This is a genomic window from Ruegeria sp. HKCCD6119 (assembly GCF_013110585.1).
In the GTDB taxonomy this organism is placed as follows: domain Bacteria; phylum Pseudomonadota; class Alphaproteobacteria; order Rhodobacterales; family Rhodobacteraceae; genus Ruegeria.
Genome location: NZ_WVQV01000010.1, coordinates 54,493 through 106,799, shown reverse-complemented (window position 1 = coordinate 106,799; position 52,307 = coordinate 54,493). Strand labels below are relative to the sequence as shown.

Annotated in this window: 61 protein-coding genes and 1 pseudogene; 26 read left to right on the top strand and 36 right to left on the bottom strand. The window is 57.9% G+C overall.

Going from position 1 to position 52,307, the window contains the following annotated elements:
• Nucleotides 1-274: 274 nt before the first annotated feature.
• The 4 genes and pseudogenes from GS611_RS17850 to GS611_RS17835 form a co-directional block, all read right to left on the bottom strand.
• Nucleotides 275-1,422, bottom strand: a pseudogene (locus GS611_RS17850) (IS3 family transposase).
• 94 nt (nucleotides 1,423-1,516) lie between these two features.
• On the bottom strand, nucleotides 1,517-1,831 hold the full coding sequence (locus GS611_RS17845) for a DUF1244 domain-containing protein (RefSeq protein ID WP_152456994.1): 315 nt from the start codon (nucleotides 1,829-1,831) through the stop codon (nucleotides 1,517-1,519).
• Between the two features lie 87 nt (nucleotides 1,832-1,918).
• Nucleotides 1,919-2,158 carry a DUF6868 family protein gene (locus GS611_RS17840; RefSeq protein ID WP_171637671.1) on the bottom strand — a complete coding sequence of 80 codons (240 nt, stop codon included), beginning with the start codon at nucleotides 2,156-2,158 and terminating at the stop codon, nucleotides 1,919-1,921.
• 87 nt (nucleotides 2,159-2,245) lie between these two features.
• Nucleotides 2,246-2,983 (bottom strand): N-formylglutamate amidohydrolase, encoded by a 738-nt coding sequence (locus GS611_RS17835; RefSeq protein WP_171637670.1) that lies wholly within the window; start codon nucleotides 2,981-2,983, stop codon nucleotides 2,246-2,248.
• Between the two features lie 142 nt (nucleotides 2,984-3,125).
• Between GS611_RS17835 and pyk the strand changes: the two genes are divergently transcribed.
• Nucleotides 3,126-4,571 carry a pyruvate kinase gene (gene pyk, locus GS611_RS17830; RefSeq protein ID WP_171637669.1) on the top strand — a complete coding sequence of 482 codons (1,446 nt, stop codon included), beginning with the start codon at nucleotides 3,126-3,128 and terminating at the stop codon, nucleotides 4,569-4,571.
• 12 nt (nucleotides 4,572-4,583) lie between these two features.
• On the opposite strand, the gene GS611_RS17825 is transcribed toward pyk, so the two are convergent.
• Nucleotides 4,584-5,045: an Lrp/AsnC family transcriptional regulator gene (locus tag GS611_RS17825; protein WP_245218193.1), complete on the bottom strand. Its 462-nt coding sequence runs from the start codon at nucleotides 5,043-5,045 to the stop codon at nucleotides 4,584-4,586.
• Between the two features lie 198 nt (nucleotides 5,046-5,243).
• Between GS611_RS17825 and GS611_RS17820 the strand changes: the two genes are divergently transcribed.
• The 5 genes from GS611_RS17820 (at nucleotide 5,244) to GS611_RS17800 (ending at nucleotide 9,312) form a co-directional block, all read left to right on the top strand.
• Nucleotides 5,244-5,681: a universal stress protein gene (locus GS611_RS17820; RefSeq protein ID WP_171637668.1), complete on the top strand. Its 438-nt coding sequence runs from the start codon at nucleotides 5,244-5,246 to the stop codon at nucleotides 5,679-5,681.
• Nucleotides 5,682-5,694: 13 nt separating this feature from the next.
• Complete coding sequence (locus GS611_RS17815) at nucleotides 5,695-7,245, top strand: sodium:alanine symporter family protein (protein WP_171637667.1); 1,551 nt, start codon at nucleotides 5,695-5,697, stop codon at nucleotides 7,243-7,245.
• A gap of 184 nt (nucleotides 7,246-7,429) precedes the next feature.
• Complete coding sequence (gene rpmI, locus GS611_RS17810; RefSeq protein WP_010443552.1) at nucleotides 7,430-7,630, top strand: 50S ribosomal protein L35; 201 nt, start codon at nucleotides 7,430-7,432, stop codon at nucleotides 7,628-7,630.
• Nucleotides 7,631-7,644: 14 nt separating this feature from the next.
• Nucleotides 7,645-8,010, top strand: a complete 366-nt coding sequence (gene rplT / locus GS611_RS17805; RefSeq protein WP_008756009.1) for a 50S ribosomal protein L20 — start codon at nucleotides 7,645-7,647, stop codon at nucleotides 8,008-8,010.
• Nucleotides 8,011-8,136: 126 nt separating this feature from the next.
• Nucleotides 8,137-9,312, top strand: coding sequence for a peptidase S41 (locus tag GS611_RS17800; RefSeq protein ID WP_171637666.1), 1,176 nt, complete (start codon nucleotides 8,137-8,139; stop codon nucleotides 9,310-9,312).
• Between the two features lie 90 nt (nucleotides 9,313-9,402).
• Here GS611_RS17800 and GS611_RS17795 read toward each other — a convergent pair whose 3' ends face one another.
• Complete coding sequence (locus tag GS611_RS17795; protein WP_171637665.1) at nucleotides 9,403-10,794, bottom strand: aspartate aminotransferase family protein; 1,392 nt, start codon at nucleotides 10,792-10,794, stop codon at nucleotides 9,403-9,405.
• Nucleotides 10,795-11,015: 221 nt separating this feature from the next.
• Here GS611_RS17795 and GS611_RS17790 point away from each other — a divergent pair, with 221 nt between their 5' ends.
• A complete protein-coding gene (locus tag GS611_RS17790) occupies nucleotides 11,016-12,644 on the top strand; it encodes an acyl-CoA synthetase (protein WP_171637663.1) in 1,629 nt (542 codons plus the stop codon).
• On the opposite strand, the gene GS611_RS17785 is transcribed toward GS611_RS17790, so the two are convergent.
• The 7 genes from GS611_RS17785 to hmgA form a co-directional block, all read right to left on the bottom strand.
• Nucleotides 12,623-12,976 carry a DOPA 4,5-dioxygenase family protein gene (locus GS611_RS17785; RefSeq protein WP_152457005.1) on the bottom strand — a complete coding sequence of 118 codons (354 nt, stop codon included), beginning with the start codon at nucleotides 12,974-12,976 and terminating at the stop codon, nucleotides 12,623-12,625. The two genes, GS611_RS17790 and GS611_RS17785, sit on opposite strands and share 22 nt — an antisense overlap.
• A gap of 86 nt (nucleotides 12,977-13,062) precedes the next feature.
• Complete coding sequence (gene maiA / locus GS611_RS17780) at nucleotides 13,063-13,701, bottom strand: maleylacetoacetate isomerase (RefSeq protein ID WP_171120367.1); 639 nt, start codon at nucleotides 13,699-13,701, stop codon at nucleotides 13,063-13,065.
• A gap of 11 nt (nucleotides 13,702-13,712) precedes the next feature.
• Nucleotides 13,713-13,910: a DUF2783 domain-containing protein gene (locus GS611_RS17775; RefSeq protein WP_171637661.1), complete on the bottom strand. Its 198-nt coding sequence runs from the start codon at nucleotides 13,908-13,910 to the stop codon at nucleotides 13,713-13,715.
• A 5-nt stretch (nucleotides 13,911-13,915) separates the two neighbouring features.
• Nucleotides 13,916-15,526 carry an FAD-dependent oxidoreductase gene (locus tag GS611_RS17770; protein ID WP_171637659.1) on the bottom strand — a complete coding sequence of 537 codons (1,611 nt, stop codon included), beginning with the start codon at nucleotides 15,524-15,526 and terminating at the stop codon, nucleotides 13,916-13,918.
• A 134-nt stretch (nucleotides 15,527-15,660) separates the two neighbouring features.
• Entirely contained in the window at nucleotides 15,661-16,611 is a 951-nt protein-coding gene (locus GS611_RS17765) for an MBL fold metallo-hydrolase (protein WP_039541551.1), read from the bottom strand.
• A 10-nt stretch (nucleotides 16,612-16,621) separates the two neighbouring features.
• The gene (gene fahA, locus GS611_RS17760; RefSeq protein WP_171637657.1) at nucleotides 16,622-17,878 is read right to left on the bottom strand and encodes a fumarylacetoacetase; all 1,257 of its coding nucleotides are present in this window, start codon (nucleotides 17,876-17,878) and stop codon (nucleotides 16,622-16,624) included.
• A gap of 218 nt (nucleotides 17,879-18,096) precedes the next feature.
• Nucleotides 18,097-19,452 carry a homogentisate 1,2-dioxygenase gene (gene hmgA / locus GS611_RS17755; RefSeq protein WP_171232726.1) on the bottom strand — a complete coding sequence of 452 codons (1,356 nt, stop codon included), beginning with the start codon at nucleotides 19,450-19,452 and terminating at the stop codon, nucleotides 18,097-18,099.
• 57 nt (nucleotides 19,453-19,509) lie between these two features.
• On the opposite strand from hmgA, the gene GS611_RS17750 reads away from it, so the two are divergent.
• Nucleotides 19,510-19,962, top strand: coding sequence for a MarR family winged helix-turn-helix transcriptional regulator (locus GS611_RS17750; protein WP_171120356.1), 453 nt, complete (start codon nucleotides 19,510-19,512; stop codon nucleotides 19,960-19,962).
• Nucleotides 19,963-20,022: 60 nt separating this feature from the next.
• A complete protein-coding gene (locus GS611_RS17745) occupies nucleotides 20,023-21,273 on the top strand; it encodes an adenylate/guanylate cyclase domain-containing protein (RefSeq protein WP_171637654.1) in 1,251 nt (416 codons plus the stop codon).
• 8 nt (nucleotides 21,274-21,281) lie between these two features.
• On the opposite strand, the gene GS611_RS17740 is transcribed toward GS611_RS17745, so the two are convergent.
• A complete protein-coding gene (locus GS611_RS17740; RefSeq protein WP_171637652.1) occupies nucleotides 21,282-21,512 on the bottom strand; it encodes a hypothetical protein in 231 nt (76 codons plus the stop codon).
• Nucleotides 21,513-21,558: 46 nt separating this feature from the next.
• Nucleotides 21,559-23,613 (bottom strand): alkyl/aryl-sulfatase, encoded by a 2,055-nt coding sequence (locus tag GS611_RS17735; RefSeq protein ID WP_253285122.1) that lies wholly within the window; start codon nucleotides 23,611-23,613, stop codon nucleotides 21,559-21,561.
• A 305-nt stretch (nucleotides 23,614-23,918) separates the two neighbouring features.
• On the opposite strand from GS611_RS17735, the gene GS611_RS17730 reads away from it, so the two are divergent.
• Entirely contained in the window at nucleotides 23,919-25,628 is a 1,710-nt protein-coding gene (locus tag GS611_RS17730) for a tetratricopeptide repeat protein (protein ID WP_171637650.1), read from the top strand.
• A 334-nt stretch (nucleotides 25,629-25,962) separates the two neighbouring features.
• Here the strand turns inward: GS611_RS17730 and GS611_RS17725 are convergent, their stop codons facing one another.
• Nucleotides 25,963-26,772 (bottom strand): division plane positioning ATPase MipZ, encoded by an 810-nt coding sequence (locus GS611_RS17725; RefSeq protein ID WP_152457022.1) that lies wholly within the window; start codon nucleotides 26,770-26,772, stop codon nucleotides 25,963-25,965.
• A 217-nt stretch (nucleotides 26,773-26,989) separates the two neighbouring features.
• On the opposite strand from GS611_RS17725, the gene GS611_RS17720 reads away from it, so the two are divergent.
• Entirely contained in the window at nucleotides 26,990-27,877 is an 888-nt protein-coding gene (locus GS611_RS17720) for an AEC family transporter (protein ID WP_171637648.1), read from the top strand.
• 77 nt (nucleotides 27,878-27,954) lie between these two features.
• Nucleotides 27,955-29,562 (top strand): MFS transporter, encoded by a 1,608-nt coding sequence (locus tag GS611_RS17715; RefSeq protein ID WP_171637646.1) that lies wholly within the window; start codon nucleotides 27,955-27,957, stop codon nucleotides 29,560-29,562.
• On the opposite strand, the gene GS611_RS17710 is transcribed toward GS611_RS17715, so the two are convergent.
• The 3 genes from GS611_RS17710 to rplS all read right to left on the bottom strand — a co-directional run bounded on the left by GS611_RS17710 (nucleotide 29,559) and on the right by rplS (nucleotide 30,578).
• Nucleotides 29,559-29,786, bottom strand: a complete 228-nt coding sequence (locus GS611_RS17710; protein WP_171637644.1) for a hypothetical protein — start codon at nucleotides 29,784-29,786, stop codon at nucleotides 29,559-29,561. The two genes, GS611_RS17715 and GS611_RS17710, sit on opposite strands and share 4 nt — an antisense overlap.
• Nucleotides 29,787-29,961: 175 nt before the next feature.
• Nucleotides 29,962-30,183 carry a 50S ribosomal protein L31 gene (gene rpmE / locus GS611_RS17705; protein WP_050605278.1) on the bottom strand — a complete coding sequence of 74 codons (222 nt, stop codon included), beginning with the start codon at nucleotides 30,181-30,183 and terminating at the stop codon, nucleotides 29,962-29,964.
• An 11-nt stretch (nucleotides 30,184-30,194) separates the two neighbouring features.
• The gene (rplS, locus tag GS611_RS17700) at nucleotides 30,195-30,578 is read right to left on the bottom strand and encodes a 50S ribosomal protein L19 (protein WP_171637643.1); all 384 of its coding nucleotides are present in this window, start codon (nucleotides 30,576-30,578) and stop codon (nucleotides 30,195-30,197) included.
• 370 nt (nucleotides 30,579-30,948) lie between these two features.
• Between rplS and GS611_RS17695 the strand changes: the two genes are divergently transcribed.
• Complete coding sequence (locus GS611_RS17695; RefSeq protein WP_171637641.1) at nucleotides 30,949-31,749, top strand: GH25 family lysozyme; 801 nt, start codon at nucleotides 30,949-30,951, stop codon at nucleotides 31,747-31,749.
• On the opposite strand, the gene GS611_RS17690 is transcribed toward GS611_RS17695, so the two are convergent.
• The 12 genes from GS611_RS17690 to ffh form a co-directional block, all read right to left on the bottom strand.
• The gene (locus GS611_RS17690) at nucleotides 31,746-32,171 is read right to left on the bottom strand and encodes a hypothetical protein (protein WP_171637639.1); all 426 of its coding nucleotides are present in this window, start codon (nucleotides 32,169-32,171) and stop codon (nucleotides 31,746-31,748) included. The genes GS611_RS17695 and GS611_RS17690 overlap by 4 nt on opposite strands.
• Before the next feature lie 133 nt (nucleotides 32,172-32,304).
• Nucleotides 32,305-33,114: a tRNA (guanosine(37)-N1)-methyltransferase TrmD gene (trmD, locus tag GS611_RS17685; protein WP_171637637.1), complete on the bottom strand. Its 810-nt coding sequence runs from the start codon at nucleotides 33,112-33,114 to the stop codon at nucleotides 32,305-32,307.
• Nucleotides 33,111-33,926: a hypothetical protein gene (locus GS611_RS17680; protein WP_171637635.1), complete on the bottom strand. Its 816-nt coding sequence runs from the start codon at nucleotides 33,924-33,926 to the stop codon at nucleotides 33,111-33,113. The genes trmD and GS611_RS17680 overlap by 4 nt, the downstream gene beginning before the upstream one ends.
• Nucleotides 33,926-34,429, bottom strand: coding sequence for a ribosome maturation factor RimM (gene rimM / locus GS611_RS17675; protein ID WP_152457030.1), 504 nt, complete (start codon nucleotides 34,427-34,429; stop codon nucleotides 33,926-33,928). Before rimM ends, GS611_RS17680 begins: the two co-directional genes overlap by 1 nt.
• Nucleotides 34,422-34,571: a hypothetical protein gene (locus GS611_RS17670; RefSeq protein WP_162896811.1), complete on the bottom strand. Its 150-nt coding sequence runs from the start codon at nucleotides 34,569-34,571 to the stop codon at nucleotides 34,422-34,424. Before GS611_RS17670 ends, rimM begins: the two co-directional genes overlap by 8 nt.
• A gap of 6 nt (nucleotides 34,572-34,577) precedes the next feature.
• Nucleotides 34,578-35,213, bottom strand: coding sequence for a 5,6-dimethylbenzimidazole synthase (gene bluB / locus GS611_RS17665; RefSeq protein ID WP_171637632.1), 636 nt, complete (start codon nucleotides 35,211-35,213; stop codon nucleotides 34,578-34,580).
• A gap of 12 nt (nucleotides 35,214-35,225) precedes the next feature.
• Nucleotides 35,226-35,615, bottom strand: coding sequence for a 30S ribosomal protein S16 (gene rpsP / locus GS611_RS17660; RefSeq protein WP_010437590.1), 390 nt, complete (start codon nucleotides 35,613-35,615; stop codon nucleotides 35,226-35,228).
• Between the two features lie 96 nt (nucleotides 35,616-35,711).
• Nucleotides 35,712-36,008 (bottom strand): chorismate mutase, encoded by a 297-nt coding sequence (locus GS611_RS17655; protein ID WP_170344783.1) that lies wholly within the window; start codon nucleotides 36,006-36,008, stop codon nucleotides 35,712-35,714.
• Entirely contained in the window at nucleotides 36,005-36,544 is a 540-nt protein-coding gene (locus tag GS611_RS17650) for a GNAT family N-acetyltransferase (RefSeq protein WP_171637630.1), read from the bottom strand. Before GS611_RS17650 ends, GS611_RS17655 begins: the two co-directional genes overlap by 4 nt.
• Nucleotides 36,541-37,092 carry a GNAT family N-acetyltransferase gene (locus GS611_RS17645; protein ID WP_171637628.1) on the bottom strand — a complete coding sequence of 184 codons (552 nt, stop codon included), beginning with the start codon at nucleotides 37,090-37,092 and terminating at the stop codon, nucleotides 36,541-36,543. The genes GS611_RS17650 and GS611_RS17645 overlap by 4 nt, the downstream gene beginning before the upstream one ends.
• The gene (locus GS611_RS17640) at nucleotides 37,089-37,601 is read right to left on the bottom strand and encodes a GNAT family N-acetyltransferase (RefSeq protein ID WP_171637626.1); all 513 of its coding nucleotides are present in this window, start codon (nucleotides 37,599-37,601) and stop codon (nucleotides 37,089-37,091) included. The genes GS611_RS17645 and GS611_RS17640 overlap by 4 nt, the downstream gene beginning before the upstream one ends.
• Nucleotides 37,602-37,642: 41 nt before the next feature.
• Nucleotides 37,643-39,139 (bottom strand): signal recognition particle protein, encoded by a 1,497-nt coding sequence (gene ffh / locus GS611_RS17635; protein ID WP_171120316.1) that lies wholly within the window; start codon nucleotides 39,137-39,139, stop codon nucleotides 37,643-37,645.
• A gap of 251 nt (nucleotides 39,140-39,390) precedes the next feature.
• Here ffh and GS611_RS17630 point away from each other — a divergent pair, with 251 nt between their 5' ends.
• Nucleotides 39,391-40,278, top strand: a complete 888-nt coding sequence (locus tag GS611_RS17630) for a sulfotransferase domain-containing protein (protein WP_171637624.1) — start codon at nucleotides 39,391-39,393, stop codon at nucleotides 40,276-40,278.
• Here GS611_RS17630 and GS611_RS17625 read toward each other — a convergent pair.
• Entirely contained in the window at nucleotides 40,275-40,799 is a 525-nt protein-coding gene (locus GS611_RS17625; RefSeq protein WP_171637622.1) for a hypothetical protein, read from the bottom strand. The genes GS611_RS17630 and GS611_RS17625 overlap by 4 nt on opposite strands.
• A gap of 279 nt (nucleotides 40,800-41,078) precedes the next feature.
• Here GS611_RS17625 and GS611_RS17620 point away from each other — a divergent pair, with 279 nt between their 5' ends.
• The gene (locus GS611_RS17620; protein ID WP_171637620.1) at nucleotides 41,079-41,609 is read left to right on the top strand and encodes a prolyl-tRNA synthetase associated domain-containing protein; all 531 of its coding nucleotides are present in this window, start codon (nucleotides 41,079-41,081) and stop codon (nucleotides 41,607-41,609) included.
• On the opposite strand, the gene GS611_RS17615 is transcribed toward GS611_RS17620, so the two are convergent.
• Both GS611_RS17615 and GS611_RS17610 read right to left on the bottom strand, forming a co-directional pair.
• Nucleotides 41,610-42,347: an aspartate/glutamate racemase family protein gene (locus GS611_RS17615; RefSeq protein ID WP_171637618.1), complete on the bottom strand. Its 738-nt coding sequence runs from the start codon at nucleotides 42,345-42,347 to the stop codon at nucleotides 41,610-41,612.
• A 70-nt stretch (nucleotides 42,348-42,417) separates the two neighbouring features.
• Complete coding sequence (locus GS611_RS17610; RefSeq protein WP_171637616.1) at nucleotides 42,418-42,999, bottom strand: FMN-dependent NADH-azoreductase; 582 nt, start codon at nucleotides 42,997-42,999, stop codon at nucleotides 42,418-42,420.
• Nucleotides 43,000-43,119: 120 nt separating this feature from the next.
• Here GS611_RS17610 and GS611_RS17605 point away from each other — a divergent pair, with 120 nt between their 5' ends.
• The 3 genes from GS611_RS17605 (at nucleotide 43,120) to GS611_RS17595 (ending at nucleotide 45,449) form a co-directional block, all read left to right on the top strand.
• A complete protein-coding gene (locus GS611_RS17605) occupies nucleotides 43,120-43,998 on the top strand; it encodes a LysR family transcriptional regulator (RefSeq protein ID WP_171637614.1) in 879 nt (292 codons plus the stop codon).
• Nucleotides 43,995-44,909, top strand: coding sequence for a DMT family transporter (locus GS611_RS17600; RefSeq protein WP_171637613.1), 915 nt, complete (start codon nucleotides 43,995-43,997; stop codon nucleotides 44,907-44,909). Before GS611_RS17605 ends, GS611_RS17600 begins: the two co-directional genes overlap by 4 nt.
• A 126-nt stretch (nucleotides 44,910-45,035) precedes the next feature.
• Nucleotides 45,036-45,449 carry a universal stress protein gene (locus GS611_RS17595; RefSeq protein ID WP_171637612.1) on the top strand — a complete coding sequence of 138 codons (414 nt, stop codon included), beginning with the start codon at nucleotides 45,036-45,038 and terminating at the stop codon, nucleotides 45,447-45,449.
• Here the strand turns inward: GS611_RS17595 and GS611_RS17590 are convergent.
• Nucleotides 45,446-45,781, bottom strand: coding sequence for a metalloregulator ArsR/SmtB family transcription factor (locus GS611_RS17590; protein WP_170344797.1), 336 nt, complete (start codon nucleotides 45,779-45,781; stop codon nucleotides 45,446-45,448). The two genes, GS611_RS17595 and GS611_RS17590, sit on opposite strands and share 4 nt — an antisense overlap.
• Before the next feature lie 231 nt (nucleotides 45,782-46,012).
• Between GS611_RS17590 and GS611_RS17585 the strand changes: the two genes are divergently transcribed.
• The 6 genes from GS611_RS17585 (at nucleotide 46,013) to GS611_RS17560 (ending at nucleotide 49,618) form a co-directional block, all read left to right on the top strand.
• Nucleotides 46,013-46,345, top strand: coding sequence for an AtpZ/AtpI family protein (locus GS611_RS17585; RefSeq protein ID WP_171637611.1), 333 nt, complete (start codon nucleotides 46,013-46,015; stop codon nucleotides 46,343-46,345).
• 2 nt (nucleotides 46,346-46,347) lie between these two features.
• Complete coding sequence (locus GS611_RS17580) at nucleotides 46,348-47,106, top strand: F0F1 ATP synthase subunit A (RefSeq protein ID WP_171637610.1); 759 nt, start codon at nucleotides 46,348-46,350, stop codon at nucleotides 47,104-47,106.
• Nucleotides 47,107-47,154: 48 nt separating this feature from the next.
• The gene (locus GS611_RS17575) at nucleotides 47,155-47,379 is read left to right on the top strand and encodes a F0F1 ATP synthase subunit C (protein WP_005981269.1); all 225 of its coding nucleotides are present in this window, start codon (nucleotides 47,155-47,157) and stop codon (nucleotides 47,377-47,379) included.
• Between the two features lie 86 nt (nucleotides 47,380-47,465).
• A complete protein-coding gene (locus tag GS611_RS17570) occupies nucleotides 47,466-48,017 on the top strand; it encodes a F0F1 ATP synthase subunit B' (RefSeq protein WP_171169212.1) in 552 nt (183 codons plus the stop codon).
• Between the two features lie 5 nt (nucleotides 48,018-48,022).
• Nucleotides 48,023-48,583: a F0F1 ATP synthase subunit B gene (locus GS611_RS17565; RefSeq protein WP_171637609.1), complete on the top strand. Its 561-nt coding sequence runs from the start codon at nucleotides 48,023-48,025 to the stop codon at nucleotides 48,581-48,583.
• Nucleotides 48,584-48,784: 201 nt separating this feature from the next.
• Nucleotides 48,785-49,618 carry a hypothetical protein gene (locus GS611_RS17560; protein ID WP_171637608.1) on the top strand — a complete coding sequence of 278 codons (834 nt, stop codon included), beginning with the start codon at nucleotides 48,785-48,787 and terminating at the stop codon, nucleotides 49,616-49,618.
• A 42-nt stretch (nucleotides 49,619-49,660) separates the two neighbouring features.
• On the opposite strand, the gene GS611_RS17555 is transcribed toward GS611_RS17560, so the two are convergent.
• Nucleotides 49,661-50,431, bottom strand: coding sequence for a FadR/GntR family transcriptional regulator (locus tag GS611_RS17555; RefSeq protein WP_171637607.1), 771 nt, complete (start codon nucleotides 50,429-50,431; stop codon nucleotides 49,661-49,663).
• A gap of 150 nt (nucleotides 50,432-50,581) precedes the next feature.
• On the opposite strand from GS611_RS17555, the gene GS611_RS17550 reads away from it, so the two are divergent.
• Both GS611_RS17550 and GS611_RS17545 read left to right on the top strand, forming a co-directional pair.
• Nucleotides 50,582-51,775: a PLP-dependent aminotransferase family protein gene (locus GS611_RS17550; protein ID WP_171637604.1), complete on the top strand. Its 1,194-nt coding sequence runs from the start codon at nucleotides 50,582-50,584 to the stop codon at nucleotides 51,773-51,775.
• Entirely contained in the window at nucleotides 51,775-52,227 is a 453-nt protein-coding gene (locus GS611_RS17545) for a hypothetical protein (RefSeq protein WP_245218195.1), read from the top strand. Before GS611_RS17550 ends, GS611_RS17545 begins: the two co-directional genes overlap by 1 nt.
• Nucleotides 52,228-52,307: the final 80 nt, after the last annotated feature.

Sequence of the window (52,307 nt, the reverse complement as noted above, 5' to 3'; positions counted from 1 at the left end):
TCAGGCTCATAACCTGAAGGTCGTAGGTTCAAATCCTACTCCCGCAACCAATATTTAGCGAACAGTCGTCGGAATCAAGGCCCCCCTCATCAGCGGGTTTTGCTTTTTGGGCATAGTGATCAAATCGCCCTGCATGTCCAGGATGCGGTTCTTGGCTCCATGGTCGTATGAAACAACAACCCGATTCAGCAGTTCGTTCAACTCATCGCTCGTTCTGCAAGTTGCTCTGATACCCAACCTTCTGCCACTTGGGCATAGAGTCTTCAACCTTGTCTCAGCATGGCGGGCTGGTATCGCCATGTGGGTTTGCCAGCATTGCCGGTGGGATGTTCCCGATGGTGCTGTGCGGTCTTTCTTCGTTGTCTTATCTAAGCCATTCCTCCATCTTTTCGCAAGCATCTGCCAGCGACAGGAACCAATGTGTGTTCAGGCATTCTGCCCTGAACTTTGAGTTGAACGCTTCGATGAAAGCATTGTCGGTCGGTTTGCCAGGGCGGGAGAAGTCGAGCGTAACGCCGTTGTGGTAGGCCCATAGATCCAAAAGTCCCGAGAGATGAACTCGCTGCCGTTGTCCACCCGTCTCGTCGCTGGGAATCCGATCTGCCGACACACTCGATCCAGCGTGACAACAACGTTTTCGCCCTTTTAGCTGAACCTTGGGGCAATGACGGGTGAGACGCGCGAGGACGTATCGACCACGGTCAGAATACGTAGCTTGCGGCCAGTCGCAAGCTGATCATGAACGAAGTCCCTTTCGGCAGATTGCACTTGCGCAATCGCCTATCGGGCAAGGCATGACCCACACATCATTGGGCCTCACGGCATCTGAACGATCCTCTTTCAGCTTGGCTTTCACCCGCCGTTTTGGTGATTTGTTCCGTAATTGCAGCCTCATTGCGTGGTAAATCCTGTGGACTTTCTTGACGTTGGCTGCCCAACCCTCCGGGCGCAACAGATATTGCACACGCCTGTATCCATAGCGAACACGGGTCTCGCAGATCTCCTTGATACGCCGATTCAGGACGGCCGGATCGGTGCGCCGGGAAACATACTGGCAGGTCGATCTGTCGAACCGCAACACCTTGCAGGCGCGTTTGACAGACACTCGCCAGTCTTCCCGAACACCGTCGATAAGCTCACGCTTCCGATCCGGCCTCAGAGCTTTCGCTTGATGACGTCCTGCAACATCTCCCGATCCAGCGTCAGTTCGGCCACGATGCGTTTCAGACGGCCGTTCTCGTCTTCAAGCTTTCGCAACCGCCGCATGTCGGATGGCAACATCCCCGCATACTTCTTCTTCCATTTGAAGTAGATTGCCGAGCTGATCCCAGCTTCTCGGCACACTTCGGCAACCGTCTTGCCTTCTTCGACCTGCGACAAAACAAACGCCTTCTGTGCGTCCGTAAATCTCGCTGCTTTCATCGCTTCCGATCCCGCTCCAACCAGGGATTCGTCGCGGAATACTCTAATCACAAAAGGCCGGCAAATCAGGTTTCAGAGCATGAGCTCTGAGCTGTCAGTCTTTCGTGCCGACGTTTTCTTCGAACGCAACCTTGAAGGCGGCCTGTTTCTCGGGGCTGGCCTCGGTTTGATATTTCGATTTCCATTCATCCATCGTCATGCCGTAGAAAATCTCGCGGGCTTCATCCTTGCCCAGTTCGATTCCCTTTTCGTTTGCCGCTTCCTGATACCAGCGCGACAGGCAGTTGCGACAAAACCCGGCGAGGTTCATCATGTCGATGTTCTGAACGTCCGTGCGGTCTTCCATCAGGTGCTTTTGCAACCGGCGAAATGCGGCAGCCTGAAGTTCAATTTCGGTTTGCTTGTCCATGATCTGGCTCCGGATGGCGATTGAGTTGCTTCTGACCTAACAATCCAGTGAACCCGTTACAAGAAACGGACGTGCCGAAGCGCCTTTTCACATCAGTTTCAAAGCCAGCCACGGCACGATGCAGAAAACCAGCGTCAGGATTTTGTAGTTCGCAAGATACCTGAAATAGGCGCGTTTCACATCCGGGCGTTCCATCCGAAACATCCTGCCGTGAATGCCGGCAATCCAATCCTGCAAAAGCAGAACCATCAGGGTGGTAAACAGAAGCACCGCGATATTGAGCACGGCCATCCAACCAAAAAACATCGTCAAAAACTCTTGTGTCATGATGACCCCCTTTCCCCGTTGATATGGGAAATGAAGGCCGTGCTCACAACAGCGTGATGCGCGGAAAAGCACGCGCAGGACTTGCGGTCAAAGGTCGCTGGCTTCCAATGCGTCCTGCAGGATTACCGCCAACCGCTCGGCCCATTCCCTTTGACCCGTATGGTCTGCGATCAAGTCGTTGCGCAGCTCGATCAGTGCGTTGGGGCGTCCGAACGCGGTACAGTGTTTGTCGATCGCATCCCCCGGCAAAACTCCGGTATACGGCTCGTTGACGCCAACGCACAGATTTTCCTCGGCCTGAAGCCTTTCGATCAGCGGGCCAGAGAACCGCTCGTCCGAGGTGTGCAGCACGCCAATGTGCCATGGGCGGGGCTCACGACCGCGCAGTTGGCGCGTAAAGGAATGCATCGAAACAATCACAGCATGGGGCAGGGCCGCCATTTGTGCCAGTGCCTCGTGGTAAGGGCGGTAGCACATATTCAGGCGACGCTCGCGTTCGTCATCATCTGCATGGCGATTTCCGGGGATGATTGACCCATCATAGAGCTTCATCAACAGCGTGGGATCGTCTTCACCCCGGTTAGGGTCGATGACCAAACGCGAGAAGTTGGCGGCAATCACCGGTGCGTTCAGGATCTCGCCCAAGTGTTTAGACACCTCATACGCGCCCACATCATAGGCGATGTGGCGTTCCATATCCTCGCGCGGCAGACCGAGGTCGCCACCATTTACGTCTGGGGGAACAGTGTTGGTTGCATGGTCGCATGTAATCAGCCAGCGAGACGGGCGATCCGCACCGTGGACGAAAAATGGAGTGTATGTCATGAGCCTGTCATCTTGTTTGCCGCAGATGTAGGGCAGTTGCTTTGGAAAGGGAATTGCGCAATAAGCATCGAAATGATGTTTGCGGTAACATTTCGCGAAATCTGATCTGCAAACTTGAGATGACGTAAGGAGGTCTATGCCAATGCGACGCCTGAGAAATGTGAAAATCGTGGCGACGCTGGGGCCAGCGTCAAATGACTATGACACAATTCGTGCCCTGCACGAGGCTGGCGCGGATGTCTTTCGTCTGAACATGAGCCATGGCAGCCATGATGAGATCCGCGAACGGCACAAGATCATTCGGCAGGTGGAAAAGGATCTGGACAGCCCGATTGCCATTCTGGCCGACCTTCAGGGGCCCAAGCTGCGCGTTGGTGTCTTTGCCAATGAAGCAGAGGAGCTGGAAGAAGGTGCGTCCTTTCGGCTCGACCTCGACCCTGCTGCGGGCGACACCAAACGTGTCTGCCTGCCGCATCCCGAGATTTTTGCGGCGCTTGAGCCGGGCGCGCGCCTGCTGGTGAATGACGGCAAGATCCGACTGATCGTTCAGGACTGTGGGCAGGATTTTGCAAATTGCACGGTCGAGGTGGGTGGCACGATCTCGAACCGCAAGGGTGTCAACGTTCCTGATGTGGTGCTGCCGCTGGCGGCTTTGTCGGCCAAGGACCGAGAGGATCTGGAGTTTGTCTGCCAACTGGGTGTGGACTGGTTGGCGCTGAGCTTCGTGCAGCGCGCCAAGGACGTTTTCGAGGCTCGCGCGCTTGCAGATGGTCGCGCGGCGATCCTGTCCAAGATTGAAAAACCTGCGGCAGTTGAGGCGTTTGACGACATTCTTGATGCGTCGGACGGGATCATGGTGGCACGCGGCGACCTGGGTGTGGAACTGCCTGTTTCTGCCGTGCCTCCGATCCAGAAACGACTGGTCCGTAAATGCCGTGGGGCAGCCAAGCCCGTCATCGTCGCCACACAGATGCTGGAAAGCATGATCGAAAGCCCGATGCCGACCCGTGCCGAAGTGTCGGACGTTGCGACGGCGATCTACGAAGGCACTGATGCCATCATGCTCAGCGCGGAATCGGCTGCCGGTGCCTATCCGATCGAAGCGGTGCAGACGATGAACAAGGTTGCCATCGAAGTCGAAGCCGACCCGACGTATACGCAGATCATCGCAGCCTCGCGTACCGCCAAGGGAACCACCGTTGCGGACGGGATCGTTGCCGCCGCGCGTGAAATAGCCGAGAAAACCGATATCAAAGCGATCTGCTGCTTTACGCAAAGTGGCACGACAGCCGCATTGACCGCGCGCGAACGTCCCGGTGTTCCGATTATCGCGATGACGTCGCTGATGGGAACGGCGCGCAGACTCTGCCTGAGCTGGGGTTGCAACTGCGTCATGACGCCCGAGCTTGAACGGTTCAAAAGCGCGGTTGTAAACGCAGCGCGCGCCGCAAGGGCAGGGGGCTTTGCAACTGAAACTGACCAGATCGTTGTCACCGCCGGGGTGCCGTTCAACGTACCGGGTACCACCAACATTCTGCGCGTGGCACCTTGTGACGAGCGACTGATCTACAGCACGGATCCCGAATAACCAGAACGGGTATCAAAGCCCGGACACCCGTTGACCAACCGGCTCTTTCACGGCCTCCATGACCGTGAATGAGCTGGTTTGGTGAATCCCGGGCAGCTTGTTGATTTTCTCGCCCAGTATCATCCGGAAATGCGCGATATCGCGGGTGCGGACAGTCAAAAGATAATCGAACGACCCTGCCACCATCAGGCAGCTTTCGATTTCCGGCACATCGCGTACGGCCTCGTTGAATTTTTCCAGGGATTGCTCGGCCGTTGCGGTCAGCGACACCTGTACGACGGTCAGAAGGGCCAGGCCCATTCTCTCTTTGTCGACGATGGCGCTATAGCCCTTGATATAGCCGTTCTTTTCCAGCCGTTTCACACGTTCGGAACAGGGCGTATTCGTAAGGTTTACGCGCGCCGCAAGCTCAACTATTGAGAGCCGGCCATTGGCCTCAAGCTCGTGCAGGATGCGTTGATCGATATTGTCCAATTCTCTACTAATCAGTAAAACTTCCTGTTATTTTAGTGCAAAACGACAATTTCCACTGAGTATAGACCAAAAAAATCCCCAATTCCTAGTGAAAATTCCTGATACTTACCAAAGGGTGGTCTTATTGAAAGTTCCAAGTTCCGGCTGCCCTGCCGGGGGCACGGGCCTCGGCCAAATGAAAAATAATGGAGGAACGACATGACAACAAAGATTGTCATAGGACTCGACGGGACAGAGACCGGTGAGCGCGTGATTGCCTTTGCCAAGGATTTGGCAAGGTTGATCGGGTCGTGTGAACTGGTGGTCGCTTATGTGATCGAATGGTCCCCTTACACCTTTCAGACACCGGAAGAAAACGCACAGCGTCACAAGCGACGGGAAGAAGAGGTTGATCTGGCGACGTCACGTATCGTGACACCTGCCGTTGAGGCCCTCAGAGAGGCTGGTTTTGAAGCGCACGGTGTTGTTCGCCACGGCGACGTGGCCGAGACCTTGAACGCCATTACAATGGAAATGGGCGGCTCGCAGATCGTTGTCGGCCGGTCTTCGGCGGACGGGATCAAGAAACGTATCTTCGGCAGCTCGACCCAGAACCTTGTGATGCATGCCGATGTTCCGGTCACGGTTGTGAACTGAAGGGAGGGACAAAATGAGAATGCTCAAACAACTCGGCGCCTCGATGGCAGCCGCCACTGTCGCCAGCCCTGCCTTTGCGCAAGATGCTCCGGGGCTTGATGAAAAAATCAATCAGACATTCGCTGATCTGACCGGTCCATTCGTCAGCTTCATCTTCGCGCCATTCCCCGGGACCAGCTTCCCATGGATCGTGATGTGGCTGGTGATCGCTGCGACGGTCTTCACGCTGTATTTTGCTTTTGTGCAGATGCGGTTTTTTGGTCACGCAATCAGTCTTGTCAAAGGTGACTATTCCGACCCCAATGATGCAGGCGAGGTCAGCCATTTTCAGGCTCTAGCCACGGCGCTGTCCGGAACAGTCGGTCTGGGGAATATCGCGGGTGTTGCCGTCGCCGTCGGCATCGGCGGACCGGGCGCAACCTTCTGGATGATCCTGGCCGGTCTTCTGGGGATGGCGTCGAAATTCACCGAATGTACGCTGGGCGTGAAATACCGCAACGAGTACGAAGATGGCACCGTTTCGGGTGGCCCGATGTACTATATGTCCAAAGGGTTCAACGAACTGGGCTTGCCGGGTGGCAAGATCCTTGCGGTTTTGTTCTCGATCTTCTGTATCCTTGGCGCGCTGGGTGGGGGCAACATGTTCCAGGCCAATCAGGCGCATCAGCAGATCGCGGGAATCGTGGGTGACTATCCGGGCTGGATTACCGGGCTGGTCTTCGCAGCGGTTGTTTTCATGGTCATCGTCGGCGGCTTGAAGTCTATCGCACGGGTGACCGAGAAGGTGGTGCCGTTCATGGGCGTTCTCTACGTTCTGACCGCTCTGGTCATCATCTTGATGAATGCGGATATGATCGGCTGGGCCTTTGGTCAGATCTTCGCCGGCGCCTTCACCGGTCTGGGTGTTGCAGGCGGCATGGTCGGGGCGTTGATCCAGGGCTTCAAACGTGCGGCGTTTTCGAACGAAGCGGGTGTTGGCTCGGCAGCGATTGCGCACTCGGCTGTTCGGACCAAGGAACCGATCACGGAAGGCTTCGTTTCCTTGCTGGAACCGTTCATCGACACAGTGGTGATCTGCACAATGACCGCTCTGGTCATCATCATCACCCAGCAATTGATCATCGATCCGGAAACCGGAAACTACATGCTGAATGAGGCCGGCACGGCGATTGCCACTGTTGACGGCAACTCGGGTGTCAGCCTGACTTCTGCCGCCTTCGGCAGCGCGTTCGGTTTCTTCCCGTATATCCTGGCGGTTGCGGTGATCCTGTTTGCCTTCTCGACCATGATCAGCTGGTCCTACTATGGCCTCAAGGCCTGGACCTACCTGTTTGGTGAGGGTCACACCAAAGAGCTGGTGTTCAAGATCATCTTCTGCATCTTCGTCGTCATCGGTGCCGCAGCCAACCTTGGCCCGGTCATCGACTTCTCGGATGCGGCGATCTTTGCGATGGCGGTGGTCAACGTCTTTGCGCTCTACTTCCTGATGAAAGTGGTGCGTCAGGAGCTGGCTTCGTATTCCGAGCGCCTGAAAACCGGTGAAATCCGGAAATTCGAACACTAAAACCCAATCACTGGGGCGGCCTTTGTCGCCCCAGTGCCCGATCAGCCGGCAAAAAGCGCAGAATCTGATCCAAACCCCCTTGCCAGTATGACCGAACTTGCGTAAACGGCGCTTCTGATCGCGTGACCGGCCGAGATGGCATGCCGAGTCGCGTCTGGAACCGAACCCGAAAAAGGAGACGGAAATGCCTAAGATGAAGACCAAGTCGAGCGCCAAAAAGCGCTTCAAGGTGACTGCGACCGGTAAGGTCCTTGCTGGCCAGGCCGGCAAACGGCACGGCATGATCAAGCGGACCAAGAAATTCATCCGCGACGCCCGTGGCAACACCACCCTGTCCGCCCCCGACGCCAAGATCGTCAAGGGCTACATGCCCTACGACCGCTAAGAGGAGATTAAGAGATGTCCCGCGTTAAAGGTGGAACCGTAACTCACGCCCGTCACAAGAAGGTCATCAAGGCCGCCAAAGGTTACTATGGCCGCCGTAAAAGCACCTTCAAGGTTGCCCGTCAGGCCGTCGACAAGGCCAACCAGTATGCAACCCGCGACCGCAAGAACCGCAAGCGCAACTTCCGCGCCCTGTGGATCCAGCGTATCAACGCTGCTGTGCGTTCGCATGACGAGGCACTGACATATTCCCGCTTCATCAACGGCCTGAACCTGGCCGGTATCGAGGTGGACCGCAAAGTTCTGGCCGACCTGGCCGTGCACGAACCGGAAGCGTTCGGCGCGATCGTCGCCAAAGCTCAGGCCGCTCTGGCTGCCTGATCCTCTTTCGAGAGACAGTGAAAGAAAGGCCGTCCCATTTGGGGCGGCTTTTTTGTTTTCCATGGATTGGACGTCGGTGTTAAGCACACTCTGGACATCGTCCGGCAGTCGTGCGCACCTTAAACTATGTCGCTGGTACAAGACTTTGAGCAAGTTTTAGAAACTGCCTTGCCACGTGATCCCAGCTTTCGGCGGATCGAACAGACGGCGATAGACAGTTGCATTAGTGATGCCCGAAGATACGCTTCAGAAGGTTTAAAAGAGGCCTTTCTGTTTTCAACAATGCGCCTACTGGCACTTCCCGACAACGGGCACACACGGCTGATTCCGAATGATGCCATCTCGGTGCTCCCGCTGAGATTCGTGAGCATCGGAACTGCCATCCAGTTAGTTGGTACGGCACCAGAAACAACTGCGCCCAGAGGAAAGCTGGTTGCAGTCAACGGTACACCGTTAAGCCAAATCGAAGCCGCCTCAGGAACATTTCTGGCAGGAACGCGCCAAAGGAAACGGGTAATCGGATCGATTATACTCGTGTGGCCCCATGCTTTGTCTCGTCTCGGTTTTTCCTCAAAAGACGAAACGACCGAGTATCGCGTGCAAGACGAGAACGGTCAGATATCCGAATTCAAAGTGGAAAACAGTCATACGGTTCCTGCATCAACGCTCTACCCGAGAAACGAGCATGGCCGGGCCGATCCGGCTTGGACACCCAAGAGACTTGTGGAGACTAAGGGCTGGCGGGGACTTGGGCTTTCGATACTGTTGCCCAGTTTTCTCGATTCAGGAGAAGGTGCGCTGCCGAAAGCCATCTCACGTGCAGCAGAACAAGTACGCGTTTGCTCGGAAAAAACGCTCTTGATTGATATTCGTGGAAACACCGGTGGCGACTTTCTTAAAACGATGCCCTTGATCGACGCTATCTCTGAAAACGCAAGCAGGCAGGTTGTTGTGCTTGTCGATAAATTCACGTTTTCGGCTGCGATAGTTTTTGTCGCCATCCTCAAACATCGATTGGGACCTAGGCTCAAGCTCATAGGGGAAGAAATGGGTGACGGGTTGACGTTTTTTGCCGAGGGAGGTTCGCTCGATTTGCCCACCAGCGGGGCGGTCGTTCGATACTCATCGGCTTTTCACGATTGGGAGAGCGGAACCAGCGATGAAACCACACCAGCCGAGATCGCGCGGCGACTAGTTCCGGCTGGAACACTGGATTTGGATTGGGAATTGATCAACGAACCTACCGCTGAAGATGCAAACGGCGCGTTCTATCAACGAATTCTCAGAAGTCTGAGAAATTAGAGGAATGGCAGGAAAGTCCGCGTAGATGCCATGCGAGCGAAAAAACCGGCGCATTTTAGCGCCGGTTTTCATAGGTTCCGTTAAGGTAACTTATCCGAACACACGCCCCAGCGCGCCATCGACCGCGTCGGTGATCTGGTCGATGTCATCCGCCGTGGCGATCAGGGCGGGCGAGAAGCACAGCGTGTTGTTGCGGCTTGGGATCGAGCGGTTGGTGACGCCGATGATCACGCCCTGGTTCATACAGTCGGCCACAACCGCCTGCGCCAGTTTCTCGTCCACCGGCTCTTTAGAACCACGGTCTGCGACCAGCTCGGCACCCAGGAACAGGCCCTTGCCGCGCACGTCGCCAATAACCTTGTGCTTTTCCATCAGCGCCTGAAGGTTGCCCATCATGCGGTCACCCATGGCCGCGCAATTGCCCAGCAGGTTTTCATCCTCGATGATGCGCATGTTTTCGATCGCAGCCGCCGGACCGGCAGTGCAGCCACCAAAGGTCGAGATGTCGCGGAAATAGCTCATCGGGTCCGAAGCATCATCCTTGAACATGTCAAAGACTTCCTCGGTGGTGACCATGCAGGCAATCGCGGCATAGCCCGAGGCGACGCCTTTGGCCATGGTCACGAAATCCGGCTTGATGCCGTATTGCTGATAACCGAACCATGTGCCGGTGCGGCCCACGCCGCAGACAACCTCGTCGATATGCAGCAGCACGTCGTATTTCTTGCAGATCTCCTGCACGCGCTGCCAGTATCCTTCGGGCGCTTCGATCACGCCGCCACCTGCGGTCACTGGCTCAAGGCACAGCGCGCCAACGGTGTCGGGACCTTCGCGCAGGATGACCTGTTCGATCTGATCTGCGGCCCATTCGCCGAAGTTCTCTTCCGGTGCGCCATCCAGCTCGTGCTTGCGGTATTCCATGCAGTGCGGCACGCGGACGAAATCAGGTGCAAAAGGTCCGTATTGAGCGGTGCGCTCGTCCTGACCGCCTGCCGACATGGTTGCCAGAGTCGAACCGTGATAGTCGCGGTCGCGATACAGAATCTTGGTCTTCTTGCCGCCGTACTTCTTGTGCGCGATCTGGCGCACCATCTTGAACGCCTTCTCGTTCGCTTCAGAGCCCGAATTGGTGTAATACACGCGGCTCATGCCGGGCATCTTGTCGATCAGTTTTTCCGCGAAGATGGAGCCGGGGATCGAGCCTGCGGTATTGGCGAAATAGCACAGTTTCATCAGCTGGTCGTAAACGGCCTTGCAAATCGATTCGCGGCCATAGCCGACGTTCACAGTCCAGACGCCGCCGGAAACCGCATCCAGATGCTCTTTGCCTTTCTGGTCCCAGACGCGCATGCCTTTGCCTTCGACAATGATGCGGGGATCGTTGGTTTCAAAGGGTTTATGCTGAATCAGATGGTGCCAGATATGGGCGCGGTCGGCTTCGACCACGCGGGAAAGATCGTTTTCGTTGAACGTGCCGTCCATGACAAGTCCTTTCAGTGAGGTGCGGTGCACGGGGTGCGGAGATGGCGTGCCCCGGCATATGTTTAAGATACTTCAGATCACCGCGAATGGCCGGATCTAAGTAGGGCCAGATCGCACCATCCCGTATTGCCAGTCAATAAGGGGACCGTAATACTACGGATTTGTCAGAGCACCAAGTTTATGCTCAAGTCGCGCAAACCGAGTGCAGGGAGGATCAGCAGTTGGCAGCGACCAATATCTATGAGCGTCATTTGGACAAATGCCGGGCGAATTACACACCCTTGTCGCCCCTCTCCTTCATTGAGCGCACGGCGCAGGTTTATCCCGATTACCCGTCGGTCGTTTATGGTGAGCGGCGGTATACCTGGGCTGAAACCTATGCCCGGTGCCGCCGGCTGGCGGGGGCCCTGAATGCGCGGGGTATCGGAAAGGGAGATACCGTATCAATTATTGCCGCAAACATCCCCGAGATGTACGAAGCGCATTTTGGTGTGCCCATGGCGGGCGCCGTTTTGAATGCCATCAACACGCGTCTGGATGCTCCGATAGTCGCTTTCATCCTGAACCACGCCGAAACCAAGGCGTTGTTGGTTGACCCCGAGTTTTCCGGCGTCGTGAAGGAGGCGCTGGAGCAGGTTGATCATGATATTCTGGTAATCGACATCGAGGATCCCAGCTTTGAAGGCGGTGAAAGGCTTGGCAGCCTGACCTATGACGCCCTGATATCAGGGGGCGACCTGGAATTTGATTGGTCACTGCCCGAGGACGAATGGGACGCGATCACCCTGAACTATACGTCCGGCACAACGGGCAATCCCAAGGGCGTGGTTTATCACCACCGCGGCGCCACCCTGAATGCACAATCGGATTTGCTGGACTGGGACATGCCCAAGCATTCGATCTATCTGTGGACCTTGCCGATGTTTCACTGCAACGGCTGGTGCTTCCCCTGGGCCATGGCCGCCAATGCGGGCGTGTCCGTCTGTCTGCGCGCCGTGCGTGCCGAGCCGATCTATGCGGCATTCCGCGACGAGAAGGTCACCCATTTCTGCGGTGCTCCTATCGTTTTGAACATGCTGGCCCACGCGCCGGATGAACTGAAAGACTTTGACCATCAGATCAAGGTGATGACCGCTGGTGCTCCGCCGCCGGCCGCCGTGATCGAAGCGATGGAGGCGATGGGGGTCGAAGTCACGCACGTTTATGGCCTGACCGAGACTTACGGGCCCTCGGTCGTTTGTGCCTGGAAGGATGAATGGAACGACAAGGGACCCGAAGACCGTGCTGCCCTGAAAGTACGGCAGGGCGTGCGGTATACGGCCCTGTCTGGCCTGATGGTGGCCGATCCCGAAACGATGGAGCCCGTGCCCGCGGATGGCGAAACCATGGGCGAGATCTTTATGCAGGGCAACGTGGTGATGAAAGGGTATCTCAAGAACCCTGATGCCACCGATGGGGCCTTCAAGGGCGGCTGGTTTGCATCCGGCGATTTGGGCGTCATGCATCCGGATGGCTATATCGCGCTCAAAGACCGGTCCAAGGACATCATCATTTCAGGTGGCGAGAACATCTCCTCCGTCGAGGTCGAGGGCATCCTCTACAAACACCCGGCAGTCATGGAAGCGGCGGTTGTGGCCCGGCCAGACGAGAAATGGGGCGAAACCCCCTGTGCCTTTGTCGAGCTGAAGCCTGGTACAACCGCGACCGAGGCAGAGCTGATTGCCTTTTGCCGGGACAACATGGCCCATTTCAAAGCGCCCAAGACCGTGGTGTTTGGCACCCTGCCGAAGACTTCAACCGGCAAGGTGCAGAAATTCGTTCTGCGGGATCAGGCGCGGGCGCTGGGCTGAAGCGTGTCAAAGATCGACAGGTCCAGATCCAGCATTTCACCCATCCAAATCGCGCGATCGCGGTGATCGGCCAGATGGTCGCCGGTTTCCGGGTGGGTGAAAACGGTAAGACCTCGCCGGTTCAGCATCAACCACGGAGTGACCTGATCGAAGGCATCAGCGGCAAAGCTCAACTGGCAGCTCCAGCGCGGGTGGGGGCCAACATTGCGGCTATGCATGCGCCCCATCCGGACGGGGAACAGACGGGCGGCCTCTTCGCAGACCTGTTGCGCCGTGTGCTGCGTATCGGCGTCGAAATAGACATGGGCGTGGTATCCGGTGATCTCGGGCATCAGAACCTCTTTTGCTTTGATGAAACAAAGCTAAGTCCGATTGCGACGAACGCCTAGGCACACCGGCACACAGGACCTGTGCAAGCTTATTGGGGTGCGTGCCTGTCAGGATGCGCCGCGACAAATGCGGGGTGATCGGCACAGGCCTTTTCGACACCCAGCAGACGCGGCATGTCCGACAAGTCGACCTTCCACCGGCGTGCATTGTAGATCTGCGGGATCAGGCAGATGTCGGCGAGGCCGGGCTGTGAACCAACGCAATAGGGGGTTTGTTCAAACTCACCCAACATGGTCTCGAAGGCCTGCAACCCCGGCCGGATGAAGTGCCGCATCCACTCTCCGGGCATGTCGGTCGGATCTTTGCTGAGGGTGGTCGCATGGCGAGCAACTGAAAGGTTGCAAACAGGGTGAATGTCCACCGCAATCGCATAGGCCAGCGCCTGCACGCGCGCGCGCCCTGCTGCATCGTCGGGCAGAAGGTTCAATTCACGTGTCTTGTCCAGATAGTCGAGAATGGCCAGAGACTGAGTCAGCCGCTGCCCGTCAATATCCAGCACCGGAACCAACCCTTGTGGATTTCGCGCAATATGTGCATCGCCCTTGTGTTCGCCGCCCACCAGGTCGACGACAACCGCGCGATAGTCGATCCCGGCCAGATTCAGGGCGATCCGCACCCGATAGCTGGCCGAGGACCGCCAATAGTCATAAAGGACGGTTTTGCTCACATTCGAATCCGTCACGTGTCGGCCAGGGTGGCGGCGCGAATAGCGTCAGACAACACCGCCTTGTCGCCGATGTGATTGGCCAGCACCAGAACCAGTCGGGCGTTCAGCGCGTCACTGTCGGCTTTTTCAAGCCCTTCATGCGCGGCCAGCAGCTCGGCATAGAAGTCGTCAGCATCGTCGATATTCGGGGAAAGGATCAGGTCAGACATCTCGCTCACTCCTTACCACAGGCTCTGCGGATTGCATGGCGGAAACTGTTTTCTTCATAACTGTCCCGGCGCGCCGCCACGTGCTGATCAGGACGGATCAGATAAACCGCGCTGGTTGCGTCGCCCAGATAGCGACGTTTCAGCGCCAGGGTCTGGTCATCCTTGACCGACAGCGCCAACCGCGTGACCTCGACCCCGTCTTCTTCCAGCACCTCCGGGGCATCCGCGTCAATCGTCAAAAGGGTGAATTTGCCTGCCAGTTTGGGCAACAGGAACGCATCACCCAGCGGCGCGTCCGGGCAGGCCGAGCCGGGGCGCGTTTCGGCTGGGCCATCCAGCGCGTCGGCAGAATTCAGGGTCGAGCCGTCATAGGTGCAAGGTTGACTCAGGCGTCCCGAATTCACCAACGGACGCGCAAATTCGTACTTCTCGCTGAGGTCCAGAACCGCATCCCGCAGAACCCGCGACATTTCGGATTTCGGCGTGATGAAATCGGTGGAGCGGCTGGATTTCTGGATGTTCTCATCAGCCCCGTGCACGCGTTCCGCGTTGTAGCTGTCCAGCAGGCTTTCGGGGGCTTTCCCATCCAGCACCAGTTTCAGTTTCCAGCACAGGTTGTCAGTGTCTTGCAGGCCGGAATTGGCACCGCGCGCGCCAAAGGGGCTGACCTGGTGCGCGCTGTCGCCTGCGAATAGGACACGCCCTTTGCGGAAGCTCTCCATGCGGCGACACTGGAACGTATAGATCGAGACCCACTCCAGCTGAAACTCGACGTCATCGCCCAGCATCGCCTTGAGGCGCGGGATCACATTCTCGGGGCGCTTTTCGCGTTCCTTGTCGATGTCCCAACCCAGTTGCAGGTCAATACGCCAGACATTGTCGGGTTGTTTGTGCAAAAGCGCGGATTGCCCGCGATTGAACGGCGGGTCAAACCAGAACCAGCGTTCCGAGGGGAAATCGGCATCCATGATCACGTCCGCGATCAGGAAATTGTCTTCGAAAACACGCCCTTCGAAATCGATGCCCAGCATGCGCCGGGTGGGGGACGCGGCACCATCGCAGGCGATCAGCCATTCGGCCTCGAGTGTATAAGGGCCTTCGGGGGTTTCGACCTCCAGCCGAACGTGATCTTCGTGCGTACCGATTGCGTCAACCTTGTTGCGCCCGCGAATTTCAATCGGTGCGCCTTCTGTCTGCAACTCGCGCACGCGTTCCACAAAGAAGTTTTCAAAATGGTATTGCTGCAAGTTTATGAAGGCCGGGTTGGCATAACCTTCGTCCGGCTGAAGGTTGAAATCATAGACCTGACGGTCGTCGAAAAAGACCTTGCCCCGGTCCCACAGCACACCTTTGTCGACCAATTGCTGGCCGCAACCCAGCCGGTCTGCGATTTCCAGCGTGCGCTGAGAAAAACAGATGGCGCGGCTGCCGAAGCTGACTTTGTCATTCTCGTCCAGAACCACAACTTCGACCCCTTGCTGGGCCAGATCGATGGCGGCGGCCAGACCAACCGGCCCCGCACCGATAACGATCACCTTGCGCCTGACGGGCGTCGGGCTGTCCTGATCCGGGCTGCGTTCATATCCGTAAAGCGGCGTTTCAAAGATCTTGTTCATGGGCTCCCCCCGAAACAGATGCACCGATGTGCTGCATGTCCTGTCCCCCGGCGACGGGCGCCGGAGGTCTTAGATTATGGTTTCATCGAATCCCGCCGCAAAAAACGATCTGGATCAAACTCGACCGTTTTTCGTCAGCCTTGCAGGGCTTCCCACATCTCGAGGTCGCGCTGGGCGGTCCAGATGCGGGGCGTGTCAATGCCGCGCGCCTCGTCATAGGCGCGGGCCACGTTGAACGGCAGGCAGTGCTCGTAGATTGCGTAGTCGGCGAACTTCGGATCGCATTCAGCGCGGACTGCGTCCCAGGCCTCTTTCAGGGACCCGCCGCGCGCGGCAACCTTCGCCGCCGGCCGGTATGTGCTTTCGACAAAATCGCGGGTGTTCTCGATGGCCGCATTCACCATGTCCTTGCCAACCAGCGCGTCACCGCGCCCCGGTGCGATGGCGTCGACGTCGAACCACTTGATCTCGTCCAGCGTGTCGCCCCAATCGCTGAAATGACCGTCGCCGCAATAGCAGGCCGAGTGATATTCGACGATATCGCCGGTGAACATCACGTTCTGATCCGGCACATGGATGACGATATCGCCAGCTGTATGCGCGCGGCCCAGATGCATCAGGTCGATCCGGCGGTTTCCCAGATACACCGTCATCGTATCGCTGAAGGTGGTGGTGGGCCATGTCAGGCCAGGGATGCTTTCATGCCCTTCAAAGAGGCGCGGGAAGCGCTGGAATTCGCTGTCCCAGTCTTCTTGACCCCGCTCGACGACCATGGCGCGGGCCATGTCCGACATCAGGATCTGCTGTGCGCCGAATGCGCTTGCGCCCAGAACACGCACTGCGTGGTAGTGGGTCAGGGCCACATGCGTGATCGGTTTGTCGGTGACGGAACGCACGCATTCGATCACCTTATTTGCCAGACGCGGAGTCGCCTGCGCCTCGACAATCATCACGCTGTCGTCGCCGATGATTACACCCGAATTCGGGTCGCCTTCGGCGGTAAAGGCATAAAGCCCTTCTCCGACTTCAGTAAAGCTGATCTTTTTTTCCGACATGTCCCCCTGGGACGCGAATGCCTTGGCCATGGTGGGTTCCTTATCGTGAATATGGGTTTTCAAGAGCGGGCAAAACGGTGCCGACACATTCACCGAAGCCGATCGTGTAGCCGTCGCCACGAGCTGCGCCGGTAAGGGTCAACGTGTCGCCATCGTCGATGAAGCTGCGGGTTTCACCGCTGTCCAATGTCAGAGGTTCCTTGCCGCCCCAGCTAAGCTCCAGCAACGAGCCACGTTCAGGTTTGGTTGGCCCGGAAATGGTTCCCGATCCCAGCAGGTCGCCCGTGTTCATGGGGCATCCTGATGTGGTGTGATGCGCCAATTGCTGCGCAGCGGAATAGTACATCTGGTTGTAATTGGTCCGGGCAATCGTCGTGGCGGGTTGTCCGGCAGGTGACATGGTGATCGCCAGATCGATGTCATAAAGCATCGGGCCGCAATCCTTGAGGTGATCCAGAAGCTCGAACTCGCGGGGTGGCGTGTCACAGCGGAATGGCTCGAGCGCCGCCTTGGTCACGATCCACGGGCTGATCGAGGTTGCCGTGGCCTTTGCCTGAAACGGGCCCAGCGGCTGATATTCCCATGCCTGGATGTCGCGCGCGGACCAGTCATTCAGAAGCACGTAACCGAAGATATTGTCATCCGCTTCCTGCACGGTGATCGGACCATCCGAGGGCGTTCCGACAATCGCGCCCATCTCAAGCTCGATGTCAAAACGGCGACTGGGCAGGAAGGCGGGCAAGTCCTGATCGGGGGCTTTCACCTGACCCCAGGGGCGGCGAATATCCGTGCCTGATACCACGACCGAAGATGCGCGGCCGTTGTAACCAATGGGAATGTGCAGCCAGTTCGGTGGCAGGGCGTTTTCCGGCCCCCGGAACATGGTGCCCACGTTGAAGGCATGGTTTCGGCCTGCGTAGAAATCGGTGTATTCGCTGACCGCAAAGGGCAGATGCATTTCCGCATCTTCTTGTTTGACAAGCAGCGGTTCGACCTTGGCTTGTTCATCTGAACCCTCGGCCAGCAGGCTGATCAGCCGCTCACGCAGGGCCGCCCAGACGGCTGGGCCTTCCTCCATGAGAGGGTTCCAGAACGGCATGTCGAACAGCGGCTCATCGCTCAGGGTGATCAACCCCTCGGCTTCGGCGGCGGTGACGTCGAGGATCATGTCACCGATGGCCACACCACAGCGGGGATCATCACCTTCGGTCGAGAAGACACCATAAGGCAAATTGTTCAGTGGGAACGGATGTGTCGCGTCATTGGCCGACGCCACCCACGAAGTCATCAAAGGCATATCTTGCCCCTATTTTGTTGTGTTCTAAGAGGTTCGAGAGGATTTTAGCTTTGGAACGGCGATAGCAAAAGCACGAAGCCGCGGCGGTTGTGGCATGTCATATGCACGAGGCGTCACTGCACACCGGTTGCCGAGGCACGTTGGCTCGGCAACCGGTTCAACTCCGGCATGTTCAGCGCGGGCAGGACGACGGCAATGAAACTGAACCGATGGGTGGCTCATTTCTTGCCCGGCGTTCCGTCGAACTTCTTCTCAAGCGATGTCCAGCAGTCGATATAGTCATCCTGCAACGGCGCTTCGGTGGCGGCAAACGAGGTCAGGTGCTGCGGGAAGCGGGTTTCGAACATGAACGACATTGTCTGGTCGAGCTTGTCCGGCCCCAGGTTCGAGTATGACGCCTTGTCGAAGGCCTCCCTGTCGGGGCCGTGTGGGATCATCATGTTGTGTAGGCTTGTGCCGCCGGGAACAAAGCCCTGCGGTTTCGCGTCGTACTGGCCGTAGATGTTGCCCATCAGCTCGGACATGATGTTCTTGTGGTACCACGGCGGGCGGAACGTGTCTTCCATCACCATCCAGCGTTCACGGAACAGGACAAAGTCGATATTGGCCGTACCGGGCTGGCCGGACGGAGCCGTCAGAACTGTAAAGATCGACGGGTCGGGGTGGTCAAACAGGATCGCGCCGACGGGGCAATAGTTGCGCAGGTCGTATTTGTAGGGCGCATAGTTGCCGTGCCATGCCACGACATCCAGCGGGCTGTGGCCGATCTTGGTTGTGTGGAATTGCCCGCACCATTTGATTGTCACGGTAGAAGGGGTTTCACGATCCTCATAAGCGGCCACCGGCGCCTTGAAGTCGCGCGGGTTGGCCATGCAGTTGGCACCGATTGGTCCGCGACCCGGCAGTTCAAACTTCTGACCGTAATTCTCGCAGACAAAGCCGCGCGCAGGGCCTTCCAGAACCTCGACCCGGTACAGCAAACCGCGTGGAATGATAGCGATCTCCTTGGGTTCCAGGTCGATGATTCCCAATTCCGTCGCAAATCGCAGGCGTCCTTCCTGTGGCACAACCAGCAATTCGGAATCAGCCGAAAAGAAATAGTCATCCACCATGGATTCCGTGACCAGATAGATGTGGCTTGCCATGCCGACCTGCGTGTTCACGTCACCTGCGGTCGTCATGGTCCGCATACCCGTCATCCAGTTCAGACCTTCATCGGAATGCGGGATAGGATCCCAGCGGTATTGTCCAAGGCTGATTACATCCGGATCAATGCAGGGGGCCGATTTCCAGTAGGGAAGATCGATTTTTTCATAACGGTGTGAGTGCTTTACCGATGGGCGAATTCGATAGCACCAGGTGCGCTCGGGCGGGTTGGCGGTAAAGGCGGTGCCGCTCAGCTGCTCTCCGTAAAGACCATAGTTGCACCGTTGCGGGCTGTTCATGCCTTGCGGCAGGGCCTCGGGCAGGGCCTCGGTTTCAAAGTCATTTCCAAAGCCAGGCATATAGCCTGCATGAGTTCCGACAGGCGTCGCAGCCTGTGTCAGCGTATGCGGATCAGTCGGACGATTCATTGCGTTTTCCTCCGTTTGCTGCTTGTCGGGTAATAGTTGATTTTGTAACTAACAAGCATGACACACGATGAATCCGAAAAAAATGATGACTTTTATCTGCAAAATTTTCTGCCCTTCCTGCTGAATCAGGCGGCCGAACGGGCTTCGCTAGAGTTTCAGGCAGTTTACAAGGGCCGCTATGGGATGCTCAGAACCGAATGGCGGGTATTGTTCCATCTGGGTTTGTTTGGCGAGATGACCGCCAAAGAAATCGGCGAGCGCGCCAGAATGCACAAAACCAAAATCAGCCGTGCTGTCGCCAAGCTGGAACAGCGTCGATACCTGAAACGTACACGGGACGAAGCGGATCGGCGGGCGGAATGGTTGACACTAACACCAGCAGGGCAAGCTGTGTATCGTGACCTGCGCGGCGTTGCTGCCAACTACGATGCGAAACTGTCAGGCCTGTTCAAACCGGAAGAGGCCGCGTTGTTGCGACAAATGCTGCAAAGGTTGGCTGGTTTGGACTGACCTATGGCAATTGACGCGGCCTGCCCCCAAATGGGGATCATACTTGATACGGACAACAAAATGACATTGCCAGATTCCGCTTCAGTTTTCTCACATTCCCTGATCGAATGGCTGGTCAGCAAGGGGCTGGAGGGCGCCGGGCAAGAAGAGCTGTTGGAAGGGTTTTGTGCCCGATTGGTGGAAATGGGTATTCCGTTGATGCGCTTTCATGCGGCGCAGTCGACTCTGCATCCAGTTTACGGAGGTACCGGTTACAGCTGGTACAACGGCGCGGGCGGTGAATCCGAGAAATTTGAGTTCACGGAAACGCCCAGCGAAGTTTGGCAGCAAAGCCCACTCTATACGCTGCTGAACGGTGATCTGGATGAAATCCGGGTCAAACTGGTCGACCATAATGAACCCAGCCGCTTTCCCTTGTTGAATGATCTGCGTGAAATCGGAGCGACCGATTATTATGCCACCGGCCTGTCATATGAAGGGGCCAGACAACTGCGCCCCGACGGTACGAAAAAGGTCAGCGATGGTGTTCTGATGTCCTGGACCAGCGACGCACCGAACGGATTCGAAGACAGCGATCTGAACCAAATACAAACTGTACTGCCGCATCTGGGGCTGGCGCTCAAATCCGCCAAGAACCAGGAACTGGCCAAGGATTTGATGCGGGTTTATCTGGGGCGGGATGCCGGTCGCCGGGTTCTGTCGGGTGAAATTCGGCGTGGGTCTTTGCAGCAAATCGACGCTGTGATCTGGAATTTCGACCTCGAAGGCTTCACCACGCTGTCCGAAGACCTGCCGGGGCATGAGATCATCGACATGCTGAACGACTATCTGGCCGTCGCCGTGGGTGTGGTGCATGACAAGGGCGGCAACATCCTGAAATTCATGGGTGACGGCCTGATGGCAATGTTCGATGTCGGAGAGATCGACGAAGACGCCCGTGCCGCGCTTGAGGCCGTGCCCTTATTGCAGTCCCGCATGGATGAACTGAACGCAAGGCGCCGCGCGCAGGGTCTGCCGGTGGCCAACTATACGCTGGCCTTGCATTCGGGCGAGATTCTCTATGGCAATATCGGGTCCGAGACCCGGCTGGACTTCACGGTGATCGGCCCGGCTGTCAACCAGGCCGCCCGCATTGCGGGAATGCACCGGTCTTTGGGTCAGAGGATCCTGATCTCGGATGATGTCGCCCGCGCTGCACAGCCCTGCGCGCAGGAGCTTGTCTCGGTCGGTCGCTACATGCTGCGCGGGGTGAATGAACCAAAAGAGCTGTTTACGGTGTACAGCCCCGGCGGGCCATCGGAAACCAATTGAAACTGCGGCTATTCCTTCCAGCGGTGCCGAAGCTGAAAGACGTGATGGAACGCCTTTAACCCGCCGGGATTGATCGGATAATCGCGTATGTTGTGGATTTGAGCCAGTATCTGGTTCGAACCCAGATCCACCGATGCTGCACCGGGGACAAGCGACAGAACCTCACATAATTCTGATATCTGCCGGAAAAGGTGACCCAAGCCGGTTTTGGGTTTTGCCAGCTTTATTCCTGCTGCCATGAATCCATGCCGACTTGGGTCTTGCCAGTTTCAATCCATGTAGAACTCAGCCTCCGTTTGAGTTCGCCAGCGGCGGTTGAGCAAAGTCATTGGCTGGCGGTGTCAGGTCCGCGGCTCCGGTTCCGGGCATCAACTCGAACCCAAGATCAAACTGGTCCAGAGTCGAAGCCAATTGCGACACAACATCGGTGTTGCCCTCGGATTGAGCGGTTCCGTCCGCCAGCATATCGACAAGCTTGCTCTCTCCGGTCATGACTTTCTCCAGATCCGCTCTGTTCAAGACGATCGACAGGTCTGCGTCGGGTGCCTTTCGATCAACGATGTGGGTCAGCGTGGCGTTGCTCATCTCGACGACGATGTATTCATCCTGGTCCGGAATCGACAGGTTGATCGTGAATTCCATACCCGCCGCCTTTTCGCTGTTGACGCGGATGGCTATGAAATCAAGCCACATTGAGGTTTCCATCGCCCGGATCGTGTCAGGGCCAGTGGTTTCGATAGTTGCACCTTGCGGGATGCCGTTGCGCAATTCGTAAGCGGCACCAAGGAACGAGTTGCGAACCGAAGGGCTTTCTTTTTGATAGCCGATCTGCTCGAACGCATCAGCCAGCAGGTCCTTGGCTTGCTGATTTTCCGGTTCGGCATAGACCAGTTTGTTCAGGATCTCGGTTGCGTGCAAGTATTGCCCTGCGTCAATCAAGTCCTGCCCCTTGGACAGGATCGGATCGGCACCGCCCATCATCTCGACATACAGTGGTGCGCTGTCCTGGGGCGACAGAGGCGTCAAGGTGGTCGGGTTCGCATCCCAATACCCAAGATACCGGTTGATCACTGCCCGGCTGTTATGTTCGACCGAGCCGTGATAGCTGCGCGCAGCCCATTGCTGCCGAAGACTTTCGGGGACCTCATAGACATTATGGACCTCATTGATGGTCACACCCTTGTTAGCCAGATTCAACACTCCGTTGTTGAGGTTGGCGTAGGTGTCGCGCTGTGCACGCATGACCTCTTGAATGCGATCATTGCCGAAACGCGGCCAGGAATGCGAAGCGAACATCAACTCAGCTTCCTGCCCGAACTCATAAAGCGCGTCATTGATATGCTTCGACCAGCTGAGCGCATCGCGGACCAGCGCGCCGCGCAGGGTATAGATGTTGTGGATCGTGCCGGTGATGTTTTCCGCAGCCCAGAACGCCTTGAGGTCGGGGAAATAGGTGTTCATCTCGGCAGGGGCTTCGGTGCCAGGCGTATTCTGGAAGATCATGCGCACACCGTCGATGGTGATCTCTTCATAATCGTCCGAGACATAGCGGGTCGGCTCGATCAAGCCGGTGGTTCCGGCCGAGATGTTCTTGCCGATCGACTGATCCACATGACCATGCGGATCGCGCGGCAGCAAAACACCGTATTGGAAGAACAGACGGCGGTTCATCACGTTTCCTGCATAGACGTTCTCGGACACTGCATGTTCCATGAACCCTTCGGGTGCGATGACCTCGACCCCATTGGCCACATCTTCATCGATGATGACACCACGGACACCGCCGTAATGGTCGGCATGTGAGTGCGAATAGACAACCGCCTTGACCGGCAACTCGCCTACCGTGTCATTCAACAGTTTCAACGCCGCCGCCGCCGTTTCCTTCGATGCCAGTGGATCGAAGATGATCCAGCCGGTCTCGCCGCGGATGAACGAGATGTTCGACAGATCGAAGCCGCGCACCTGATAGATCTTGCCTTCCAGAATCTCGTAAAGACCATAGTTCATGTTCAGGATCGCCTGACGTTGCAGCGAGGGATGGATCGAGTCGAAATCCTGCCCTTCTTCCAACAGGAAGTCATAGCTGCCGATGTCCCACGCGACAGTGCCGTCTTCGGTCTTGATTTGGCGATAATCCGGAACGGCGATCAGACCTTTGCGGCTTTCTTCAAAATCGCGCTGATCGTCAAATGGTAGAGAGTCGCGCATCTGCTCCTGAAATTCGACCGTGAATTTCGATGGCATCTTGCCCTTGGGGTCAAAGTGATCCTGCGCGACCGCGGCACCAGCCGTCAAAATCGAAAGCGCGGTAGAGAAAAAAAGTGTATGTCGGCGTGCCATGTTCAAACGGTTCCTGTCGAGTTGAATGCAAATAACGAAAGCGACAAGGAAGCAGCAATAAAATCACACCACTAGGGAAAATCAGACCGTCCGCACGGGACGGTAGCTGTTTTGAACACAAATGCCACTTCCTTGAGGCTCCGGCGCCTGCCTGCGTGGCAAACTGCACGTTCCTGCTAACCTGAGAAAAAGATCAGTGAAGTGCGAACATGTTGCCACCCGAGTTCAATCCCATGTATGAACGTTCCCGTAGCTCTCTGAGTGCTTAATTTATAGGAACTTTTTACGGGACCGGGATTCTTCAGTTGGGCTTTTCGGAAAATGACATTCGGGCGCAGTTGCACCGCCTTTTGAAGCATCAAGATTTCACCGCCACACCCCAGCGCCGCGCTTTTCTGTCTTATATCGTGGATGAGTATCTGGCCGGGCGCGCGGACCAAATCAAAGGCGTGTCCATCGCCATGTCCGTTTTCGGCCGGGATGAAACCTTCGATCAGCAAATTGATCCGATTGTCAGGCTTGAAGCGAGGCGACTGCGTCAAGATATAGACGGCTACTATGCTGGGCCCGGCCGATCAGATCCCATTCGATTGACCATTCCCAAGGGCGGCTATGCCCCAAGGTTTGAAAGCGTTGCCCCCCCGGCGGAACCAGTACCGGCACAGCCTGCGCCCCCTCATGTTTCCGGCTTCGGCCCCCGGCGATTTTTCAGGGCTGGGTTGGCTGTTTTCGGGGCTTTGGTGCTTTGCGCCTTGATCTGGGTTTCTTTTTTTGCGTCGTCCACAAAAACGGCTCAGCTCTCGGTTCAACCGTTGCCGCAGGGTCCTGTGGTTGCGGTACTGCCATTCGACACTCTGGGTGAGGGGCCAAGCTATTTCGCCGATGGCATTACTCAGCAACTGACCAGCGAGCTGGTCCGGTTTCGTGATATTTGGGTTCTCCCTTTGGGCAGCGTGCGGAGGTTTTCGCAAGGGGGCACGGATTCACAAGCTTTGCGCGCAGAGTTCGACGCGGATTTCGCGCTGGAAGGCAGTGTCATGGACATGGGCGACACGGTAGAATTGTCTGCCCGTCTCATAGACCTCAAGAGCCAGCGCTACATCTGGGTTCACGAATACAAGGTTGGCAGCTCACCCAGTGACATCTATGCCGCGCAAGACATGGTCATACAGGATGTGATCGGAAAACTTGCGGGTAAATACGGTGTTCTTACGCAAGACGCGATGAAGAAGGCGGCGCGCACCCCACCCGGAAACCGTGATGCCCTTGACTGCGTGTTGAGTTACTACAGCTATCAGGTCACAATCGATCTTGATCGGCACCACGCAATCAAGGCCTGTATCCTGAGAGCGCTTGAACAAAACCCCGACTATGCCGAAGCGTGGGCAGTACTGTCCAACCTGTATCTTCAACAAGTCCGGTTTAGTCTTGGCGGAGACCGCCAAGATCTTTTTGCCGCCGCGGATGCGGCTGCGCGTCGGGCGGTGGAGATTGATCCAAATTTGGCTGCCGGGCATTTGATGCTGGCCAACATGCGCTTTGTTCTTGGCGATATTCAGGGGTTTCGCCAGGCGGGTCAGGTCGCAATTGATCTGAGCCCGAATGACACGGCTGTTCTGGCGCATTACGGAATGAGATTGGCCTTCAGTGGCGAATGGGACGAAGGGCTGACCTTCGTGGAACGGGCCATCGCCCTGAACCCGGTCCATCCGCACTGGTATCGTTTCCCGCGTGTCATTTATGAGTTCGATCAGGGAAACCACCAGCGGGCCCTGACAATTCTGGATCAAATCGACATGCCGAACTTCTTTTGGACGCATCTGTGGGGGGCTGCCTTGAATGGTGAGTTGGGGAATCAAGAAGCGGCCCAGGCGTCATTGAATGAACTGCGGACGCTACAGCCAAATTTCGCATCAAAGGCGCGGGACATTTTTTCAATCTGGCAATTCGATGACTCGTTTCAGAGGAAACTGATGAACAGTCTTCGTAAAGCCGGCCTGCAAGCCGAAGCTTGACGACATCTGACCGAAGGAAATCTTCGAAGCCGGGAATTCTGAATGCCGTCGCCCTCGAGCCGTGCCGAGGTGTCGGCGGCGGGCTCGACCGTCACGTCGCCGAAGATCAGCCGCAGCTGACCGCCCGGCTTTCACCGCATCCGGCCACCGACGAAGCCCGCTCTCGGAGATCCCTTCGCCATGCGATCCGGGAAATGCAGTCTGAGCATCCAACGCAAAACGTACTCTCCGTCATGAGATAGACATCGCCTCGCGGGCCGGCCGGGGCGAGCAGTGTGACGCTCAGCCGCCGCGCAGCTCACTTTGTCGGCATGGCGGTCGCCGGGACAGCTGATCAGAAATCAATCTCTACACCCGGCAGGTTCAGCTCTTTCATCATGTCACGCAATTCCTGCCGGGCGGCGATGTTCGAGATGTTCAGCTGTTTGACGCCTATGTCCTTCAGGTCCAACAGGGTCAGGCCGCGCGGGAACAGTTCGCGAAAGATAACCCTCTCGGAAAAGCCCGAGGCGACGCGGAAGCCGATGCGCTGGGACAGCATTTCGATCGCGCGTTGCATCTTTTCCTTGTTGACCATGCGCTGCGTACCGACCCGGTTGCGGACAACGACCCAGTCGATCGGCTTCAGCCCCGCCTGTGCCCGCAGTTGACGAGCGTTCCAGACCATTTCGGAATAGACGGACGGGCCAAGGATTTTTTCGCCCTTCGAGTCGATCCGCGCCAAAAGGTCGAAGTCAATGAAGCTGTCGTTCAACGGGGTGATCAGGGTGTCGGCCAGCGAATGCGCCACCTGACTCAGACGGGTGTGAGACCCCGGGCAGTCGATCAGAATAAAGTCGCTGTCGCTTTCCAGCTGGGATACGGCAGCAGACAGGCGATGGTCATAGATGTTCTCGCCCGGTTTCAACGTTGCGGCATCGATCTCGGGCAGGTCGTGATGGCGCGGGCTGGGAAGGGTCAGGTCCGAGCTCTTGAGGAAGTTGTTGCGGTTCTCGAAGTATCGTCCCAGACTGCGCTGACGCAGATCCAGATCCAACGTGCTGACCTTGTGTCCCAATCGGGCCAGCGCGGTCGCCACATGCATCGACACGGTCGATTTGCCTGCGCCACCCTTTTCGTTCCCGACCACAATGATATGTGCCATGCTTGTATTCCCAAGTCCCGCCGTGCTTCACTACACGTTGTTGTCAGCCACTATATGTTGCGTCGGCGGCGAAGGAAAGAACCTCAAGCGGCGCTTTCGGGCAATATCAGACTCTATTCGGGAAAACCTAACGCTGCGCACGGGTTACACAGAGCGCTTGCCATTGCAATGGCACTGATTCACTGTCGACAAACGGTTTCGGCAAGGAGATTTTTGCTTGGAGCACCTGTTCCTGAACGTTTTGAACGTGGTTCTGCCTGTCCTGATCTGCGCTGGTATTGGCTATGTTCTTGCCGTGATTCAGGCGCCTTTCGACAACAAGGTCATTGGCGGGATCGTCTCAAAAGTCGGCTATCCGACATTGATCATTTCTCATCTGTCGAGCACCAAACTGGCCGTGGGCACGTTTCTTGACATGATGACCGCCGCTGCCCTTGCGGTGGCCGGTTTCGGGGTGTTGGGGTATGTCGGGCTCAAGGTTCTTCGCTTGCCGGTGAGGGCCTTTCTGACGCCGTTGATGCACGGGAATGTCGGCAACATCGGCCTGCCAATCACTTTGCTGGCGCTGGGCGATGCAGGTATGGCCTATACCATGGCGTTCGTGGTGGTTGTGCTGATCAGCATCTTCACCGTCGGCATGTGGATCCCGGCCGGAGAATTCTCGCCCAGGAAACTGGCGACGTCCCCGATTATATATGCCGTGGGCCTCGCCCTGATCCTGATGGCAACGGGGCAGAGCCTGCCGCAACCGGTCGCAAAGTCCTTTGACATCTTGGGTGGATTGTCCATCCCGCTCATGCTGCTGACCCTGGGGCATACGCTCGCGACGCTGCGTGTGAAAAGCCTGGGTCGCGCGGTTCTGCTAACGGCCCTGCATCTGGCGATGGCGGTTGCAATTGCCAGTGTTCTGATCTGGTTGTTTGGTTTCACGGGAACCGAGCGGGGTGCGCTGATCCTGTGTTGCCTGATGCCTTCTTCCGTGGCGACTTATCTGTTTATCGACCAGCATGTTCCGGAATACGGGCCGGATGTGGCGGGGTTCATTCTTGTCTCGACGCTCGGTACTGTGCTGGTGCTGCCCGTTGCGCTGTCTTACTGGATCTGACGCAACTCTATGCGCAGGGCCAGAAATCGTTAAACTGATGATGATTGTATTTAACATTCTTGGTCAGTGGGTGTTTTATGGCCGATGAGAGCTCGGCAAGTGTATCTCCGCAGTCCCGCGCCCGCGTGGTGCTGGCCATGACGGCCATCTGCATGATGGTCGTGGGGTTCAACACCACCGCTGTGTCCACCATATTGCCCAATCTCAGGGCCGAGTTCGATTTGACCCCGTCGGGTTTGCAATGGGTGATGGCCACTTATTCCGTGACCAGCGCCACACTTGTCTGCATCGTCAGCCGGCTGGGTGACATTACCGGCAAGATGGGCGTGTTCTTTTTTGGCATGATCGTCTTTGCAATCGGGTCTGCCTTTGCCCTGTTGGCGCAGGATGGGGCGATGCTGCTTATCGGGCGCGGCGCGCAAGGCGCGGGCGCGGCTGCTTTGTTCGGCACGTCCCTGTCACTGTTGACGGCGGCCACGCCTGAAGAGCAGCGCGCCAGCGTTACCGGCGTCTGGGGGGCGATTGTCGGTCTGGCGATCGGTGTCGGGCCCATCGTCGGTGGCGCTTTCGGCCACTATGTCAGCTGGCGCGCCGTCTTTGCAGCCGACCTGGTTCTGCTGGCTGTGGCCTTTGCCATCGGGCTGCATGTCAGCAAACGGAAATACGTTCCCGATACCCGCCTTGCCGGGGCAAAGTTCGATTATGCGGGGGCCGTTGCCATTCTGTTTTTCCTCGGGCCATTGTCCTTTGCGCTCAGCAACGGGGAAAGCGGCGGGTGGACTTCGCCTTTGACACTGGTGCCCCTGGTCGTGGCGGCCGTGTCGACAATTGCCCTTGTCATCGTATCCCGCCGCAGCGACGATCCTTTGATCGAGCTTCGGTACTTTCGCCATCCGCGTTATCTGATGGCTGCGGCGGGGATGTTCTTTACTGGCTTCACGCTGTTCTGCTTCTTCGTCTATTTCAATACATTCGTCCAATCGCCCGATGCCTTTGGGTATTCGTCCATCGGTGCGGGGCTGGCGATCATGCCGCTCAGCCTCAGCATGTTTTTGATATCGGCCACCGCACCCCGCTTTCTTGCCCCCTACAGCTTTCAATGGCCGATCGCCATTGGCCTGGGGGCGATGGCCTGCGGGTTCCTGCTGCTGATGGCAACAACGAACACAACGCAGTTTTCCGAAATCTGGTGGAAGCTGCTGATCGTCGGTGTCGGGTTGGGCATCTGCTTTTCGCTGTTGCCACGTCTGGGTCTGCGCCTGCTGCCCGAGCAGCATGTGGGGCAGGGTTCTGGGGTCATCAACGCCTGTCTCTACTTCGGAGCAACCCTTGGTGCCGTGGTGGGCGGTCTGGCTGAAGCGATTACCAGACGCCGAGGTCTGTCCGAGGTGATCGACGCGTTGCCTGCCGGGTCAACCCAGCGCGAGAATCTGGCCCATGCGCTGACACACGGAACGCCGAACCAGATACAGCAATTGATATCGGGGATGGATCCGACTGCGGGAGACACATTGGCGAAGGCCCTGCGGGATGTGCAGGACAACGCCTTTGACAATGCCATGTTAGTTGCCGCGATTGCGGCACTGGTCGGAATGACTCTGGCGCTGATGTTGTTGCGCGGGCCGGTTCCCCCTGTACACAGTGCGGCGGAATTGACCCGCAATCCGCGACAACCAAGCCCCTAACCGCCGAGGTAAACCCCTTTCTGCGGGCGAAAGAAGACCTTCTGATCGTGTAGCTTGCCCAGAAGTTCGTGAATGCGCCTCAACGTGTCTTCCCGGTCGGTCCTGCTGTCCTCTGGTTCATCCGAAGCAACATGTGACAACGAAGCGATCGAGTCGCGCAACGCCGTTTCAATCAGATCCATATCATCGACTGAAAGCTCGATCATGTCATTGTACTGGGGCATGTCCGGATCTCCGTGGAAGCTGAGTGTTGGTTAACCGGAGTGTAGCATCCCTGGGCCTTTGCCAAAACGCATCTTGTTCGGTTAGTCCGGTTTCGCGTCCATAAGACACATGGAAGCTTCCAACAAAAAAGGCCGCCCCCAAGGGACGGCCTTTCGAAATCGAAACCGGTCAGACTTAGAAGCCCAGACCTTCGTATTTCTTTTTGAACTTCGACACGCGGCCGCCGGCGTCCATCAGGCGCGACGAACCACCAGTCCATGCAGGGTGCACGGAGGGGTCGATTTCCAGAGCCAGCTGGTCGCCTTCGGCGCCCCAGGTGGATTTCATCTGAACCACGGTGCCATCGGTCATTTTGACGTCGATGACGTGATAATCGGGATGGATGTCTTTTTTCATCTTTCCGTTCCTTACGCTTCGGCGCCAGTCTTGGGCTTGTAGTTCGTGACCTCTGCGATACGTGCGGATTTACCGCGGCGGGTGCGCAGATAGTACAGTTTGGCGCGACGAACGCGGCCACGGCGGACAACGGTGATGCTGTCGATGTTGGTCGAATACAGCGGGAACACACGCTCCACGCCTTCGCCGAACGAAATCTTGCGAACGGTGAACGAACCGGCAATGCCATTGCCGTTGTTGCGCGCGATGCAGACGCCTTCGTAGTTCTGCACACGGGTGCGCGACCCTTCGGTCACCTTATAGCCGACACGAATGGTGTCACCGGCCTTGAAGTCGGGGATGTCTTTCCCCAGGGCGGCAATCTGTTCCGCCTCAAGCTGTGCGATAAGATCCATCGCAGGTACTCCTATATGCTCGTGGTTGGCCCACGAAGTTTGGGCACGGCCTGAGAGCTCTTGGTCTTCACCGGGTCCTGCATGCAGCCCGCCAGAGGTCAGATCGAATGTTCCTTTGGTCTGGTTTGATCTGACACATCCCCGCCGAAGAAAGCCGGGCTTTAAGCCGAAAATCAAACCAAAACACCGGAGTCGCAGAATGCGGCACCGGATTGCGGTCGTTTAAGGGTATTGAGTGCCGGGATCAAGAACAAATCGTATGGCGAAGCAGTGGGAATCCGCCTTTCGAAAATCTCACCGTTGCCACAGCGGTCAGATCAGGCATTCTGAAGGAAATTGAAAGAGCAGAAATTTCAGACAGGATCCCATGATGCGAATTGCACTTATGCTGACGATTGCAGCCGCTTTGCTTATGTCGTGCGGACGCGGCGGCCCGAAACCGCAGGTCGTGGAGCCCACGCCGGGCGTGGACAGGACGGCACCGTCCGCAATCTATCCTGATTTTGGGGACGCCGATCCGCATGAGTGGGAAGGCCGTCACCCTGGCTTGTATCCGATCCACGGGCTTGACGTCTCGCGCTGGCAGGGACCGATAGACTGGCGTACGGCCAAAGCTTCGGGCGTAAGCTTTGCATTTCTGAAAGCAACCGAAGGCGGCGATGTGGCGGATCCATTGTTCGACGACCACAGGCGCGGTGCTCAGGCAGCGGGCGTGCCGTGGGGGGCTTATCATTACTATTATTTCTGCCGATCGGCCCAGGAACAGGCGCGTTGGTTCATTCAGAACGTCCCGAAAGGGGCAGATCTGCCGCATGTTCTTGACATGGAGTGGACGCCGCATTCCAAGACCTGCACGTTGCGGCCCGATGGCAGAACCGTCCGCGCCGAAGCGCAGCGCTTTCTGGACATTCTCGAACGGCATTATGGCCGGCGTCCCATCGTCTATACGACAGTGGATTTCTTTGCGGATACGGATATCGGGCGTTTGCCCAAAACCGAGTTCTGGTTGCGATCCGTCGCAGGCCATCCGCGTCAGGTCTATCCCCGCACAGTCTGGCGGTTTTGGCAATACACCGGCACCGGGCTGGTGCCGGGGGTTCAGGGCAGGGTGGACATCAACACGTTCAACGGCACCCCAGAAACTTGGGCCAGCTGGAAAGCGCGCCGCTAGTTTTTGGCTGTTCCGTAGGTTTCGATAGTGCCGCCCCCGACCAGGTGGTCCAGCCGCCGTTCGCGTTCATCACCAAAGGCGTTGCGCACCCAGAACGATTCACCCGCGGTCAGTTCGCGCCGCTCGAAACCGCGTGCGCGCAAGCAGCGATCAACCTGATCGATTTCGCCCTGTTGGCGCAGCTCGTCCTGAAATGGCGCGGTGACCGCAGGCCCGATGATAATGCCCCAAAGCAGGATATTGGTTGCATAACCGCCAATTACGGCGCTGTTGCCGCCCTCGTCAGCTTCCTGAGAGCAGGAATCAACGGCAACCTTCGCAGAGTGCAGATTGTGACCGGCTTGCGTCGGAACGGACATCCCAAGCGGTTTGGTGGTACAGGCGGAGACAACCAGTAACGTGCCAAGCAATAGCTTTTTCATAATGCCTTCTATTTCACTTCTTATTACCCAAAAACCAATGGGGCATGGAAGTGAATAAGTTTAGGTGTGTTCAACTTCAAATGGCATTCTGACAAACATCGAAACTGAGGCATCCCGGCCACAACGAGCGGGTCTAGTCCTGGGTTTCCGATGTGGCTTTGACATATTCCGCCCAGATATCAGGACGCCGTTCGCGCGTGATGTCTTCTGCCATTTTATGCCGCCATTCCGCGATCCGGCCATGATGGCCCGACATCAGAACCTCGGGGATCGGGCGCCCTTTCCAACTTGCGGGGCGGGTATACTGGGGGTGCTCCAGCAAACCCGAGGCAAAACTTTCCTCTTCTGTCGAAGCCTGATTTCCAAGCACTCCGGGAATCAGCCGTACCGTGGCATCGATCAGGGCTTGTGCCGCGATTTCGCCGCCGGTCATGACGAAATCACCCAACGATACCTCTTGAACGCCGTAATGTTCCAAAACGCGCTCGTCCACGCCTTCAAAACGACCGCACAGAAGGGTCATGCCGTCACAACGGGCAAGATTCTGCATCATGCGCTGGTCCATGCGACGCCCGCGCGGGCTGAGGTAGATCAGCGGCCAGTTTCCTTGAATGCCTGCCATCGCATGTTCGATCGCGTCACCCAGAACATCGGCCCGCAGAACCAGGCCCGCGCCACCCCCGGCCGGGGTGTCATCAACATTGCGATGTTTGCCTATTCCGAACTGTCGCAGATCCACTGTTTCCAGTTGCCAAAGCCCTTCCTGCAAGGCCTTACCTGTCAGGCTTTCACCCAGAACACCGGGGAAGGCGGACGGGAACAAAGTGATGATCTTGGCTTTCCAGACCCCGTGCAGATCAGGGCTCGGCGTCATCAGCTCGCGTGGTTTCAGGGAAGGACGGATCGCCTTGCGGCCGTGGGATCTGCTGGGTTTCTCTGTCATGTCTGGCGGGCCAGTTCGTTCTGTGCGGATTGAATCAGAGCTTTCTTCTGGGTGATCATGGCGGCGTCGTCCAGCGAGGATCGGTTCAGCGCCAGGATTTCCTGTAGCACATCGTCTGAAAATGTTGGCGTGCCATGTGCAGGCCCGACAAGCTGCGACGAAAGCTCGGGTGGCAGGTTCAAAAATTCGGCCAAGGGCGCACCTGCACCAAGGCGGTGGTTCTGCAACGCTTCCATCCACTCTGTTCTGACCGTAACGGATGGCAGCCGATTCCGGACGGCATCAGCGGTTTCCTGAAGGGATGGCAGATTGGCCAGGTCGGAAGAAAAGGCGTCCAAATCCTGCACCATGCGTGATTTCTGCAAGTCGTGTGCCCACAGGCTCCGCAGCCATTGATCGCGGGCGCGCAAGGATATGTAGATCGTGATGTCGGTTTCATGACCCAGAAACCGACGCCGCACGACGCTGACCAGAGTTTCCGCCAGTTCCGGTGCAGCACCGTATCCTTCTCGCTTGTTTCTGCTGGGGCGCAAGCCTGCGAAATTCTCTTCGCTTAGGATCAACCCCCGGCGTGCGCCGAAATCCAGATCGTCCAGAAACGCGTGCAGGTGGCTTCCAAAACCCGCCAATGTGGAATCCAGCCGGTAAAGCGAGTGACGCGTGGCGCTCTCGCTCAAGCCGCTGTTGCGCGTTTTGTAGGGCAGTACCAACGCGAAGCGTGGCCAGATCAGTTTCCGGTTTTCATGGAGGAAGGACTGTGCTGCGGTCATGCCTGTCTTGTGCAGGCCCAGATGCAGCAGGACCCGACGCATCAGATCAGGCCTTCGGGCGGGTCGGCCACGATACGGCCTTGTTCCAGATCCACCGTGGGTACAACTTGCATCGTGAAAGGCAGCAAAACCGTGGTTTTCAGGCCCGGCCCGTGCAATTCCAACAAGTCCGCGGCGCCGTGGTTCTGCACCGATTTGACCTTGCCCAGCAAGGTGCCTCCGGTGTCATAGACATCCAGCCCGATCAGATCGTTGTGGTAGAATTCATCATCGGGCAGCGACGGCAGCTGATCGCGCCTTGCGTAAAGGCGCAACCCATTCAGGGCATCCGCCTGTTCCTTGGTTTCAACGCCACCAAGGCGGGCCGCGAATCCGTTCTTGATGGTGCGCGTCAGTACCACCGGATAACGCTCTTTGCCCGCTTCATCGGTCAGCGGCGAATAGGTCTCGATATCTTCGGGAACGGCGCAAAAGCTTTTCAGCCTCACCTCGCCTCGCACACCGTAAGCCCCCGCAATGCTGCCGACGCAGATCAGATCACTCATTGGCTGCCCCAGTCGTCAAACATATCCCGTTTCTCCATTCGCCAAGCCCGTTGCAGGCTTCACGCTGGTTGTTGCGCTCGAAGAACACGCCCACAATAAAGGCGATCAACAGCAGAATGGGAAGTCGTATCAATCCGAACATGAGGCCTTACCTTGTTTCGATCGTCAGGCCCTGCGCCCGGGTTTCCCAGCCGACCTGTTCCAGTTCAGGTGTATCCGACATCTGTTCCGGCCGGCCGACACAGAAATAGCCGATCAGGCGCCAGGTTTCAGGAGCATTCAGATCGCGCTTCATCTGGTCGGGATCCAGAATGGAAACCCAGCCCAGCCCCAGCCCTTCGACCCGAAGTGCAAGCCAGAACAAAGTGATCGCCGACACGACAGAGTAGCGCCGCATCTCGGGCATCGTGCCGGCGCCAAGTCCCAGCCCTTTTTCGGTGCTGTCGTCGCAGAAGACGGCCAGTTGCACAGGCGCTTCCTGCATCCCGGAAAGCTTCAGACTGCTGTATAGCTGCGCCTTGTCCCCCGAGTAGCCCGCCAAAGCGTGGTCATTGGCGGTGCGAAAATTCTTCAGCGCTGCGGCCCTTGCCGCTTCGCTTTCGACGCGGATCACGCGCCAGGGTTCGCTGAGCCCCACCGAAGGGGCCAGTCGAAATGCGTCGAGGCAGCGCGCCAGCACTGCCTCGTCAATCGTATCGGTGCGGAACCGGCGCACATCCCGCCGGAGCCGCAACAACAGGTCGAACTGCGTGCGAAAATCGTCTGTAAAGGAATGATCCCGCACGCGTGCGCCTGCTTATTCTTCTGCTGCGGCTTCTTCCGCCGGAGCAGCAGCGGCTTCGGCTGCTTCAGCGGCCTTGGCGGCTTTCTCTTCGGCGCGCTCCTGGGCTTTCTTGCCCGGAGTTCCCTTGTTGGGGTTGTTGCGCTCGGCCTTGTCACGGGCACCGGCCGCTTCCAGCATGCGTGCGATACGGTCGGTGGGCTGTGCGCCCTGATCCAGCCAGTACTGGATGCGCTCCATGTTCATTTTCACGCGCTCTTCACTGTCTTTCGGCAGCAGCGGGTTGTAGGTGCCCAGTTTCTCGATGAAACGGCCATCGCGCGGCATACGGCTGTCAGCCGCAACGATGCGATAGAAAGGACGTTTTTTCGAGCCGCCGCGGGCGAGACGAATTTTCATTGCCATGGTGGTATCTCCTTTGAATGGCATCACGCCAGAGGCGTGTCTTTGTTTGAGCCGGCGTGGGTGCCGGTTAGTTCTGGTGTTTGTTGAACCGGAGGTTCACTCTTGATGCTTCCGGTGGTGTCGGATGACTTCCTGAATGATGAAATTCAGGAAAGCCTTGGCGAAATCGGGGTCCAGATCGGCCTCATTCGCCAGGTCTTCTAACCGTGCGATCTGCGCAGCTTCGCGCGAGGGATCGGACGGGGGAAGGTCGTGTTCGGCCTTGAGCTTGCCAACGGCCTGCGTGTGCTTGAACCGCTCGCCAAGCGTGTAGACGAGGATCGCATCCAGCCTGTCGATGCTTTCGCGATGCTCTTTCAACAGCGTGGCAGCCTGTGTCACGGGGTTGGTCATTGGCCGGTCCTTTCGGTGGTCAAGTCAATCTGCGGATGGCGCCAGATCTGAGCGTGCTTGCCCAGAAGTTCGGCATTCTCAAGCTCCAGCGTTGCACCAAGCCGTTCAGCCAAAGCGCGCGAACGATCATTTGCATGGGCGATGTAAGAGATCACACCATTCAGGCCCTGATGCCGGGCGGCATGATCACGCGCAGCCGATGCAGCTTCAAAGGCCAGCCCCTTGCCTTCGGCTTCTTCCGTCAGGGTCCAACCCAGTTCCGGTTCGGCCCAGCCCGGTACGTAGATCATTCCGGCCCAGCCGACGAATGTGCCGCCGGCCTTTTCGGTCAGGTGCCACAGGCCATAACCCCGCAACGCCCAATGACCCAGCCGGTTCGACAGAGAGCTCCAGCATTCGAACGAATCCTTCGGGCCGCCCACCATATGGCTGCGCTCGGTCGCGAAGAATGCGGTCATTGCGGGCAGGTCATCCAGATGCGGCGCGCGCAGGATCAGGCGTTCGGTTTCAATGGTGGGAATGGTGAAAGAGGTCATGCGTATGCCTCCATTCCGCCATTCACCAGATCCGAGGGCGCCGGGTGCCGCCAGATTTCGGATTTTCCGAACTTGGGGTGGTCATAGTGATACTCGAACTGCGCGCCCAGACGCTTGGCCACGGCCTTGCTGGCGTGATTGTCCAGGTCGATCAGTGAGATCGCGGTTTCCCAGCCCAATACATCATAGGCGTAGGCGCGTGCGGTCAGCGCGGCCTCGGTCGCATAGCCCTTGCCGGTAGCGTGGTTCAACAGGGTCCAGCCAACTTCGGGTTCCGGCCAGCCTTCGGGAAACCAAAGCCCGATCCGCCCGACATAGGTGCCGGTGTCTTTTTCATCGACGCTCCAATACCCATAGCCGCGCAAAGCCCAGTGCCCCAGCAGCGAGGCGACCACCCGCCAAACCTCATCCCTGCGCAGAGGGCCGCCGACGAACTTGGCCGCATCGCTTGCAAAGAAGGCAGTGTCCGCATCGACATCGGCCTCGGACGGCGCGCGCAGGATCAGGCGTTCGGTTTCCAGCGTCGGGATCGGCAACGCGAATGTCATGCCTGCACCTCGCGGTAGCGCCAGACATGCTGGGTTGGCCCGAAGGCGCTTTCTGCATCGGCATCACGCGCTGCGCCCAGTCGTTGGGCAAGCGCGTTCGAACGGGCGTTGGATTGCGAAACATAGCTTACGAACTGCCCCGATCCCAGCAGGTCGAATCCGAAATCACGCACGGCGGCGCAAGCTTCGGTGGCATAGCCCTGCATCCGGTGTTCAGAGCCGAACATATAGCCAAGTTCCGGTTCGTGATCGTCCCATTCCAAGCCCAGAACGACGAAGCCAATGGCCTGATCATTTCCTTTGAGCGTGACCGTGAACAGGCCGTGACCATGCAGAAGCCAGCCCGCGGTATAATAGGAAAACTCGGTCCACGCTGCTTGCGCGGTGTCACCAAAGCTGTCTTTGCAGATCGACGTCCACACCGGCAGGTCGTCCAGTGTGGGCACGCGCAGTACCAGCCGCCGGGTCTGAATGACCGGCAGGGCTGCGCGATATTGCGCTGCTGCCATCGCCGCCTTTCCGGACGGGGGCTGGGTACAGCGTGCGGGGGTCACTTTTTCTTTCCGAACCCGCTCAGGCCCGGAGGCAGACCCATGCCGCCGCCCAGACCGGGCATTTTGCCACCCATGGCCTTGGCCGCCTGTTCCAGCGCCTTGGGGTCCATGCCTGCGGCCATCTCCTCGGGGCTGGGGCCGCCTTTGCCGAACATGCCTTTCATGGCCTGTTTCAGCATCTTGCCTTTGCCCATCTTGCCCATCTTCTTCATCATGTCCGACATCTGCCGGTGCATCTTGAGCAGCTTGTTGAGGTCGCTGACCTCCATCCCGGACCCCGCCGCGATGCGTTTCTTGCGGCTGGCCTGAAGGATCTGCGGGTTGGCGCGTTCGCGCTTGGTCATCGACTGGATCATGGCGATCTGCTGGCGCAGAATCCTGTCGTCCAGACCGGCCTGATCCATCTGCTTGGCCATCTTGCCCATGCCCGGCATCATACCCATCATGCCCTGCATGCCGCCCATCTGGATCATCTGTTCCAGCTGCATTTTCAGGTCGTTCATGTTGAACTGACCCTTGACCATGCGCTTCATCATGCGCTCGGTCTGTTCCATCTCCATCGTTTCCTGGGCCTTTTCGACCAGGGCAACGATGTCACCCATGCCCAGAATCCGACCGGCGATCCGGTCCGGCTCGAAGGTTTCGAGCGCGTCCATCTTCTCGCCCAGACCGACAAAGCGGATCGGCTTGCCGGTGACTGCGCGCATCGACAGCGCCGCACCACCGCGCCCGTCGCCGTCCATCCGCGTCAGAACCACGCCCGAGATGCCGACCTTGGCGTCGAACTCTTCAGCGACCTCGACGGCGACCTGCCCGGTCAGGCCGTCAACCACCAGCAGCGTCTCGCGCGGGTCAACGGCGTTGCGGACCTGTTCGACCTCATCCATCAGGACTTCGTCGATGTGCAGACGACCCGCGGTGTCGAGCATGTACACGTCGTAGCCACCCAGCGTCGCCTGCTGTTTGGCGCGCTTGGCAATATCGACAGGTTTCTGGCCGGGAACGATCGGCAGGGTGTCCACTCCGATCTGGGTGCCCAGAACCGCCAGCTGATCCATCGCCGCCGGGCGGTAGACGTCCAGCGAGGCCATCAGGACCTTTTTGCCCTCTTTCTCTTTCAGACGTTTCGCCAGCTTGCCGGTGGTCGTCGTTTTACCCGAACCCTGCAAGCCGACCATCAGGATCGGTGCGGGCGGGTTGTCGATCTTCAGCGCGCCGGGGTCTTCCTCGCCACGCAGGGTGTCAACCAAAGCGTCATGCACGATCTTGACGACCTGCTGACCGGGGGTGATCGACTTGGTGACTGCCTGACCGGTGGCCTGGCTTTGAACTTTCTTGACGAATTCCCTTGCAACCGGCAGCGAGACGTCGGCCTCAAGTAGGGCAACGCGGACCTCACGCAGGGCGGTTTTGACGTCTTCCTCGGACAGGGCGCCCTGTTTGGTCAACCGGTCGAAGACGCCAGAGAGGCGTTCGGATAGATTTTCAAACATGCCTGCGGCCTCCTTAGCCGGTTCTGATTTGGCGCCCCTTAGATAAGGGCAGACGGGTCAATGCACAAACGCCCCCACGGGCGAAACTCGCTGGTGGGGGGCGATCCCTGAACGACTCAAGGGACCGGAAGATCGAAAGGCTTCCGGATGTTTGGCGATCATCTACGCCTCTGGGCCGTGTGAGTCAAGATAAGCTATGTGAGTGTCACATTGCGGGCTATTCTGCGTGATTGAAGCTGAGGGAGGGGGCGATGAAGAATGGTCTGCCGCGAAAGACGACCGACTATGTCGGCGAAGTGACCAACACCGATATATGGTCCGGATTCGAGATCCGGCCCAGCGACGTTTTTGTGTGCACACCGCCCAAATGCGGCACCACTTGGACGCAAACACTGGTGCGCATGCTCATCACCGAAACGGCCGACCCCAGTGTGTACGACAACAGGGTCTCACCGTGGCTTGATTGCAGCTTTCGCGACCGGGTGGCGCAGGCGGATGAACTGAGCGCGCAAAGCCATCGGCGCTGTATCAAGACACATACCCCGCTTGATGGCATCTTGTTCTCGCCAAATGCGCAATATCTGGTTGTTCACCGCCACCCGGTTGACGTTCATTTTTCAATGCGCCGCCATGTCGAGAATATGAAGCATGACTGGCTTGATTACCTGTTCCCCGACGATCTGTCGGAAGCTTTCGACATGTTTTTGAACCGGCCCGCGTCGTCCAAGGGCACAGATGACCTGACCCTCAGATCGATCATTCATCACTTCCATTCCTTTTGGATGTATCGCGACCTGTCCAACATCCATTTTTTGCACTATGCCGAGCTCAGCCGGGATCTTCCGGGACAGGTCGCGCGCCTTGCACGGATCATGGACATCGAAATTAACCCGGATCTGGTCAAGGACATAGCCGGGGCCGGCAGTTTCGGATCGATGAAAAACAATGCCATACGTCTGGAGCAAACCCCCGGATTCACCAGCGGTTTTCACGACTTTGCGCAGTTCTTCTCTTCGGGCACAAGCAACAAGTGGGAAGGCAAGCTGACCGAGCAGGACATGGCGCGATATGACTCCTGCATGTCCCGGCTGGTCTCAGCCGAAGAACGATTGTGGCTGGAACGCGGCCTGACCTCTTAATTCGTCCCGACTGCGCGACGGTCTTGGCCGGGCTTAGATGGAAGCCAGTCATTCACCGCCTCGGCCAACCGGCGAGAGCCGGAGCCGCTGGAAAACGCTTCGACAATGGGATGGCGGCCCGCGCTCATGCCTTTCTCAAGAACAAGGACCGGGCGATACAGCGTCGAGGTGCCGTTTTTGCTTCGGGATGTCGTGCTTTCGATTTCTGCGTGGGACAGGTTGGACAGTTTGTGTTCAACCGCTTCGTAACCAAAAACCGATTGGCGGCGGATCAGGATACTGTCCTTGTTCCGATCCAGAATGATCTGAACCCGTCTTACGAAAACGCAAAACGCACCAAACCCAAGACCTCCTCCGCCAAGGGCGAAGATCAGGCCGAACCAGATGCCTTCGCCGCCCGTGCTCATCAGAAAAATACCGGGGCCGACAAAGGCCAGAATGAAAATGACCAGCGTGATACCGATGAACCAGGGCGTATTGGCGATGATCAGTTGGTTCGGGGTGTCTCGGGTCACTTTCATGGCGGTACGCTAGCACCGTTCCAACACCCTGTTCCAGTTTGTTTCATCACCGTCTTGCGTGAAATCAGGCTGAAACGCGCGGGGCAAGGACAGCACCGTCCTTGATCTCGGGCAGTGTGGTTGGCTGGGTCAAGCCCAGGTTCGGCACGCCAGACACTGACTGCGCCAGTGATGCGCGCGACCTTCATTCAGGCGGGCATCAACCGGGCAATTGTATGTCCCGCGCTTGAATTCCAAGCTTTGTTGCGCGATGAGCAATCCCAAAAAAGCGAGGGCTTCATGGACGCTTCATCCACCTATCAGGACACGTTGCCGCTGAGTTCGGACGCATTGCTGGCGCAGATGGAAGATTGGGGGCTGACCTATCGCCTGCATACCCATGTGCCATTGCGTACGGTCGAGGATGCAAAGGCGGTCGAAGACCAGTTCATGACACCGGGAGAGAACGCGCTGAGGGTCAAGAACCTGTACCTGCGCGACAAGAAAAAGCGCAACTATCTGGTGACCTTGGAACAAAGTCGCGAGATTGATCTCAAGGCTTTGGGAGCCGAGTTGGGCATAGGCAACCTGTCCTTCGGCTCGGCGGACCGGCTGTTTCAGAATCTCGGCATACGCCCCGGCGCGGTCAGTCCGCTGGCGATGATCAACGGTGTTCAGAATGATGTCAGGTTCTTCATGGATGCGGCGGCACAGCAGGCCGAGGTGATTTACATGCACCCCCTTGTCAACGACCGCACCGTGGCCCTGACGCGGGCCGACATGATGGCCTTTTTCGAGCGCATCGGCTGCGCGGTCACGTGGTTGCCCTGATTACATCAGCGCCTCTTTCAATGCGGCGGCAACATGCGCGGCTGACGGGTTGACGAACAGATGCCCGTCAGCTTCGAACGCCGGATCGTCCAGGTGGTTCGGAAAAGCCAGTGGAAGCTCGGTACAGGCCAGCAGGATCGCGGTTCCGGGGCTGGCGTGCTTGTCGCAAAACGCCAGCAGACGAGCGCGGGCCGTGTCGGTTGCACCACCATAGAAATCACTGTCGATCATGGCCTGCATCTGGGAAATCTCGGGTTCGGGCAACCGTTCATTCGCGGCAATGCCTTCGGCGGCCAGTCGATCCGCATAGTTGGTGGCCTGCATCGTCACGGTTGTTCCCAGGACCAGAGCCCGTGATGCGCCGGTACCTGCCGTCGCCTCGGCGGTTGCGTCAAAGATGTTGAGGATCGGCATCGAGACACCCTGCCGTATCGCGTGAAGCCGCGCATGGGGGGTGTTGGACGCGATAATGCCAAAATCGCACCCGGCGCGTTCGAGAGTCAGCAGGGCGTCGCGGAACACCGCGTCAAAATCCGCCCAGCTTGCCTCATCACCGGCGACACCGCGCAGGGCGCGCGTTCTGGCCTGCGTAACGGATTCGATGGTCATCGGTGGGATTGGCAAAGGCGAACCATGGCCGCGTTCCGCGTGATAACGCCCGGCACCTTCGGCAATCGCCCGGTAATAATCGACGGTCGAGGCCCAGCCCACACCGCCCAGAATGCCGATTTTCTTCATGTGGCCCATCCAGTCTGCCTGTTTGCTCGCATGCAGACTGGACGTTTCCACGCTCGTTGGCCAGAGGCGATCAGGCTGCAAGCTCCGCAACCGCCTTGTGGGCATTTTCCAGCGCCGCATCCGGGTTCACGGCCATCTGATCAGCGGCGATGACGTCGATGTCATGAATGCCGATGAAACCCAGAACGTGGCGCGCGTAATTGGTGGCGAAATCAGCTTCGGATCCGACAGGAACACCGCCCGATGCGATGGCCAGAATGGCACGTTTCCCTTCCAGCAGGCCTTTGGGGCCGTTTTCCGTGTAGGAAAAGGTCAGGCCCGCGCGCGCCACGAGGTCGACCCAGGCCTTGAATGCTGCAGGCACCGAAAAGTTGTAGATCGGCAGGCCGATGACGATGGTGTCGGCCTCTTTCAGTTCGGAAACGAGTTCGTCCGACAGGGCCAGCCGGTCGCGCTGTAGATCGTCGCGCTGCTCGGCGGGGGTGAAATTGGCGGCGATCCAGTCTTCTGTCAGCAGGGGCAGGGGGGTGGCCAGATCGCGGCGGATGATACGGTCAGCGCCCAGTTGCTTGACCACACGGTCAGACAGATCGCGCGTGGTCGAGTTCACGCGGCGGGCGGATGAGTCGATGTGAAGGATCGTTTTGGTCATTGTTTTGGTCCTTTTGGTCAGGGGAATCTTGTCTTGCGCCCAATATGATTGTTGCGTTGATGAACAAAACTCGGATACATCAACAGTTATTGTTGGAAATTGCACAGTGACGACATTGCCATGGATAATTGGGATGAAGTGAGAACCGCCTATCAGGTGGCACGCATGGGGACGGTCAGCGGCGCGGCAGAGGTTCTGGGTGTTCACCACGCCACCGTGATCCGTCACATTGATGCGATCGAGGCGCGATTGGGTGTCAAACTGTTCCAGCGCCATGCCCGTGGGTATACGCCGACCGAAGCAGGCGACGATCTGTTGCGTGTGGCCCAGGCGACCGAAGATCAGTTCAACCAGCTTGTCGGCCGGATGAAGGGACGCGGAGACGATGTCTCGGGTGAATTGGTCGTGACATCCCTGGGGTCTCTTGCCCCGTTGGTGGTGCCGACGCTCACCGCGTTTCAAAAGATGCATCCGGACCTGATCGTGCGATACCTGACGGGCGACCGGCTGTTCCGGTTGGAATACGGTGAGGCGCATGTGGCGATCCGCGCCGGATCGGCCCCTGATCAACCCGACAATGTCGTCCAGCCTTTCCGACAAGAGGAAGTTGGTCTTTATGCCAGCGCCTCGTACATCGAACGGTTCGGCAAGCCATCCGGAATCGAAGATTTTGCACGCCATCACTTCGTCAGTTCCGATGATGAGACCAGCCGCGCGCCGTTCACACGCTGGCTGCGCGCGACGGTACCCGCCGATCGCATCACCTTCCGCTGTACCAACAACTTCTGCATGCGCGAGGCCGTTCTGGCCGGTGCCGGCATCGGCTTCATGGCTCGTTGGGAGGCTGCCCGCCACAACAATCTGGTCGAGGTGATTGATCCGCTGCCGGAATGGTTCGGCAATCTGTGGCTGGTGACCCACGTGGATTTGCACCGCACCACCAAGGTACAGGCCTTTCTGAGCTTTCTGAAAGAAGAAGCCAAAGGCTGGCAGCCATGAGCCCGCAGATGCGTGGCCATCTGGCCATGCTTGCCTTTTCAGCCCTTGTGGCAGGCAGCTTTTCGCTGGGGTCCATGATCGCCAACGAAATCGCGCCAGCCGCCCTGAATGCGGTTCGCTTTGCGATTGCCGCTGCCGTGATTGGTTTGGCCGCCCTGGCGACAACCGGCCTGCCGCGCAGCGCCGCGCAGGCCCCTTGGCGCTATCTGGTGCTCGGGGCTTTGTTCGCCACCTATTTCGTCCTGATGTTCTATGGGTTGCGAACCGCCCCACCTGTTAGTGCGGCGGCGGTGTTCACCCTGACACCAGTTGTCTCTGCCATAGCCGGTTGGGTCTTGTTGCGCCAGATCACGACTCCGCGCATGGCGCTGGCCCTGACCATTGGCGCCGTGGGGGCGCTTTGGGTGATTTTTCGGGCCGATTGGCAAATGTTCCGCGCCTTTGAAATCGGTGGCGGCGAAATCATCTATTTCTGGGGCTGCGTCGCCCATGCGATCTATACGCCCATGATACGCAAGCTGAACCGAGGAGAGCCCGCCGTGGTATTCACTTTCGGTACGCTGGTCGCCGGGTGTCTGTTGTTGGTCGTCTTCGGCTGGTCGGACCTGATGGCAACCGATTGGGCCAGGCTTCCGGCTATTGTCTGGATCGGTCTGTTCTATATTTCGTTATTTGCAACGGCAGCCAGCTTCGTGCTGGTGCAGTTTTCTTCTTTGCGGCTGCCGTCGGCCAAGGTCATGGCCTATACCTACCTGGTTCCCAGCTGGGTCATTCTGTGGGAGATTGCGCTGGGCAAAGGCGTGCCAACCGGTTTGATCCTGGGTGGTGTGGCGCTGACAATCATCGCCCTGCTGATGTTGTTGAAAGAGGAAGTCCCGCCCTCGGTGCCTGTTCGCCGCGCCGTGGAATAAGCCATGTCTTCGCTGGAAAAACCCGACAGATCCTAGATGCATTCCAGAGGTGGAATTTGTTGAGCCAGATCAAGGCGCCCCTGCGGGCTCTTCCATAACCTCTTTGGCAGGCAAATGGAGGAGATCATGTTCAAACATATCATGTTGCCGGTTGACCGGCATCTACCGCCCGAAGTTCGCAAAGCAGCCGATGTTGCCGCGCAGGTTGCAAAATGGCAGGGCGCCAAAATCACCCTGGTCAGCGTTACCGGGGCCCATATGGGTGAATCCTCGGAAACCGAGGCCGAGATCGACAAGGAGTTGGCGGAGTTCACCGAACAGTTGGCCGCAGAAAGTGGATCAGACGTTTCCATGCGCAAAATCCACTCGGTCGACGTTGCCGCAGAGGTGGACAGCGATCTGAACCGCGCGGCCGAGGAGATTGGCGCAGATCTGGTCATTGTCGGCACCCACGCGCCCCGGATCACCGACTATATTTTTTCCAGCCACGCCGGTTATCTGGCGAAACACGCCAGCATGTCTGTTTTTGTGGTGCGCTAGGCCTCACCCGACTTTGGCAGTTCAGCTTCCAGAAACCGTTCGAACGCGTCCAGATTGACGGGCTCGAATTGTCCGAACCCCTGCATCCAGACCGAAGCGGCGCGCAAGGCGTCGGGTTCCAGCTTGCACCATTTTACCCGCCCGCGTTTTTCCTGACTGATCAGACCGGCCTTGGTCAGTATGACCAGGTGTTTGGAAATCGCCGCCAGCGACATCTCGAACGGTTCGGCCACATCCGTCACCGCCATGTCATCCTCCAGCAGCATCGCCAGAATGGCGCGGCGGGTGGGGTCGGCGAGGGCTGCAAAGACGGTGTCGAGATCGTTGGACATGCGTCCGCTCAACCATAGCTGCCGGGATTGGTCAACCATTTGGTTGAATATGTGGATTCAGGGCCTTGGCGGCGCAATGGTGGCCCTCGAAACCAATGACACGCCCTGTGGGTTCTGAAAATCATAAAATTTTCAATGCTTTAGGCTGCGTCAATGAGGGCATTCAAGGTCGTTGACTCTGCGCGCTTCGCGCCTTAGCACCATGCCCAAGATTGTACGAGGGAAACGCCCGTGACCGATGATGACCAAAAGCAGCGTATGGCGCAGCTTGAGGCCAAGATCGAAGCGGCGAAAAAGGCCAAAGCGCCAAAACCTCGTGCGGATGCTGACGTGTCCGGGGGCGAGCTTGCCTGGCGGATGGTCATCGAAATGGTATCCGGTCTGGGGATCGGATTTGGCATCGGATACGGGCTGGACAGCCTGCTCGGGACGATCCCGATCTTTCTGGTGCTGTTTACATTGCTGGGCCTTGTCGCGGGCGTGAAGGTTATGCTCCGCAGCGCGAAAGAGGCTCAAGAGAAACAAACGGCGGCAACGGCTGCCGAGAAGGACGAGAGGGACTGAACGTGGCAACCGAGACCACCGCAGCAGAAGGCAGCAGCCTGGTATTCCACCCGATGGATCAGTTCATCGTCAAGCCGCTGTTCGGCGACGGTGCAGTAGGCATGTTCACGGTCACCAACGTGACCCTGTGGTTGTTCTTTGCGGTGCTGGCCATAATCGCTCTGCTGGTGCTGCCCACTTCGAAACGCGCCATCGTTCCGACCCGTATGCAGTCGGTGGCCGAGCTGGCCTATGGCTTCATCTACAAGATGCTGGAAGACATCTGCGGCAAGGAGGGCGTGAAATACTTCCCCTATGTCATGACCCTGTTCATGTTCATCGTCTGCGCAAACTTCCTGGGGCTGATCCCGACCTCGTTCACCACCACGTCGCATTTCGCCGTGACCATCCCGCTGGCACTGGCTGTGTTCCTGACCGTGACCGTGCTGGGTTTCGTGAAGAACGGCGCCGCATTCCTGGGCCTGTTCTGGGTCTCCAGCGCGCCTCTGGCGCTGCGCCCGATCCTGGCGCTCATCGAGCTGATCTCGTACTTCGTACGCCCTGTCAGCCACTCCATCCGTCTTGCCGGTAACGTCATGGCAGGTCACGCGGTTATCAAGGTTTTCGCAGGCTTCGCCGCGATTGCCGTGATCTCGCCCGTGTCGGTTCTGGCGATCACTGCAATGTATGGTCTTGAGGTCCTGGTGGCCTTCATCCAGGCCTACGTATTCACCATTCTGACCTGTGTTTATCTGAAAGATGCGCTGCATCCTTCGCACTAAGGTCCGATACCCCAACATCGAAACTTCCAATTCGTAAGGAGACACATCATGGAAGGCGATCTCGCACACATCGGCGCAGGCCTGGCAGCAATCGGTTCCGGCGCAGCCGCAATCGGGGTGGGCAACGTTGCAGGCAACTTCCTGGCCGGCGCCCTGCGCAACCCTTCGGCGGCTGCTTCGCAGACCGCAACCCTCTTCATCGGTATCGCGTTCGCAGAAGCCCTGGGGATCTTCGCATTCCTGGTCTCGCTGCTGCTGATGTTCGCCGTATAATCTGCGGAACCTGATCCTTACGCGCAGGTGGGCCCAAGCCATAGCGGCCCACCTGTTGTAAAGACACGTTTCCGACGGAGGATATCATGGCGACTGAACCCCTTACAAAAGAGGTAGCTGGCTCGTGCGTCGACTCCTATGGCTCTGCCATCGGGATGCCACAGCTCTGCTTCGATTGGTTCCCCAACCAGATTTTCTGGCTGGTCATTACGCTGGTCGTCATCTTTCTGGTCCTGTCCCGCGTGGCTCTGCCCCGCATCGCGGCAATCCTGGCTGAACGTCAGGGGACCATTACAAATGACCTGGCTGCGGCCGAAGATCTGAAGGCCAAGGCGGTCGAGGCCGAAGAGGCCTATAACAAGGCGCTGGCCGATGCCCGTGCCGAAGCGCAGCGTATCGCTGCCGAAGCACGTGCGGAAATCCAGGCAGGTCTGGATGATGCGATTGCCAAGGCGGATGCGGAAATCGCTGCCAAGGCGGCTGAATCGGAAAAGGCAATCGCCGAAATCCGTGCCGGTGCGCTGGAAAGCATTCAAGTGGTTGCCAAGGATACGGCGGCTGAACTGGTCACCGCACTGGGCGGCGAGGCAGATGCCAAAGCCATCGACAGTGCAGTAGACGCACAGACAAAAGGATAAGTGACATGCGGAACACTCTTGCCCTTATCCTGACCGTTGGTGCCGCCAGCCCCGCGCTGGCTGCAAGCGGCCCGTTCTTCTCGCTTGGCAATACCGACTTTGTCGTCCTTCTGGGCTTCATCGTCTTCATCGCGGTCCTGTTCTATTTCAAGGTCCCCGGTATGATCGGCGGTGCGCTGGACAAACGTGCCGAAGGCATCAAATCCGAACTGGACGAAGCCCGTGCTCTGCATGAAGAAGCCCGCAGTTTGCTGGCCTCGTACGAGCGCAAGCAGCGTGAAGTTCAGGGGCAGGCCGATGCGATTGTCGCGGCAGCGAAGGAAGACGCGGCCTTGGCAGCAGAACAGGCGAAAGCTGACTTGGAAAAGTCGATCGAACGTCGTCTGGCCGCGGCTCAGGACCAGATCGCTTCAGCCGAAGCATCTGCACTGAAGGAAGTGCGTGATCAGGCCGTTTCGGTTGCGGTTTCGGCGGCCGGCTCGGTTCTGACAAAGCAAATGACCGCAGCGCAGGCCAACAAGCTGATCGATGCATCGATTGCAGATGTGGATGCCAAGCTGCACTGACGGGTGACCCCGACAGACACGTGATACAGACGACCCGAGAGCTTTTGGCTGTCGGGTCTTTTGTTTTTGCCGTGCTTCTGTTTCTGTTGTTTGGAACACTCCGAATCCTACGACCTGCCGGGGATCAGGTTGATAGGAGCGCCCTGATGGGGGCGTGAAAACAACAGGGAAAGACAGGCGGTGTCAGGCAACGCAGTTTCGATGAGTATTGTCGGCGTCGTCCGAAATGGCGGGTCGGCTCTGATCGACACGATCAACAGGATCGAAAACCTGTCTGCGCAGTTGCACCGGTTCACCGTCACCATTGCCACGAACGACAACACGGACGGTACGGATCAGGTGTTGTCCGACTATGCGGTGCAAAACAGGCATGTCGATATCCTGCGACTGGATGGTCTTGCGTCAAAATTGCCAAACCGGGTCGAGCGTATCACGGCGGCCAGAAATGCAGTTCTCAAAAAACTCGAGGATCAGGACAGGGATCTGGAGTTGACGCTGGTGTTGGATCTGGATGGTCCGAATACCTGCCTGGATGCTCAGGCGGTTCTGACAGCAGCACAGCGGGTCGCCCCGTTGTGGGAGGGCGTTTTCGCCAACCCCAAACCAGCATATGATGATATCCACGCTCTGCGTTGTTCGGGTTGGTGTGATGAGGACGTATGGCAACGCATTCAAAGCACGCGCAGGCCGCTGTTCGGGCGTCGCAAATGGCGCCGGTCTGTCATGAAGTCCGCTGTTTTTGACCGCCAGTTCCACATTCCTGCCGATACGCCCCTAATCCCGGTCGACAGCGCATTCGGCGGTGCCGGGTTGTACAAATCCCGCGCGCTGCGAGGGTTGCGCTATTCTTGCCGGGATGAAAAAGGCCAACAGGTGTGCGAACACGTTATGCTGCACAAACATCTGAGAGATCGCGGCGCAAGGCTGTTCATCGACCCGGCGCTGACGACACTGGCCGCTGAGGACCGTTTGGGAGAAGGCAGCGGCGCGCCGTTCCCCCGACATCTGCTGCCAGCCGCGTCGGGCGCTGCCTAGTCCCGGCCTTGCCCTGCCTAGTCTGCAAAATCGGGGCCGCGCTCAGCCCCGCCCGGTTTCGTGTTGCAGCCTTTGTTGCGCAATAGCTTCGTTTCGATCGGCCTTTTGCTGGTCCGCCATACAGCGTTTCACAAAATCCAAATGGCGTTCGATTGCATTTCGGGCGGCCAGGGGATCACGCTCTTGCAGCGCCGCATTGATGGCGCGGTGCTGGTCCAGGATAGCCTCGCGGGTGGCGCGCTGACGGAACATGGTCTGACGGTTGTAGAACACCCCCTGCACCAGAAGGTCATACATCGACCGCATCATGTGCAGCATCACCACATTGTGGCTGGCTTCGATGATGGCCATGTGGAATTCGGCGTCCAGCTGCGCCTCGTCATTCGCAGCGTTTCGGTTGTGGGCCGCCTGCATCTTGTCAAAGATCGCCTGAACGACCTTCAGGTCGCTGTCTGATCCCAGGCGCGCGGCTCGTTCCGCCGCCAGCCCTTCCATGTCACGGCGAAAGGACAGGTAATCGAATACAGCTTCTTCATGGCTTCCGAACAGACGGATCAGTGCCGGTGAAAAGGCAGAGCCCAGAACCTCGGCCACATAGATCCCGGATCCGGCTTTCGCAGTCAAAAGCCCCTGTTCCTGAAGGTCAGAAATTGCATCTCGCAGGGACGGGCGCGAAACGCCCATGCGCTCTGCCAACTCCCGCTCGGATGGCAGGCGCTCGCCGGGGCGCAGGATGCCTCGCAGGATCAAAAGCTCGATCTGGCGAACAACTGCGAGCGACAGCTTTTCCGTCTGAACTTTGTGAAATGGCATCTCATCTTCCGAAAGTGGTCAACTCATTTGACCATGGACGCTGGTACTGTTCAAGAATCCCCGGTTGCATCTGCTGATTAATTAGGTCAGCAATGTTGACTTTAATGGGGGAGAGCTTAGGCTGCACCGAGTTGAGATCGGAGGAGCCTCATGTCCCAACACCCTTTGTTTGCCACCCGGGCCTCGCGAATGAAAGCGTCAGAGATCCGCGAATTGCTGAAGCTGCTCGACCAACCCGGCATCATTTCCTTTGCCGGTGGGATTCCTGATCCCGCATTGTTTCCCGCCGATGCGTTTGCACAGGCGTTTCAGCAGGCTCTGGGGCCGGATTTTCATGCGCAGGCGCTGCAATATTCGGTCAGCGAAGGCTATGTCCCATTGCGGCAGTGGCTGGCGCATCACATGCGCGAAATCGGGGTGTCCTGTGACATCGACAACATCCTGATCACCTCGGGGTCGCAGCAGGCGCTGGACTATCTGGGCAAGCTGTTCCTGTCCCCCGGCGACACGGCCCTGGTCGGGTGGCCCACTTATCTGGGTGCGCTGGCGGCATTCAACGCCTACGAGCCGCGCTTTGACCGGCTCAATGGCAATCAGGGGGCCAAGGAATACAAGGCCGCAGCGGGCGAAGGCGCAGTGAAATTTGCCTATCTGTCGGCGGATTTTGCGAACCCGACAGGAGAAACCGTGGACTTGCAGGGCAGAGAGGCTTTGCTGGATCTGGCCGAGGAACTGGATTGCGCGTTGATAGAGGACGGAGCCTATCAGGCTCTGCGCTATGACGGGGACCCGATCCCACCCATACTGTCATTGGAGCAGGCCCGCAAAGGGTCAATCGAGGACTGTCGGACGATCTATTGCGGCAGTTTCTCGAAAACGCTGTCGCCGGGTTTGCGTATGGGATGGGTCGTTGCGTCCAAGCCAGTCATTTCCCAGATGGTGCTGCTGAAACAGGCAGCGGACCTTCATTCCGCGACCATCAACCAGATGGCCGTGCATCAGGTGGCGCAGGCCTGTTTCGACACCCATATTCCGAAAGTACGAAACGTCTATCGCGCCCGTCGTGATGTGATGCTGAACGCGATGGACCAGCATATGCCTGACGGGGTGGATTGGACACGTCCCGAAGGGGGGATGTTCATCTGGGTCACGTTGCCCGAGGGGATGGTTGGCTCTGACCTGCTGGCGCGTGCGCTGGACACCGTCAAAGTAGCATTTGTTCCGGGGCAGGCGTTCTTCCCGGATGGCAGCGGGGCAAACACGATCCGTCTCAGTTTTTCGAATTCTGACGAGGCGACAATCCGCGAAGGTATTCGCCGGCTGGGAGAGGTGCTGCGGGCCTGATGTTCGGAAAGGTTCTGTTAACCAAAATGCTGCAACTCTGCGGCATGATCCGGTTTCTCGCTCCGCTCCTGCTGGCCGCCTGCGCCGCCGGGACCCCGCATTTCCGCGACGTTCCCGCCACGCGCGTGGCTGTGAATGGCAGTGTGTTCGACGTGCGTGTGCGCGGCGACCTGGCCGAGGCTGTGCGGATCAACGCGCAATACGCCCCTCGGCTGGGCCCGGTCCGGGATCGCGCCGCTTTAGCGATGGCGCAGGTTTCGGGATGTCCGATCCTGGACGTGCTGGGGGACGCAGCCGTGACCGTTGGGGTTTTGGGGTGTGACCGCGATGCGGGTGAGCGGCTTTTGCTGACGGCCGTCTCGACCCCCAATTACGAATGCATCGACTTTGGTCTTTATGAAAACGTCGGTGGGGAAAACGGGTATCAGGTCTTTGAATGCACCCCATATTGAGATGCGCGCGTTCTTGCGTATTTCGGCAAGATGTTGTGGATAACTTGGGGTGATATCCCATATCCTGCGCAACTCCGTTG

What these genes read in the sequence shown, in the direction of transcription:
- GS611_RS17845 (WP_152456994.1), bottom strand. Translation starts at nt 1,831, where the DNA reads ATGGACAAGCAAACCGAAATTGAACTTCAGGCTGCCGCATTTCGCCGG.
- GS611_RS17840 (WP_171637671.1), bottom strand. Translation starts at nt 2,158, where the DNA reads ATGACACAAGAGTTTTTGACGATGTTTTTTGGTTGGATGGCCGTGCTC.
- GS611_RS17835 (WP_171637670.1), bottom strand. Translation starts at nt 2,983, where the DNA reads ATGACATACACTCCATTTTTCGTCCACGGTGCGGATCGCCCGTCTCGC.
- pyk (WP_171637669.1), top strand. Translation starts at nt 3,126, where the DNA reads ATGCGACGCCTGAGAAATGTGAAAATCGTGGCGACGCTGGGGCCAGCG.
- GS611_RS17820 (WP_171637668.1), top strand. Translation starts at nt 5,244, where the DNA reads ATGACAACAAAGATTGTCATAGGACTCGACGGGACAGAGACCGGTGAG.
- GS611_RS17815 (WP_171637667.1), top strand. Translation starts at nt 5,695, where the DNA reads ATGAGAATGCTCAAACAACTCGGCGCCTCGATGGCAGCCGCCACTGTC.
- rpmI (WP_010443552.1), top strand. Translation starts at nt 7,430, where the DNA reads ATGCCTAAGATGAAGACCAAGTCGAGCGCCAAAAAGCGCTTCAAGGTG.
- rplT (WP_008756009.1), top strand. Translation starts at nt 7,645, where the DNA reads ATGTCCCGCGTTAAAGGTGGAACCGTAACTCACGCCCGTCACAAGAAG.
- GS611_RS17800 (WP_171637666.1), top strand. Translation starts at nt 8,137, where the DNA reads ATGTCGCTGGTACAAGACTTTGAGCAAGTTTTAGAAACTGCCTTGCCA.
- GS611_RS17795 (WP_171637665.1), bottom strand. Translation starts at nt 10,794, where the DNA reads ATGGACGGCACGTTCAACGAAAACGATCTTTCCCGCGTGGTCGAAGCC.
- GS611_RS17785 (WP_152457005.1), bottom strand. Translation starts at nt 12,976, where the DNA reads ATGCCCGAGATCACCGGATACCACGCCCATGTCTATTTCGACGCCGAT.
- GS611_RS17775 (WP_171637661.1), bottom strand. Translation starts at nt 13,910, where the DNA reads ATGTCTGACCTGATCCTTTCCCCGAATATCGACGATGCTGACGACTTC.
- GS611_RS17770 (WP_171637659.1), bottom strand. Translation starts at nt 15,526, where the DNA reads ATGAACAAGATCTTTGAAACGCCGCTTTACGGATATGAACGCAGCCCG.
- GS611_RS17765 (WP_039541551.1), bottom strand. Translation starts at nt 16,611, where the DNA reads ATGGCCAAGGCATTCGCGTCCCAGGGGGACATGTCGGAAAAAAAGATC.
- fahA (WP_171637657.1), bottom strand. Translation starts at nt 17,878, where the DNA reads ATGCCTTTGATGACTTCGTGGGTGGCGTCGGCCAATGACGCGACACAT.
- hmgA (WP_171232726.1), bottom strand. Translation starts at nt 19,452, where the DNA reads ATGAATCGTCCGACTGATCCGCATACGCTGACACAGGCTGCGACGCCT.
- GS611_RS17750 (WP_171120356.1), top strand. Translation starts at nt 19,510, where the DNA reads ATGACACACGATGAATCCGAAAAAAATGATGACTTTTATCTGCAAAAT.
- GS611_RS17745 (WP_171637654.1), top strand. Translation starts at nt 20,023, where the DNA reads ATGACATTGCCAGATTCCGCTTCAGTTTTCTCACATTCCCTGATCGAA.
- GS611_RS17740 (WP_171637652.1), bottom strand. Translation starts at nt 21,512, where the DNA reads ATGGCAGCAGGAATAAAGCTGGCAAAACCCAAAACCGGCTTGGGTCAC.
- GS611_RS17735 (WP_253285122.1), bottom strand. Translation starts at nt 23,613, where the DNA reads ATGGCACGCCGACATACACTTTTTTTCTCTACCGCGCTTTCGATTTTG.
- GS611_RS17725 (WP_152457022.1), bottom strand. Translation starts at nt 26,772, where the DNA reads ATGGCACATATCATTGTGGTCGGGAACGAAAAGGGTGGCGCAGGCAAA.
- GS611_RS17715 (WP_171637646.1), top strand. Translation starts at nt 27,955, where the DNA reads ATGGCCGATGAGAGCTCGGCAAGTGTATCTCCGCAGTCCCGCGCCCGC.
- GS611_RS17710 (WP_171637644.1), bottom strand. Translation starts at nt 29,786, where the DNA reads ATGCCCCAGTACAATGACATGATCGAGCTTTCAGTCGATGATATGGAT.
- rpmE (WP_050605278.1), bottom strand. Translation starts at nt 30,183, where the DNA reads ATGAAAAAAGACATCCATCCCGATTATCACGTCATCGACGTCAAAATG.
- rplS (WP_171637643.1), bottom strand. Translation starts at nt 30,578, where the DNA reads ATGGATCTTATCGCACAGCTTGAGGCGGAACAGATTGCCGCCCTGGGG.
- GS611_RS17695 (WP_171637641.1), top strand. Translation starts at nt 30,949, where the DNA reads ATGCGAATTGCACTTATGCTGACGATTGCAGCCGCTTTGCTTATGTCG.
- GS611_RS17690 (WP_171637639.1), bottom strand. Translation starts at nt 32,171, where the DNA reads ATGAAAAAGCTATTGCTTGGCACGTTACTGGTTGTCTCCGCCTGTACC.
- trmD (WP_171637637.1), bottom strand. Translation starts at nt 33,114, where the DNA reads ATGACAGAGAAACCCAGCAGATCCCACGGCCGCAAGGCGATCCGTCCT.
- GS611_RS17680 (WP_171637635.1), bottom strand. Translation starts at nt 33,926, where the DNA reads ATGCGTCGGGTCCTGCTGCATCTGGGCCTGCACAAGACAGGCATGACC.
- rimM (WP_152457030.1), bottom strand. Translation starts at nt 34,429, where the DNA reads ATGAGTGATCTGATCTGCGTCGGCAGCATTGCGGGGGCTTACGGTGTG.
- GS611_RS17670 (WP_162896811.1), bottom strand. Translation starts at nt 34,571, where the DNA reads ATGTTCGGATTGATACGACTTCCCATTCTGCTGTTGATCGCCTTTATT.
- rpsP (WP_010437590.1), bottom strand. Translation starts at nt 35,615, where the DNA reads ATGGCAATGAAAATTCGTCTCGCCCGCGGCGGCTCGAAAAAACGTCCT.
- GS611_RS17655 (WP_170344783.1), bottom strand. Translation starts at nt 36,008, where the DNA reads ATGACCAACCCCGTGACACAGGCTGCCACGCTGTTGAAAGAGCATCGC.
- GS611_RS17650 (WP_171637630.1), bottom strand. Translation starts at nt 36,544, where the DNA reads ATGACCTCTTTCACCATTCCCACCATTGAAACCGAACGCCTGATCCTG.
- GS611_RS17645 (WP_171637628.1), bottom strand. Translation starts at nt 37,092, where the DNA reads ATGACATTCGCGTTGCCGATCCCGACGCTGGAAACCGAACGCCTGATC.
- GS611_RS17640 (WP_171637626.1), bottom strand. Translation starts at nt 37,601, where the DNA reads ATGGCAGCAGCGCAATATCGCGCAGCCCTGCCGGTCATTCAGACCCGG.
- ffh (WP_171120316.1), bottom strand. Translation starts at nt 39,139, where the DNA reads ATGTTTGAAAATCTATCCGAACGCCTCTCTGGCGTCTTCGACCGGTTG.
- GS611_RS17630 (WP_171637624.1), top strand. Translation starts at nt 39,391, where the DNA reads ATGAAGAATGGTCTGCCGCGAAAGACGACCGACTATGTCGGCGAAGTG.
- GS611_RS17625 (WP_171637622.1), bottom strand. Translation starts at nt 40,799, where the DNA reads ATGAAAGTGACCCGAGACACCCCGAACCAACTGATCATCGCCAATACG.
- GS611_RS17620 (WP_171637620.1), top strand. Translation starts at nt 41,079, where the DNA reads ATGGACGCTTCATCCACCTATCAGGACACGTTGCCGCTGAGTTCGGAC.
- GS611_RS17615 (WP_171637618.1), bottom strand. Translation starts at nt 42,347, where the DNA reads ATGAAGAAAATCGGCATTCTGGGCGGTGTGGGCTGGGCCTCGACCGTC.
- GS611_RS17610 (WP_171637616.1), bottom strand. Translation starts at nt 42,999, where the DNA reads ATGACCAAAACGATCCTTCACATCGACTCATCCGCCCGCCGCGTGAAC.
- GS611_RS17605 (WP_171637614.1), top strand. Translation starts at nt 43,120, where the DNA reads ATGGATAATTGGGATGAAGTGAGAACCGCCTATCAGGTGGCACGCATG.
- GS611_RS17600 (WP_171637613.1), top strand. Translation starts at nt 43,995, where the DNA reads ATGAGCCCGCAGATGCGTGGCCATCTGGCCATGCTTGCCTTTTCAGCC.
- GS611_RS17595 (WP_171637612.1), top strand. Translation starts at nt 45,036, where the DNA reads ATGTTCAAACATATCATGTTGCCGGTTGACCGGCATCTACCGCCCGAA.
- GS611_RS17590 (WP_170344797.1), bottom strand. Translation starts at nt 45,781, where the DNA reads ATGTCCAACGATCTCGACACCGTCTTTGCAGCCCTCGCCGACCCCACC.
- GS611_RS17575 (WP_005981269.1), top strand. Translation starts at nt 47,155, where the DNA reads ATGGAAGGCGATCTCGCACACATCGGCGCAGGCCTGGCAGCAATCGGT.
- GS611_RS17570 (WP_171169212.1), top strand. Translation starts at nt 47,466, where the DNA reads ATGGCGACTGAACCCCTTACAAAAGAGGTAGCTGGCTCGTGCGTCGAC.
- GS611_RS17565 (WP_171637609.1), top strand. Translation starts at nt 48,023, where the DNA reads ATGCGGAACACTCTTGCCCTTATCCTGACCGTTGGTGCCGCCAGCCCC.
- GS611_RS17560 (WP_171637608.1), top strand. Translation starts at nt 48,785, where the DNA reads ATGAGTATTGTCGGCGTCGTCCGAAATGGCGGGTCGGCTCTGATCGAC.
- GS611_RS17555 (WP_171637607.1), bottom strand. Translation starts at nt 50,431, where the DNA reads ATGCCATTTCACAAAGTTCAGACGGAAAAGCTGTCGCTCGCAGTTGTT.
- GS611_RS17550 (WP_171637604.1), top strand. Translation starts at nt 50,582, where the DNA reads ATGTCCCAACACCCTTTGTTTGCCACCCGGGCCTCGCGAATGAAAGCG.
- GS611_RS17545 (WP_245218195.1), top strand. Translation starts at nt 51,775, where the DNA reads ATGTTCGGAAAGGTTCTGTTAACCAAAATGCTGCAACTCTGCGGCATG.